Genomic DNA, 53,884 nt, shown 5'->3' with positions numbered 1-53,884 from the left:
TTTGCAGGTCCGGCAGCTGGGCGGGGCGCTGGCCGAGGCCGATCCCGGCGGCGGCGCGGGTGGGGCGCTCGCCGAGCCGTACCTGCTCTACCTGCTCGGCCTGCGGCTGCCCCACCTGGCCGATGCGGTGCGGGGCAAGCAGGCAGCCCTGGTCGAGGCGCTGGGGCAGGCGCTCAGCGGGCGCAAACCGTACACCTTCCTCGCGCCGGCGGAGAACGCCGCCCAAGCCTTCCCCGCCGGCGCCCTGGCCCGGCTGCGCGAGATCAAGCGCGACCGCGATCCCTATGGCGTCTTCCGCGCCAACTTCCCCGTCTTGGACTGAAGGAGCACCCACGTGTGGAAAATCGCGACCGCGGCCGCCCTGATCGCCGCATTGACGGCGTTACCGGCACCCGCCGACGCGGAAACCGGCAGGTGGACAGCGGGATGGGCGAGCGCCGTCCAGCAGCCGTCGGCCGACGTCTGGTATCCCACCTGGGCGGAGAAAGGCTTCGCCGACCAATCCGTCCGCCAGGTGGTGCGCACTCCGCCTCCGTGAACATCCCCGCCGGCGGGCAGGCCGCCGGCGACCCCGTCCGGCTCGCGGTCAAGCCGGGCGAGCGGCTGACCGTGACGCTCTACTTCCAGGGCGCCACCGGCCCGGCCACCTACCACAACCTCGCGCAGGCCACCTCCTACCGGGCCACCGGCGATCACCTCCGCGACCTCGGCGCGGCCGCCTTCGCCGAGACCAACAGCTCCTGGTTCTACCTGTCCGGCGTGGACGTGTACGGCGACGCGGCAGCGGTGGCGACCTTCGGCGACTCCATCACCGACGGGTACGGCGCCACCCAGGACGCCGACGACCGCTACCCGGACGCGCTGGCCCACAGGCTGGCCGGACGACGGCCGGTGGTCAATCTCGGCATCGCCGGCAATCGCCTGCTCACCGACTCGGCGTGCCTGGGTGAGCGGGGACTGGCGCGCTTCCGCTGGGACGTGCTCGACCGGTCCCGCGTCAAGAGCGTGATCGTGCTGGAGGGCATCAACGACATCCTCCTGGGCCTGCAGGAACCCACGCCCTGCACCACGCCCGCGGTCAAGGTCGGTGCCGACGACCTGATCGGCGGCTACCGGCAGCTCATCCGCGCCGCCCACGCACACGGCGTGCGGATCATCGGCGGCACCCTCCTGCCCGCCAAGGGGTACGCGTACCTCACTGACGAGGCCGAGCGGATCCGCGACGCGGTCAACACGTGGATCCGGACCAGCGGCGCGTTCGACGCGGTCGTCGACTTCGAGCGCGCCGTCGCCGACCCCGCCGACCCCGACCGGATTCGGCCCGGCTTCGACAGCGGAGACCACCTCCACCCCAACCCGGCGGGCTACCAGGCGATGGCCGACGCCATCGACCTGCGCACCCTATGAAGCCGGGGTCCGCGGTCAGCGGCCGCATGTGACCAGGTCAGCAGCCGCAGGCGTCGGCGTGGACGGGAGCCGTCAGCGGGTCGGCGGGCCGCCTCTCCACGCCGGAGACGGTCACGACGGGGAAGCCCTCGCGCGCCCAATACTCGAAGCCGCCGATCATCTCCTTGACCCGATAGCCGAGCCTGGCGAACTCCAGCGCCGCGCGCGTCGCGCCGTTGCACCCGGGCCCCCAGCAGTACGTCACCACGGTCACATCACGGGGGACGATCGATGGCGCGCGTGCGGCGATCTCCGCCGTGGGCAGGTGCAGCGCGCCCTCGATGTGACCCTGACGCCAGCTCTCCACGCTGCGCGAGTCGACCACGACGATGCTCGCATCGCCCGCGCTGAGATCGGCGTGGACATCGGACACGTCCGTCTCGAACGCCAGACGGGCGGAGAAATGAGCGACGGCGGCGGCCACGTCGGCGGCCAGCGTGGCAAGAACTGCTGACATTTCGGGATTACCTCCAACTCGTTCCTGCCATGAATGGTGCAGCGCGCCCCCACCGCCTCACGAGTGGCATGAATGCCTAATGTCGCTAATATCCAGCCATGCTCTGGCGCTATGACAGCAACCGCACCGTCTCGGTCCTGGCCTACGACGGCATGAGCCCTTTCGAGCTGGGGTGCGTCGTCGAGGTCTTCGGGCTTCCCCGGCCGGAGCTGGACGTCCCGTGGTACGACCTCGCCGTCTGCGCCGAGCACGACGGCCCGCTGCGGGCGGTCGGCGGCTTCACCATCCAGGCCACGTACGGGCTGGAGGTGTTCGCCGAGGCGCGGACGGTGATCGTCCCGGGTGTGCCGGACGTCCGCGCCGAGGTCTCCCCCGCGCTCATCGACGCGGTGCGACGGGCGCACGAGCGGGGCGCCCGCGTCGTGTCGATCTGCTCGGGGGCCTTCGTCCTCGCGGCGGCCGGCCTCCTGGACGGCCGGTCGGCCACCACGCACTGGAGGTACGCCGAGCTGCTCCAGGAGCGTTTTCCGCAGGTGAGAGTCGATCCCGGCGTGCTTTACGTGGACAACGGCGATGTTCTGACCAGCGCGGGCAGCGCGGCCGGCATCGACCTGCTGATCCACCTCGTCCGCCGGGACCATGGCCCGGGCGTGGCCAACGCGGTGGCCAGGAGGCTGGTCGTGCCGCCGCACCGGGAGGGCGGCCAGGCGCAGTTCATCGAGGCCGCCGTCACCCCCGTCGAGGACGACGACGCCGTGGCCAGGACGATGGAATGGGCGCTGGCCAATCTCTCCCGCCCGATCACGGTGGCGGTGCTGGCCCGTGTCGCCGGGATGTCGCAGCGCAGTTTCGTCCGGCACTTCAACCGCAGGACCGGGACCAGCCCGCTGCGCTGGGTGATCGCGCAGCGGATCGCGGCCAGCCTGCCGCTGCTGGAGTCGGCCACGGCGCCGGTCGAGGAGGTCGGGGCCGCCGTCGGCTTCGAAAGCCCGGTGACCTTCCGTCACCACTTCAGCCGCTCGATGCACACCTCCCCGTCCGCCTACCGGAAGGCATTCGGCCGCTGATCCGCCCGGCCCGGATCAGCTCTTGCCGGGGAGCCGCGCGACGGCACCCGCGGCTACAGCCGAGACGAACGTGGCGGCGAGGTCGCGCCGGCTCACGAGCGCCGCTCAGGGGCGGGGGATGGCGACGGCGGTGTACGGGGTGGTGGGGGTCGGGCTGGTGTCGAAGCGGGCATTGGGGAGGTACAGCCGGGTCCCGAAGGCCGCCACGGTCGCCGGTACGTCGAACCGGCGATCACTCACCCGCCGCACGACGCGGCCGCTGGTGCCCGCCGCGTTCAGCCGCAGGACGGCCACGGCGTTGAGCCGGTTCTGCACCGCGTACAACGTCCGGCCGCGCAGCAACAGGCCATCGCCCTCCCGCAATGACTCGCCGTGCAGGTTGACCCGGCGGGTCTTGCCGGACCGGTCGACGCGGAACAGTCTGCCGGTGTTCGACTGCACAACGATCAGGCCGCGGCCGTCCGGAGTCGGGGTGATGCCGTTGGCGTTGAAGCCGTCGCCGTACACCAGGTCCCCGGTGAGCGGGATCCGCGCCGCGGCGGCGGGCAGCCGTCCGCCGCGCAGCGGCAGCTTGTAGAGCACCGGGTTGGTGGAGTCGGTGAACCACGCGGCGCCCTGGGTGAGGATGACGTCGTTGACGAACGCCGGGCCGGTTGCCAGCCGGTAGGAGGCCAGCACCCGGCCGGTGCGGGAGTCGATGACGCGTGCGTCGCCGCCCGTGCCGCCCGCCATGAACAACCGTCCGCGCGGGTCGGTCTTCATCCCGAGGGACGGTGTTCCGGACCCGCGGCTGATGATCGCGCCGCGTCCGGTGCGCAGGTCGGCGCGGTAGATGGAGCCGTCGGCCATGGAGCCGATGAAGGCGAACGGGCCGGGGCCGATGGCGATGCCCTCGGGCTGGAAGCCGTCGGGTAATGAGATGGAGGTCGGAGACGTCCCGGCCCGCCGGTCCGCTGTCGCTCCGGCGGACCCGCCCATGGTGATGGCCAGGACGAGTGCGGCGAGAATCGCGCGAAGGCCCCTGATTGATCGCATGGTCTGATGCCTTCAGTTGTCGACGGCCGGGGCGAACGCGGCGGCGTGGTCGCGGGCGAAGTCGGCGACGTCGCGCGGCGGGCGCCCGAGAAGGTCGGCGACCGTATCGGTGGTGAAGTCTCCCCAGCCGGATTCATACGCCCGCGTACTCCTCCAGCATGTCGACGATCCACTGCGGAACGCCGTAGCCGAGCAGTGTCTTGCGCTTGGCGTCGTCGCTGACCGGCACGTGCGTGATGGACCTGCCGAGAGCGAGACTCAAGTGGCCGGCGACCTCGTCGAACGTCAGCGAGCGCGGGCCGGTGAGGGTGTACGTCTGGCCGTGGTGGCGATCCGGGTCGTCGAGGAGCACGCGGGCCGCGCACTCGGCGATGTCGCGTGCGTCGATCATGCCGACCCGCGCCGCGGCCATGTTCAGCGAGAACGTGCCGGTGGCGGCGAGGTCGCCCGCCTCGTTCAGCAGGTTCTGCATGAACCAGTGGGGACGCAGGATCGTCCAGCGCATGCCGCACCGTTCGGTCTCCCGGTCCGACAGCGCGTGCAGTCTGCCGCTGCGGTTCGGCGCGTCGTGTGCCGCGCCGACGACGGACAGGCGCACGACGCGCTCCACACCGGCCTGTCGGGCGGCCCACACGGCGTTCATGTTGTGCTCCGGAGCGCGCGGCCCGTTCGGGGTGAGCAGCCACACGTCCTGCACGCCCTCGAAGGCGGGCGGCAGCGACCGGGCGTCGTCGAGGTCACCGACGAAGACCTCGGCGCCCCGCTCGCGCGGGCCGGCCGCTTTGGACTCTTCGCGGACGAGAGCCCGGAGTCTCACATCGGCGCCTTCCAGCGCGTTGATCAGCGCGGTGGACACGGTTCCGGTGGCGCCGGTGATCAGTACGGTACGCGACATGGTCATTCTCCCTTGGTGGAGGTACGGACGAGGTTGCGGACGTCCTTCGTTGGCTTGCCTGTCGCCCGGGCAACGGTGACGCGCTCCAGAAGCCAGAGCACGAGGGTCCCGGCCGAGAGGGTGGCGCCCAGGACGCACACGCCGGTCCAGCCGCTGTTCGCCCAGACCGCCGAGGCCAGCGCGGACCCCACCGCGCCGCCGACGAACAGGGAGGTCATGAAGGCGGAGTTGATCCGGTTGCGGGCCTCGGGCCGGAGCGCGTACAGGACGTTCTGGCTGCTGTTGAGCACCGCCTGATGGGCCAGATCCAGCACGATCACGCCGACGAGCAGCAAGACCAGCGAGTGCGCCCCGGCCGCGAGCGCCGGCCAGGACGCCACCAGCAGGACCGTCCCGGCGCCGGAAACGATCTGTACGTACCCGCGGTCGGCCAGCCGCCCGGCCACCGTGGCGGTCAGCGCGCCCACGACACCGGCCAGCCCGAACAGGCCGATGGCCGACTCCGACCAGCCGTACGGCGAGCCCGCCAGCAGGAAGGTCAGCGCCGTCCACAGCACGCTGAACGAGGCGAGGCTCAAGGCGCCGATACCCGCCCGCCATCGCAGCAACGGCTCGTACCGGAACATCGCCGCCGTCGAGCGCAGCAGACCGACATAAGACTGGCGTCCGCCACCTCCGCCGTCCCGGCCATCGCCGCTGTCTCCGCCGAGCCGGGGCAGGAAGGCGCGCAGCAGCACGGTCATCAACGCCATCAGGATCGCGGTCACCCAGTAGACCGTCCGCCAGCCGCCCAGCTCCGACAATGCTCCGGACGCCGTACGTGCCAGCAACAGGCCGAGCATCAGCCCGGTCATCACCGTGCCGACCACCCGGCCACGCTCGGCCGGGGCCGCCAGCGTCGCCGCGAACGGCACCACGACCTGCGCTCCCACCGAGGTCAGCGCGGTGAGGGCCGTACTGACCAGGAGGACCATGCCGTTGGGGGCGGTGGCCGAGACCAGCAGGAACACCGCGGTCGCCCCGTAGAGCGACATGGCGAGCCGCCGCCGCTCCACCAGGTCGCCGAGCGGCACCAGCAGGACCAGCCCCAGTGCGTACCCGATCTGCGCGGCTGTCACCAACAGCGCCGCCCGCGATGACCCGATCCCCAGCTCCCGGCCGATCAGGTCGAGCAGCGGCTGCGCGAAGTAGTTGCCCGCGACGGCCAGCCCGGTCGCCACCGACATGAGCAGGAGCAGCCCGCGCGACAGGCCGCCGTCCGTGTTGTGAGGTCTCATCACCATCATGCCTCCACCTTGGGCGACAGGGGATCAATGAGTCCAACACATGTTTGTCATCGGACCGATCGCGTATCACGATTGATCCATGGAACTGCAGCAGATGCGCTACGTCGTCGCGGTCGCGGAGACGAGCAACTTCACCCGCGCTGCCGAGCAGTGCCTGGTCGTCCAGTCCGCGCTGAGCCACCAGATCGCCCGCCTGGAACGTGAGCTGGGTGCCAAGCTGTTCGAGCGCACCAGCCGCCGGGTCCGGCTGACCCCCGCCGGCGCGGCGTTCCTGCCCGCGGCCCGCCAGGCTCTCGACGCCGCCGAACGCGCCCGCGCCGAGGTGGCGGCCGCCGCCGGCGAGATCCGCGGCCGGCTCGCCATCGGCGCCATCCCCACGGTCGCGGCGGTCGATCTGCCGGCCGCGCTGAAGGAGTTCCACCTGCGGCATCGGCAGGTACGGATCAGCCTCCGCTCGGGCGCGAGCGAGGATCTCATCGAAGGGGTGAGCCAGGGCACCCTGGACGTCGCCTTCCTGGGGCTTCCCCTGGGCGTGCGCCCCAAGGGAGTCCGCGGCCGCGAACTGGCGCGCGGCGACCTCGTCGCCCTGGTCGCGCCCGATCACCCGCTGGCGGACGAGCAGTGTGTGGACCTGCACCAGCTGTCGGACGAACCGTTCGTCGACTTCCCCGTGGGCACCGCCGCGCGGGCCCAGTCGGATGAGGCGTTCGCGGCGGCCGGGGTGCGGCGCGAGGTCGCCTTCGAGGTGACGACCGTGGACTTCATCGCTCGGCTGGTCCGGCAGGGCCTGGGCATCGGGATGCTGCCCGCCGCCTTCGTGGCCGAACTCCCCGATCTGCCCATCCTCCAGCTTCGCGACGCTCCCGCCCGCATGGAGCACCTCATCTGGAGCCGCTTCCAGCCCTCCCCCGTCGCCGCGGCGTTCCTGTCCGCCCTCGGCATCTCGGCGGCGGAATCCGCAAGCTCGCCGGATTCATGATTTATCCGGAATCCGCAGCGGTGGGTCCCGACGAATACGTCAAGAAAGCGCTCAACGCTTTCGGCGTCGCCTGCGCCGTCGAAGCAGTTGAGCGTTCCCCTTACCTGCTCTGATCGGGAGGATGTGTGAAGAAGAGGCTGCGGCAGCTCGCCCTCGCCTTCGTGGCGGTTCTGATCCTCGGGTTCGTCGCTCTGACGGTGGTGATCTTCGTACCTGAATCGCTGCCGTATGTGTTCATCGCCGTGGTGGCCATCCTTGTGGTGTGCGGCATCCTGTTCGAGATCTTCGTCCTGTCCGACCCGGAGCCCCTCGACCTACCGCCGCGATCGGCCCACGACGAGACGATGGAACGACGCCGCCGCGATCCCTGGTGACGCGACAGCACAATTGCCAATAACCAAAGTCAAGTCATTATTGTCGAAGCCGCCACAGTATCGCCATAAATTCGCTATAAACTCACCATACAGACCGCCGACCTGCGCAAACGCATGAATGAATCACCTCCAAGCTATAGCTCCATGGGCGATTTGAACATCGTCCTGCGAAATAGTCAAGCTCTTGTCAAAGCGATTTATTAGCACTTATCCTCCAGGTGATCAAATCACTTTTTCTCTTTTCCTGGAGGCACCACTTGCGCCGATTAGCGCTCCCCGTCGCCGTCACGGCGATGCTCCTCCCCTTCCTCGCCCCCGAGGTCTCCGCCGCCACGGTCACCTCGAAGGCCTCCGTCGCGGTGCTCGCCGACCCGCCGCCTGCCGACGTGCAGGAGATCGGCCCCGGCCAGTACTCCGCCGACACCAAAACCTTCAAACTCACCGAGCTGGACGTGTCCGCGGGCGCGATCAGCCGTAAGCACGGTGTGGCTCTGGCCGGTGGCGATCTGGCCCGGCCGCAGTCGGCCCCGTCCACTCGCCCTGAGCTGGGCGTCTTCGGGCCGAGCTGGCAGGCCGAGTTCGCCGGTGGGGAGATCAACCGGAAACTGGAGAACCAGAACGGCACCCTCGTCGTCACGGAACTCGACGAAGGGACCTCGACCAGCTACCCCCTGAAGAGCAGCGTCTCCACCCCTGACGGCGGCGGCATCCAGACGTACGAGGCCGCCGACGGATCCAAGATCACCGAAACCACCAAGTGGGACGCGGCCGTCGGCGCGATGCGCACCACGACGACCGAGACGTACGTGACGGATTTGGGTCCCCTGAACCCGGGCGCCGAGCCCATGACCTACCCCGACGGCACCCCCATCAGCGCCGCCGACCTCCAGCTCACCTACGTCTGGTCACGGCCGGCCGGGGCGCCGAGCGCCGACCCCTGGCGCGTGACCAGCGTCGGCACCGCCGCCCTCGGCAAGTCCACGATCACCTACGACGCCCAGGCCCGGGTCAGCACCGTCAAGGAACCGGCCCGTGGCGAGAACCCCGCGTCGGTCACCAAGTTCACCTACGCCACGGCCACCACGGCCGCCGGCACCTCCTTCGGCGACTTCGCGGGCCGGCTCAAGGAGGTCACCGTCGCGTACGGAACCCAGGCGCCGCAGACCGAGGCCAGCTACGCCTACGACCCGAACGGCCTGCTGCGCACCGTGACCGACCCCAGCGTCGGCGCCACCCAGGGGACCTACGCCTACGACCCGGTGGGACGCCTGTCGTCGATCGAGTCCGCCAGCAACGGCGGCTGGCAGCTGTCCTTCCCGGCGGGCGTCGCCGCTCCCCAGGTGACCGCCACCGACACCGACATGCCGGCCAACGGCGGGACGACCGAGGGCGCGGCCGGACTCGACGACCCCAACGCCACCGAGCCGCCGGCCAGTGACTTCCTGCCGGACGGCGTGGACCCCCCGCAGTCCTACCCGAAGAAGTGCGACACGGCCAAGACCTGGATGTGGTACACGAAGTCGGGCTGCTCGGCCTGGGCATTCCATGGCGGCAAATGGCGGAAGCCGAGCTGGAAGCGGACCGCCAGCGGCTTCAAGGTCAGGGGCATCGACTACGACCACTGCACGAAGCCGGGAGCGGACCGCCCCGCCGGGTTCGACTTCCGACCGGCCTGTGACTCCCACGACTACGGGTACGGCCTGATGACCAACCAGAAGAAGCATTACAAGTACTACCTCGACCGCACTCTCAGGCGGAAGGCCGACGTGGACACCCGCTTCTACATCACCTTGAAGGACAAGGTATGCGGGGGCTACTTCTTCCTGGTGCGGGGCGCCTGCAGGAAGATCGCGGCAGTCTACTACGCGGCTGTTCTCCTCTTCGGCATGCCCTGAGAACGGGCGTGCGCAAGCCGTAAAACCCGCTGAGTAACCTTCCACGGGCCGGATGGCGGCATCAGCCGCCATCCGGCTCCGTGGTGCGCCGGGCGCGGTGCGCCCGGAGCTTGTGGCGGTTGCCGCAGCGCTCCATCGCGCACCAGCGCCGGGCTCCGGGGCGGGAGGAGTCGACGAACACGAGCGGGCAGTCGTCGCTCGCGCACTCGCGGATGCGCTCGGAGAGCGGACCGGACAGCAGCTCGATCATCTCCCGCGCCAGCGTCGACAGCGCTTGCGTCGCCCGCACGGGCGACACCCACCCCGCGGTCGCGCCTCCGGCGACCGGCGCGGAGACCGTCTCGTGGACCGGCTCGTGGACCGGCGCGGAGTCCAGCTCGGGGATCAGCTCGGGGATCAGCGGTGCTTCGGCCGCGGCCCGGTTGATGGTCGTGACCGCCTCGGCGGGGAGAGGGCGACGCGCGGCCTGAGCGTGCGCCGCGTCCCAGATCGCCTGGCGGAGGGCCTTGGCCGCGGCCAGCTCGCGGACCGTCACGGGGACCGTCATGACCGCGGCCAGTGGCGGCTCGGCCAGCCATTCGCCGAGGTCGGCAGGCTGGTGCAGGGTTTCGAACACCGCGTAACGGCCCTCTCCGCCCGTGTGGGCGAAGTCCAGGCAGACCGCGCCGGCGTCGAACCAGAACGACCCTCCCTTGGGGTCGTGCAGCATCCGGCCGGTTGTGCTCGCGCGCATGAAACCACTATAACTGGTGTCGTACGAAACCACTATTACTGGTGTCAGCGTCCGAGGAGAGCGACACATGAGCACACGGCACATCAACCCCGAGGGACTTCACCGCAGTCCGGCCTTCAGCCAGGCCGTCGTGGTCGAACAGCCGGCCAAGACGATCTACATCGGCGGGCAGAACGGCGTCGGCGCCGACGGCAAGGTCGTCGGGCCCACGGTCGGGGAGCAGGCCAGGCAGGTGTTCCGCAACCTCACGACCATCTTGGAGAGCGAGGGGGCGAGCCTGGCGAACATCGTGCACTGGCGCATCGCGGTGGTGGACGGCCACACCTTCGACGAGGGCGTTGCCGCCTTCCAGGAGGTGTGGAACCGGGCCGACCCACCGCCGGCCATCACAGTCCACGTCGTCGCCGGCCTGGGCCCCGGGTTCCTCGTCGAGATCGACGCCGTCGCCGTCGTGTGACCCCCACGGGCCGATGGCCGCCGTGACATCTGTGCGGAGGCGCTTCAGCGCCGCCGCCCCCCTGACGCTCGGTGAGACCGCCGGGAAGGACGACGGGTTCCCGCCCGTCTCCACGGCTCGGTGCACCAGCACCTGGACATCGGGCGGGGAGAGGTCGACTGGGACACCTTCTTCGCGACCCTGAACCGGCTCGGGTTCGCGGGCGGTGACGACAACACCATGACCCCCGTGACCAGGAGGCTGTGGCGGCCCTCGTACGCCATGCTCGTCGTCACCTCGGCCTGGGCGACCTGCGGGCCGTACAGGATGACCCAGTCGTCGGTGTCGCGCTCGAACCCGACCCGGACCGTCGCGGCGGCACCGCCCGTGATCAGCGGGAACGTCACCACCGCGCCGACCGTCAGGGCAGCGCGCCGTGGGCGCTCAGCCCGGTCTGGCCGGCCAGCTTGCGCATGATCTCAAGCTTGCCGCGAAGCCGCGACGCTGTCGACCCGTTGTTCCCAGGTGTACGCGAGGGCTCACCAGTTTCCTCAGGACAATTTATTGTTTCCTCACGACATTGTTTTCTGCTGTCGCGCGCCTTAGTGTCGGTCCGGCGGGCACCCTCAGGGCCGCCCATTGACGTTCAGGGAGAAACGCGTGTCACTTGACGACCTCGCCCGCATGATCGCCGACCCGTCGATCGAGTTCCGGCCCGAGCTGCGCTGGTGGCTGGCGGAGGGGCTGCACACCGACGAGACGCTGGTCCGCGAGATAGACACCGCGCACCGGCTGGGTTTCGGCGGGATGGAGTTCCTCGCGATGGACGAGGGCGCCATCGACCACTCCCGCTACGGCTGGGGCGCGGAGGAATGGGTGCACGACTCCCAGGTGGTCGTCGAGGAGACCACTAAACGGAACATGTCGGTGAGCTTCACCTCCGGCACGAACTGGTCGAACGCGAACCTCCCCACGATCACCCCCGACGACCCGGCCGCGGCCCAGGAGCTCGACGTGGTGTTCGAGGACCTCGTCCCTTCGGGCTCCCGCAGCGGGGCGCTGCCGCGCGTCGACCTGGACGCCGAGCCGCCGACGCTGCACATTCCCGGCCACCGCGGCAAGATCACCGAGCAGCACCTGGTGGCCGTCGTGGCCGCCCGCCTGCTGGAGACCAGCGCGACGGGCGCGATCCTCGACCTCGACTCCGTCGTCGACCTCTCCGACCAGGTGCGGGACGAGGCGCTGGACTGGAGCGCGCCCGCCGACGGCGACTGGCGGCTCTTCGTCTTCTGGATGCACGGCACCGGGCAGACCGCCTCGCCCTCGGCGTCGGTCAACTACACCGTCAACTACCTGGACCGGGACGGAGTCGACGCGGTCATCGACTACTGGGACTCGGTCGTCCTCACGCCGGAGCTGCGCGAGCAGATCAGCCGCAACCCGCGCGCGCAGATGTACATGGACTCCCTCGAACTGTCCGTCTACGGCGCCGGTGGCATGTTCTGGGGGCGCACCGTCGCCCGGGAGTTCCGCGCCCGTCGCGGGTACGACCTCACCCGCTGGCTGCCCTTCCTGATCCGGTCCGCGCCCTTCATGGCTGTCAGCACGACCTACCACAACGACGTACGCGAGGAGCACCGCGTCACCGTCGAGAAGGTGCGCTTCGACTACGTGCGTACGCTCACCGACCTCTACATCGAGAACATGCTGCGCCCCTTCGCCACGTTCCTGCACGACAACGGGATTTCGCTCCGCGCCGAGATCAGCTACGGACTGCCGTTCGAGCTCACGCGCCCGGGACCTGAGGTCGACGGCATCGAGACGGAGTCGCTGGAGTTCGCCGCGCAGATCGACGCCTATCGCTTGCTGGCCGGGCCGGCTCACCTGTTCGGCAAGCAGTACTCCTCCGAGACCGGCGCGACCACCCGCAACCACATGCTCGACCACCGCTTCTACGACCAGATCATCGCCACCCAGCTGGCGGCGGGGATCACCAAGACCGTGCTGCACGGCTGGGCGAGCACCGCGGGCGCGGAGGGCGTCACCCATTGGCCGGGGCATGAGGGCATGTGGCCGATGTTCTCCGAGCGGTTCGACACGCGTCAGCCCGCGGCGGAGTTCTACCCGCTGTGGAACAACGCGATCGGCCGCTACCAGTGCGTCCTGCGGCAGGGCCGGCCGCGGATCGACGTGGGGATCCTCCGTACCGACCACTTCACCGACAACACCTCAGGGGTGGCCCTCCTCGACCAGGACGGTCGGCGGATCCCGGACGAGGACGCCTACGGGCGCATGTGGATGCGCGACCGGGACAACCACTGGTGGCGGGACCTGAGCATGCAGGACGCCGGGTGGACCTACGAGTTCTTCGACGGGTCACTGCTGCTGCGCGAGGAGGTGTCGTTCGCGGACGGGCTCGTGCAACCGCACGGCCCGGGCTACCAGGCGCTCGTCGTCTACCAGGACACGCTCGACCCGGACGTGGCGGTCAAGCTCCTGGAGTGGGCGCGGCAGGGGCTGAAGCTGCTCATCGTCAACGGCGCCACCGAGCTCAAGTGGCTCACGGCCGGCCAGTACACCACCCACCCCCGAGCCGCCGCCCGCACCCCGGGACTCGACGGCCGCGACGAGGAGCTCGCCCAGACGATGGCGCGACTTCGCGCGCTGCCGACCGTCGCCGAGGTGAACGACCCGGCCGGCACCGTCGAGGCGCTGCGCGAGCTCGGCATCGCCGGACGCGCCGAGTTCATCGGAGAGAACCGCAGCCTGCTCAGCCACCTGCGCGAGGACGGCGACCTGCTGCACCTGTACCTGTACCACTTCCTGTACGAGACCGGCGAGCCGACCACGGCCGAGATCGCCCTGCCCGGCACCGGGACCGCGCACCGGATCGACCCCTGGACCGGCGACATCCACCCGCATCCCGGCATCCGGCACGAAGCGGGGCGAACGATCATCACCGTGAGCTTGGCGCCCGGGGAGACCGCGCTGTTCACGATCGACCGCTCGGCGCGGGAGCCGGCGAGCTCCGAGCCCGTCGAGCCGCGCCTCCTCCAGGAGATCGCGGAGTGGACGACCACGGTCGAGAGCTGGGACGCCGGCGAGCTCGAGGTGATCAGCGAGGACCGCGGACTCGGCTACGAGACCCGGGAGGTACGGCCCACCACCGCGATCACCCGCCTCGACGGCGGCCACGGCCCGCTCCGCCCGTGGAAGGACCTTCCCGAGGTCGGTCCCGAGGTCAGCGGCGTCGGAGCATACGACGCGACGTTCACCTTCGAGGACGCGCCTGTCGCGGGAGCCAGGTATGTGCTCGACCTCGGGTCGACGGCGGGCGGTCTCGGCTCCGTCCAGGTCAACGAGGGCCCGGTCAAGGGCTTCGACACCTCCCGCCCGACCGTGGATGTCACCTCCGACCTGCGGCCCGGGGAGAACACGGTGACGGTCCGGGTGTCGAGCTCACTGAACAACCGGCTGCTCGCCCGCGGCTACTACGACTCGATTCCCGACATCGCCGCGCAGCTCGCCGGAGGCGCTGGGACGCAGCGGACCGAGGTACACGACCACGGCCTGCTCGGACCGGTGCGACTGCTGCTACTGCGCGAAGCGACGGCGAACTGAACCAGCCGGGAGGGCGGGCGGCGGGCTGGGTCGGACGGGCGGGCGACCGGACGCGCGGGGCGCCTCGGCATCCGGTCGCCCGCCCGACCGACCGGCAGTAGGGTTCCGGGAATACAACGGGAGAGGGGAGGCACATCGTGACGCGGGCGCAACGCCACGAGCTGGACGATCAGGACATCGACCTGTCCTCCATCATCGCCCCGGACCTCCTCGATCCGCGCGTCTCCCTCTCCTCGATCATCCACTGGGCGGACAGTCACGCGGTTCGGCTGGCCCTCATGGCCGCCGTCGAGTTCCCCGTCAACGATGTGCCGATGTTCCTCATCGTGAACCAGCTCAGCTACCGGGGAGCGATGCGCCCCAGCGACCTCGCGCTGGCCCTCGGAACAGGACGGGCCAATCTCACCAAGATCGCCCATCGCCTGCACGACGCCGGCCTCATCGTGCGTGTTCGCGAGCCGTCGGACGAACGCAGCGTGCTGCTCGCCCTCACTCCCCGCGGACGGGAGATCGGGGAGCGGATCATGGAGTGCGTCCAGCAGGACCTTCAGTCGCTCCTGGCGGACTGGAGCGACGAGGACGTGGACACGCTCAAACGCCTCCTCGCCCGCTTTGCCCGCGACACGATGTGGAAACTGCCGACGCCGAAAGGCCATGCCAGGTCGGGCTGAGATCTGCTGGTCACCACGACATCGTGACCGAGGTCATCAGCCCGCTCCCGGCCGCGTCGGGCTATGCCCCTGGGGAAAGCTTTCCGCCCGCCACGCCCCGGACGGCGCTGTCGATCAGTTCCTTCACCTGGGCGGCCGGCACCGGGATGCCCGGGGTCTCGAAGAACCAGCGGAACGCCTCGTCCTGGCCTGCCCCCTCAGGCGCCTGCCCCGGGAAGTACGGCTGCACGTACACCGGCGTGCCCGGTTCGACGCGCCAGCTGTCGGCGAGCGACCCGGCGTCCACCGCGTCGTAACCGAGGGCGTCCAGCAGCGCGGTCACCTCGGCCTTCGCGGCCGGGTCGTCACCCGCGATGGGCAGGGCGCTGCGGTCGGCGGCCCCGGCCGGCCGGGCGCTGGTGGACAGGCGGTGGAAGTCGATGTTGTTGAACGCCTTGACCAGGCGTGAGCCGGCCAGGTGCCGCTGCACCAGGGCGCTGGAGGTCAGCTCGTCGGAGTCCAGCTCGGCGATGCGGCCGTCGCGCTCCGGGTAGTAGTTCATCGTGTCGATCACGATCTTGCCCGCCAGAGCGGCGGCCGGCAACTGCTTGTAGGCGTGCAGCGGAACGGTGGCCACGACCAGGTCACCCGTCTCGGCGGACTCGGCCGGTGTAGCCGCGCGGGCCTGCCCGCCCAGCTCCGTCACGAGATCGGAGAGAGTCTCGGGGCCGCGCGAGTTGCTCAGAACGACGTTAAGACCGGCGGCGACGGCGAGGCGGGCCAGCGTGCCGCCGATCATTCCGGTGCCTATGAGGCCGAGAGTCTTGGTCATGGCGTCTCCATCTCAGTGGGGAAATTTACGGGACATCTGCAAGATACAGCACACATGCAAGAATAAAGACACATGTACGGTAGGCTAGAGTTGTGGATGTGACAACGACCAGAGACAGCAATCCCCCGAAGGTCGACCTGCGCGTGCGACGCACCCAGGCGGCCCTGCGGCGCACTCTGATCCAGCTCGCCGAGGAGCGGGACCTGTCGCAGATCAGCGTCGCCGACGTCGCCGAGCGGGCCGAGGTGAGCCGCTCCGCCTTCTACTCCCATTACCGGGACGTACACGAGCTGGCCGAGGCCGCCTGCACCGCCATGGTCGACGACTTGATCGAGTCGCTGCCCGCCCTCGCCTGCGAGACGGCGGACGAGGCGCCGGACCCGGTCCAGGCGCTGGCGGCGTTCTTCGCCAACCTCGCCGAGTACGCCGGTCTCTATCGCAGCCTGCTGGGGCCGCAGGGCAGCGCGCGCGTCATCGACCACGTACGCCGCCGGATCACCGCGACCATCCACCTCGCCGCATGCGCGTCACCGGTCGCGGCGCCTGAGGTCCCGCATGACGTACCCGCCGCGTTCACCGCCGGCGCGCTCATCGGCGTGGCCTCCGACTGGCTCCAGCGCGGATGTCCACGGACACCGAACGAGATGGCCGCGTCGACCTGGCCCCTCCTCGCCGCCCTCCACCACCTCGACGGCACACCCACCCACCACTGAGGCGGTCGGCTATCTCCCCCCGAAGGGGGCATTCCCATCAAGGGACCCCAGCCACGACAGGCCGTCACAGGGATTGAGGCGGTCGTCTGACAAACCACCCCCTTCGGGGGACGGCGGCCACGATGGGTGGCTCAGATTTCCTTGACGAACACGATGGCGTCGATCCGGTCGATGGTGGCCGGGTCAAGAGACAGGTAGGTGTGGTCGGCCGGCACGCGAGGCGTCAGCTTCCGGTCGAGGGTCGCGGCGAGGCGGCCGGGATCGATGACGGCGCGGGCGTGGGGCAGGGTCGACAGGAGTCCTTCTAGGGTGTCGGGAGGAGGGACGTCGGAGTCGCGGGTGCCGAAGGTGGCGGCGGCGAAGGCGTACTGGTCGCCGAGGTGGGTGCCGATGATGGCGCCCGCGCTCCACCACTGGAGCGACTGACCCGCGAACCACAAGTGACTCTTGTCGCGCTGCAGGTGGCGGTTGCCGGCGAACGCGAGCGTGGGGCCGCGACGGGCCTCGCGGCGGACGATGGCGTCGAGGTTGTCGGCCATCATCGCATCGCGCAGGCACATGAGCGTGCCGAGGCGGGTGGGCGCGGTGTCGGCCAGGCCGGCGTGATAGCGCAGGAGCCCGGCGGCGGTGCGGGCGTGCAGGCCGGCGCGCCACCAGTCGTCGGGTGAGGTGGTGGCCGTCAGGTGGGGCGCGTGCGCGGTGAGCAGCACGCGCAGGTCGTCGGTGAGCAGGCGCAGTTCCTTGGCCTCGGGGGTGCGGCCGACGGACTCGGTGGGATCCATGATGCCCCGGTCGATCCAGCGCTCGTCGGAGCCGAGGAGTTCGTCGAGGGTCTCGCGGCTCCAGGCCAGGTCGAGGTGGGCGGCGAGGTAGTCGTACAGCGCGGTCAGGGCTGGGCGGGGACTGGCGACGCCGATCACCTCCAGCGGGGCGTCGAAGCCGTAGAAGCGGAGCCGCTCGTGCGGGGGACGCTGCTCGTTGTAGGCGCGCATCCAGCGCAGGAGCTCACGGTTGGCGGGTGAGGCGCCGAAACCGTGGCTGAAGCCGCGGCTCATCGCGTCGTCGAGGGTGGCGGTGCCGTCGGTGACGTACGAGTCGGCGACCAGGGCCGCGAGGCAGTCGCTCTCCAAGGCGATCGAGCGGTAGCCCTCGTGCTCGACGAGGTGGTGGAAGAGCTCGTTGCGCAGCTCGAGGAAGGCTTCGACGCCGTGGGTGGGCTCGCCGAGGCCGAGCAGGCGGGTGGCCGGAGACAGGAGCGCGGTGAGGGCGCCGCCGGCGAGGGGACGGGCGGCGTCCCGGCTGAAGGCCGTCATGCATTCGACTGTATCGTTGAACTCTCTGTGTAAACTTTGGCGGCCTTTCTGGCTGTTTACGAGCGCGTACCCTCAAACAGAGTTGTCGGCATCGACCGCGTCCGCGAACGCGCCCATGGACGTGAAGGTCCAGTCCGGGGTGACGTCGGCCGACGGCGCCGGCGTCGCTCCCCCGCCCGCGCTGTCATGACGGCGGTCGATCCACACCGTCGGCAGGCCCGCCGCCTTGGCCGGCACGTGGTCGTGGAACAGGCTCTGCGCCACGTGCAGCAGCTTGCCGTCGGCCACCCCGAGCCGCCCGGCCTCGCTCATCAGCGCCTCGAAGTTACGGGGAGACGGCTTGTAAGAGCCGATGTCCTCAGCGGTGAGGACGCTGGTGAAGGTGACGCCGAGGCGCTTGTTCGAGCCGGCGAAGGAGGCCCGGTCCACGTTGGACAAGATGATGAGCTTGTACCGGCGCGCGAGCCGCTCGAGCGCCTCCGCCGAGTCGGGGAAGGCCGGCCAGTCAGGCACGGAGACCGCCAGCCGCTCGGCCTCCTCGTCGCTGACCGGCACGCCGAGCTTCGTACCCAGGCCCCGCATCGCGCGGGCCAGGATCCGGGGGTAGAGGTCGCCGGGGTGCTCGACCTCGGCCTGCGCCTCGTGCGTCGCGTACGCCGTCAGCAACTGCTCGTCAGTCATCCGGAGACCATGCGTGCCGGCCCACTTACGCAGGACGGCCGCGATACCGGCCTCCCAGTCGATGAGGGTCCCGTAGCAGTCGAAGCTGAGGGCATCGAAATCGCTGAAGGTCACCGTGCACGCTCCTCTTCCGCACTGCGCCTTCCAGGTCGGCGAGCAGCCGACGGCACAGCTCGTCGGCGACGGCGCCCGCCACCGTAACCGGGTGAATCGACACGGTTAACCGTATAACAGGCAGCCAGGTGATCCGAGATCGTCTGCCAGTCGTTGACAGCGCTCCTCATTGACAGCGCCCCGAAGATCGGACAACCTACCGGAACGGAAGATTATGCGGCAGTGCATAATTATGCAACGGGAGCTGCGATGCGCAAGCGCAGAGTGATCATCAACACCGACGCCAAGAACGAGGCCGATGACCAGTTCGCCATCGTCCACGGGTTGTTGTCGCCGACTCTCGACATGCGCGGGCTCATTCCTGCCCATTTCGGCACCTGGCGGTCGCAGCGGAGCATGGAGGAGTCCCGCGAGGAGATCGATCTCCTGCTGGATCTGCTCGGCCTGACCGGCTCCGTCACCGTCGCGAACGGCGCGGCGACGCCGCTGCCGGACGAGCACACCGCCGTGGACTCTCCCGGCGCCCGGCTGATCATCGAGGAGTCGAAGCTCGCGAGCGAGGAGGATCCGCTCTATGTGGCCTTCCTCGGGCCGCTGACCGACATGGCCTCGGCGATCCTACTGGACCCCGACCTCGTACGACGCCCGCTGGTCGTGATCTGGATCGGCGGCTCCGGATACCGCGGCTACGACGAAGGCACCCGGATCGAGTTCAACCTCTCCAACGACATCCACGCCGCCAACGTGGTGTTCGACTCCGGCATGACCGTGTGGCAGGTGCCCAGAGACGTCTACACCAAGGTCTCGGTGAGCTACGCCGAACTAGAGGAGAAGATCGGCGACGCCGGCCCGCTGGGCCGCTACCTGATCAAGCAGCTGCACGAGTGGAACGCGACGTACCACCCCGGCCCGATCGAGTCCCGCTCGCTGGGCGATTCACCGGCCGTCGCGCTGATGCTCTACCCCGCGAGCGGAAACCTGCGCGTCAGGCCCGCTCCCCGCTTCGGCGCGGACGGCTCCTACCTGCCCGGCTCGAACCACCCGATCCGGGTCTGCGAGGAGGTCGACGTGCGCTTCCTGCTGGAGGACATGTTCGCCAAGATCCGGGCCTTCGGGCGCGAGCACGGCTGACGCGCGGGTGTGACCGGTCAGGCGTCCGCCATCTCGTCCTTGTGACGGAACAGGCTCCGGTATTCCTGCGGCGAGGTGCCAAGGTGCCGATGGAACACGGCCCGCAAGGAAGCGGGAGCGCCGAGCCCGGTGAGGCGGCCGATCTGCTCGATGGGCACGGTGGTCGCCTCCAGCAGTTCGCGTGCCCGGTCGATGCGCGCGTCGGTCAGCCAGGCCATGGGCGGAGTGCCGGTCTCCTCGCGGAAGCGGCGGATCAGCGTCCGCCGCGACATATGGGCGCGTTCCGCGAGGTCGTCGACGGCAAGGGGCTTCGCCAGGTTGTCGATCATCCACTCCCGCAGAGGAGCAAGCACATCTCCGCTCGCTTCGGGGCGGAACTGTTCGACGAACTGCGCTTGACCTCCCCGTCGCCGTGGCGGCGCGACGAGATCACGTGCGCGTGTGTTCGCCGCCGCGGCGCCGAGGTCGGTGCGGATCAGGTGCAGGCACAGGTCGATCCCCGCGGTGACGCCGGCGGAGGTGAGGATGTCGCCGTCGTCGACGTAGAGCTGATCTGGCAGGACATCGACGCGTGGGTAGCGCCGACGCAACTGCTCGGCCGCCCGCCAATGTGTGGTCGCGGGGCGTCCGTCGAGCAGCCCGGCCGCGGCAAGGGTGAAGGCCGCGGTGCAGATGGAGACGAGCCGGGCGCCTCGGGTGTGGGCCGCCCGTAGCGCCGCCAGCAGCTCAGCTGACGGGGTCGCGTCAATGTCGTCGTAACCCGGAATGATCACAGTGTCGGCGTCGTCCAGCGCCTCGAGGCCGGCCGCGACGGTGATCGCGAAGCCGTACCCCGGCACCAGTCCGGTCTCGGTGTCAGCGCAGACCGTCAGCTCATAGTGGGGGTCCATGGTGAAGATCTGCGTCGCGGCACCGAACTCGAGCGGGAGCACCCCGGGCTGTACGAGCACTGCGACGTGGTGTCTGTCTGCCATAGTGGCACGATTGTAGCGCTGGATGGCATCCGTGCCACTTTTGCCCGGGTTCCTGGCCTCGTACCGTCGAGTCATGACCGATACCGCCGCCCTCTCGGAAGGGCCGCAGAACGACGTACTCGCTCTCCCGACCGGGCCGCTGGTTGAGGCGAGCCTCGCCGCGGCACGGGCCGCAGGTCCCCGAACGCATGGGACTGCTGACCTACCTGACCTACGAATGGCCCGTGGGGAGAGTAGGCCCACAAGAATTGGAGTCAAGCATGTCGAATTTTGTCGAATTCACGTTCAGCGGGCAGCCGGGATACAGCGAACCGACGGTCCGGAAGATCGTCACCAGTTCGATTCCCGTCAGGACGATCGCCATCTACTGTTTCGACCCCCGGGCGGCCGGCGTCGCGCAAGCGGTGGCCGATTACTTCGGTGACGAGGTGTATCCTGGAGAACTCATTCTCGACGAGACCGGCCGGAAAATAGGTTCTACCGCGACGGTGTTCCCCCTCATCGTCGGGGGCGGACGCGCGGCGGACGCTCTTCGCTCGATCACCGTCTCCCAGCACCTGTTCGGAATCGAGCGGGTTGTCGTCGTACACCATTCCTTCTGTGGCGGGACCTCCTTCACGGAGGAGGGGATCATCGACGCGTGGAAGCGTGAACAGCACACCGATATCTCGTGCGTGTACGACTGGGACGGCATCCGCATCGCCGACTTCGAGAAGTCACTCAGCTACGACGTGAACCTGATCCGTAAGAGCCAAGGCACGCCGAAGCACATTGAGATTCATGGCCTCTTCTACAACGTCGATTCCGGCGAGCTGACAGAGGTCGTCCGGGACGTTCCCACCGAGGCCGCCCCCGGCCAGAACCACGAGAGGTGACGACTCAGGCGTCAGGGGCGATCCGCTGAGCGGTCAGCGTTCTGCGGCGAACGACCATCCACCCCGCCGCACGCCGCTAATTCCAAAGAAGGAGTAACAACTAGACGTTCTCGAAGTAATGCGGCGGTCGCTGCTTTCAGGCATGTGACCGTGACCGGGAAGGAAAAGTCCATGAGCGACAACAAGTGGATGGATGGACGCACTCTCGCACCGGCACTTCTCTAGAAACGGAAAACCATCATGGAACGCAACCTTCTGGTGATCGGGGCGACGGGAAAGACCGGTCGCCACACCGCCGAGCTTCTGCTTCAGCGCGGTCACCACGTCCGCACGCTCGTCCGCCGAGTCGATGAGCGCTCCGAGAGGCTTGCCGGTCTCGGGGCGCAGATCGTCGAAGGCGACGTCCTCGACCTCAACTCCCTGGCGGAGGCGATGAAAGGGATCGATGCCCTGTACTTCACCTACCCGATCCGTCACGGCCTGATGGACGCCACGGCGAACGTGGCCCTGGCGGCGGAGGAGAGCGGCGTGCGGGCGATCGTGAACATGTCGCAAATCTCCGCCCGCCGCGACTCCGCCAGCAACGCGGCACGCCAGCACTGGGTCGCCGAACGCGTGCTGGACCGCTTCCCGGTGGCCGTCACCCACATCCGCCCGACCTTCTTCGCCCAGTGGCTGATCGACACCTGGGCCGACGGAACCGGCGAACTGCGGCTGCCCTTCGCCGACGGACGCCATGCCCCGATCGCTGAAAGCGACCAGGCAAGGGTGATCGCGGCCATCCTGGAGGATCCCGCCCCGCACGCCGGCAAGATCTATCCGCTGTACGGGGCGGTGGAGCTCAACCACTACGAGATCGCCGAGAAGATGTCGCAGGCACTCGGCCGTCAGGTCACGTACGTGCCCATCAGCCTCGACGAGTTCAGGACCATCCTGGAGAACCGCGGCGCGCCGGAGCACCTCATCCAGCACCTTCTCGCCGTCGCGGTCGACTACCGCAACGGCGTCTTCGCCGGTACGAACGACCTGGTGAAGAAGATCGGCGGCGCCGACCCTCTCGATGTGGAGGGCTTCGTCGCCCAGAACCGGGCGGCCTTCGACCCGTACACCGCCTGAATGGCTGCCCGCGATGCGGCCGAGCAGCCCCGCGCCTCCTGACCGAGGCTGTCGCCTCTCACGTATGCGGTCCCGTCGGCGCGGGGCCGGGTCAGTGCTGGATGTCGCCTCTGGCCTTAGCCATCGGGAGCAGGTCGAAGACACTGATCACGCGCGTGATCTCGCCGTTCTCGACGGTGAGGTAGTCGATGCCGCGGAAGTCCTGCAGGATGGGCGTGTCGACGGTGTACACGGTCGCCGCGTTCGTGTCGTTGCCCAGGACGTCGATGACGGTGGCGCCGATGAGCGTGTTCGCGAACGGTTCGAGGAACCGGCGGTAGCCCTCTACTCCCTCGAATGTGCCGGTCGGGGCCTCGCACACGACGTCGTCGGCGAGCAGGCTCAGGGCCTTCTCTACGTCCTTGCTGGTCCACGCGCGGACGAAGTCCTCGGCGACCTTCTGGGCGAGCGCGTTCGTTGCGGTCACAGCACAGTTCCTTTCGTGGTGCTTTGTCCCTGGCAAGGCCGGGACGCTCGAAGCCGCCTCCTGTAGGTGGCTCGTCTGCCCGCAGCTTCGCCGAGGTATATGTCAGGTGCTGTCATATACATAGGTAAATTTGGAACCATGAGGTCCGAGCGCCTGCTGTCGATCATGCTGCTGCTCCAGACCCACGGCCGGCTGCCCGCCGGAGACCTGGCCGAGCGCCTGGAAGTGTCGGTCCGCACCGTCATGCGCGACATCGAGGCGCTGTCGGCGGCCGGTGTGCCCGTCTACACCGTGCGCGGGCCCCATGGCGGCATCGCCCTGCTGCCCGGCTACCGCACCAACGTCACCGGCCTGACCGCCGACGAGGCTCGCGCCCTGTTCGTCCTGCTGTCCGATCATGCTCACACCGAGCTGGGCCTGGGCCGGGCCCTCGGCTCCGCGCTGCGCAAGCTGATGGCCGCCCTGCCCGCCCCGCACCGGCCGGACGCCGACCTGGCCAGCCGTCGTATCCTCATCGACCCGGTGCGCTGGCGCGGCGGGCCGGCACACCCCGCCACCGGGCCGGCCGTCGACCTGGCCGTACTCCAGCAGGCGATCTTCACCGACCGGCGGCTGCGCCTGCGCTACCGGCACGGCCGCGACAACCGCGTCCGCTCCTACACGCTCGATCCGTACGGCCTGGTCAACAAGGCAGGCGTCTGGTACCTCGTCGCCGACCACCGCGGCGAGCCCGCACTCTTCCGAACCGACCGAGCCTTGTCAGCCGGCATCCTCGACGAGCCCGTACGACGCCGCGACGGCCTCGAACTGGCCGACGTCTGGGACGGCCTGCGCCGCCACATCGACGACATCCCCGCCCCACTGCCCGTCACGGTCAGCGTCCACCGGGACATCCTTGCCAGATTCCTGCGCATCCACGAAGCGGACCTGGCCGGGCCTCCTCCCACCGACCTCTCGCCGGACGCCGACGACCACCCGGAGCGGGTGCACGTCGAGCTGCGCTTCCGCTCCCTGGCCGCAGCCGAGGTACTGCTGGCCTTCGGCACCGACGCCGAAGTCCTCGCTCCGGCCGAACTTCGCCAGGCTCTGGCCCGTAAGGCGGCCGAGGTCGCCGCCCGCTACACCACCGACACCGATCACCGGTAGGGCCGCTCTTAAGATCATCCCGGAACTTTCCCCTACAGGAAGAGCTCACTCATGCGCACCATCTACGCCGTCACCCATCCGGAGGCGACGCACCACGTCGAGGGCTGAAAAGGTTGCCAAGCTGTCCGGCGTGGAAGCGACCCTGGACCCCACCTACGGAGAGGCGGGGGGAAGGCCAGTGGCGTCCTGGATCAAGATGCCGATCGAGTCGGTCGGCCATGCCAGTTTCCGGGCGCCGTCCGGCAGCATCACCACGCTGCGCGAAGACGACTTCTTCCACAACCGTCAGGTCGTCATCCTCGGTGACACCCGCCATCTCGACTCCGCCGAAGCCGGCTGACCTCTACCTGGCCCGCCGAGCTCACGAAGCCCGGTGGTCACCAGGCCGCGCGCGGCGGGTCGCCCTCACCCGGACGCTGGTCGACTGTGATCGGCACCGAGGTGGCCGCGCCGTCGGTGAGGCCGACCCGGTAGGCGCGCCAGTCGTGCACATACAGGAGGTGCTCGCCGGTTCCGTCGACGCTGAAGCGCAGGCTCTGTGAGGCGCCGGGCGGCAGCTCCGGCCGGGCCAGGACCTGCGCCGGCCCGCCTGCCACGGGTACGCGTTCGACGACGTGCCCGGAGGCGTAGATCAACGCGCTGCCGTCGGGGGTGTGGGCCACCGACTCGATCGGCATGGCGCCCGTGGTGTTCTTGATGATCCGGGACGCGGCACTTTCCGGGTCGGCGTCCAGGCGGGCGAGGTCGAGCGAGGCGATGGCCCGGCCACCCAGCACGTACGCGAGCGAGCGGCCGTCCGGGGCCCAGGACAGGCCGGTCACCATCGAGTGCGCCATCGTCTTCCAGTCCCGGCGCCGGCCGGTGGCGACGTCGAGCACGGAGATCTTGGCGCCACCTCCGATGAGCGGCGTGGAGTAGGCCAGCCGGGTGCCGTCGGCGCTGAGGGCGAGGTCGAAGACGAACGTCAGGTCGTCGGGGTCGGTCTGCGTGACGGCCACCGGCTTACCGGGCCGCCCGTCCTCGCCGAGACGTACCAGGAAGAAGCAGATGCGGGGCTTCTTCGGCTCGGTCCAGCCGGCGACCGCGAACGTGCGGTTGTCCCGGGCGGCGGCCACGAGGTGCCAGGAACTCTCAGCGCCGGGCGGCAGCGGGATGTTCGCGATGAACGACCCGGTCTCGGCGTTGTGCACGGCGGGCGGCACCGGAGTGAAGACGGCGGTCTTGGACCTGCCGGGGAAGTGGGTGAGCGGAGTGCGCGCGGAGACGAAGAACCGCGGCGGGCCCGTCGCGGTCAGGGGCGCTCCGGTCGCCATGGGCTCGGCCAAGGAGGTCGCCATCGGGAACGGGTGCCGTACGGGACCCGAGGACACCATGGGCGAGGGCAGCGACGGGACCACCGTGAGCGACGTCAGGGGCTGGGGTGCGCTGATGAGCGACACCCGGTCGGCGGCCGGATCGGCGCATCCGGCGACCAGGACGGCCAGGGCTAAACCGGTCAGGGCGGCGGACGTACGTGACGACGACATCTAGCGATCATCGCATGGGGCGGCAGCGACGCGCATAACACAGAGCGGCCGGGCGGCATGGCGGTTGACCTGCGGATTCGCGAGGGCGGTGGGCATGGTTCCGGCGCATTGTTAGAGGTTTGTCAAATCTTCAGTGGATGTGATCTTCCCAAACCTAAGATCACCTCCATGCTGATTCACCGAACCTTACGGACGATCACCGTCCTCGCCGCGACGTTCACCGTCGCGTTGTCCGGGGCGGTCACAGGCGGCGCGAGCGCGGCGATGGCCGACGAGAGCCGGCCCAAGCCCGACCGTCAGCTGCTCTTCTACAACCACGCCTACAGCGTCGTCGACAAGGAGACCGCCGACGCGGTCGAGAACTCCGACTACCTCCGGAAGTTCGCCAACTTCGAGGTCCGCACCACGACCGGTGGCGGGATGACCTGGAAAGGCCGCTACCTGAAGGGCCGCGAGACCTATCTGGAGCTGTTCTCGGTGGGCGACCTGCCCGGCCAGGACGCCGAGTTCGGCTCCGCCGGGCTCGGGACCTCGGTCGAGCGCGCGGGGGACCTCGCCACGGTGACCGAGCGCCTGAAGGCCGCGGGGATCGCCAACCCGTTCCCGTACCGCCAGACGCGTGACTTCGGCGACGGGGTCAAGGTGCCGTGGTTCGACACCATCCGTACCACCGGCGACCAGTACGACGCCTTCGACCCGTGGGCGATGGAATACCTGCCGGAGTACTTCGCCGACCCGCGCAGCAAGACCGAGCCCGAGAGCTTCCCCGGCGACGTCGGCCGGGAGCGCTACCTGCCCGACGACTACCGCGACCACCTGATGCGTGACGTGACCTCCATTCGCATCGGGGTGCCCGCTCGTGACCTCGCCAACACGGTGCCGCTGCTGCGTGCCGGCGGCTTCACCGTCCGGACGCTTCCCGGCGGTGGCGTCGTCGCCGAGGGCGGCGGCACCCGGATCCAGCTGGACTCCGTCGCGCGCGAGCAGGCCGGCCTCAAGCAGATCCAGATGTCGCTCAACAAGCCCCTGCTGTCCATGACCGAGGAGCGGATCGGCCGGTCCACCCTCGCAGTCGGCCCCGGCGCGCGCGCCGTGTGGACCTTCGACGCGCCCGCCAAGTAAGCATCACACCGCCGCTGTCCTTCAGGCCCGGCGCGGCGCGATGGATGCGGTCAGTGCGGAAGCTCCACCGACAGGTGCGGGCTCAGCGCCCGGAGGAAGTCCGCCGCGTCGAACATCGCGCCCGCCGAGGCCAGGCCCGTCGTCCGGGTATGCCCGGTGAGGATCCGCTGGACGGCCTCCACCGCCAGAGGTGCGGTGATGGCGTAGATGTCCTGGCCCCGGGCCGTGGCGCGGCGCTCGACGCCGCCCGCGCGTACCAGGACGTCGACGACGAAAGTCTGGTTCGACCGCCCCAGGGCGTCGACCGGCTCCGGCGCCGGCGTGTCCTCCCGGGCCAGGTCCCTCGCGGCTTCGACGGTCATGTAGGTGCGGACTTCAGGCACGGCCAGGTGACTTGGAACGGTGACGACATCGGCCATGGTGAACTCCGCGATCACCGCCCGCCGGCCCAGCGGCTCTGGAAAGAGCCAGTCCTGCTCCACCGCCTTGTCGTCGTGGTATTGCAACGCGCCGTCCGTGAACCGCACCCGACGGCCCCCGCGACGCTCATGGGACACCTGTCCGGCCGCCCGCGTGCCCGCGGTTGGACGCCAGCTGCTCAGCCCGTACGCGACGTGCGCCTCGTCCGCGGCGGTCCACTCTCTCATCGCCGCGGTCACCAGCAGGTCGCCCAGCCCACCGTAGAAGGCCATCGCCGGCACCACGGGTCGGGTGGCCGCCGTGTGGTCGGCGAACATCGCGGCGTTCGCCTCGATCTCGGCCGCGACGTCGACGTACGGGATCCCCGCGCGCGAGGCCGCCTCGACGACCGGGCCGCCCGTCACCGCGAACGGTCCCGCGCAGTTGATCACGGCCGCCGCACCGGCGAGCGCCCGGTCCAGTGCGCGCGCGTCGTCCACGCCGGCCGGCCGCACGACCACGTCGGCCCACTCGGCCGCCAGCGCCGCCAGCCGAGCCGCGTCCCGGCCGGAGATGACAGTGGCGATGCCACGCCTGCGTAGCTCGGCGACGACGAAGCGGCCGGTGTGCCCTGTCGCCCCGTAGACCACCACTGCGACCGTCGTGCTCATGGTTCCCCCATCTCGATGTTCTGAGGGCCTCAGTCTCGCGGTGGGCGGGACCCGACGGTGAGGGTCCGGAACGCCATCATGCGTACACTTTCGGACATGCCCACCGTCGCGCTGCTGACCGCCGGTCACCTGCTGCACTTCGAGCTGGGGGTGGCCTACGAGATCTTCGGCAATCCCCCGAGCGAAGCCACGGAGGGCTGGTACGAGGTACTGCTCTGCGGGCCGGGGCCGGTGCGGGTCGGCCCGTTCATGGTCGAGCCCGACTGCGGGCTGGAGCGCTCGGCCGGTGCCGACACGGTGATCGTGCCCGCGTGCGCCGACATCGACGATCCGCCGCCGGCGGAGCTGGTCGAAGCCGTACGCGCGGCCCACGAGTCGGGGGCCCGGATCGCCTCCCTCTGTACCGGAGCGTTCGTGCTCGGCGCCGCGGGCCTGCTGGACGGCCGGCGGGCCACCACTCACTGGGCTCACACCGCGGAGCTGAGCGCCCGCCATCCACTGGCCGTGGTCGATCCGGACGTCCTGTACACCGACAACGGCAGCGTGCTCACCGCCGCGGGCAAGGCCGCCGCCGTGGACCTCTGCCTGCACCTCATCCACCTCGACCACGGCGCCGCCGTCGCCAACTCCGTCGCCCGCCGCCTCGTCATGCCACCGCATCGGCCCGGCGGTCAGGCCCAGTTCGTGGCCACGCCGATGCAGGTCCGGGGCGACCACCTGCTCGCCGACCTGTTCGCCTGGGTCCGGCAACGGCTGGATCAGCCGCTGACGGTGACCGACATGGCGCGGAAGGCGAACACGAGTCCGCGCAATCTCGGCCGGCAGTTCCGGTCAGTGGCCGGGCAGACGCCGCTTCAGTGGCTCCTGACCCAGCGCGTACGCCGTGCCCAGGAGTTGCTGGAGGCCACCGACGAGAGCGTCGAGGCGGTCGCCGTCGCCACCGGCATGGGCACCGCCACGACGCTGCGGCGCCAGTTCAAACGGATCGTCGGAGTCCCACCTGACAGCTACCGGCGCTCCTTTCGCAGCGCGGATCGAGCAGGCTCGCTCCGGTACGGAGAAGGTGACGGTATCGAGATGAGCCCCGGATAGGCTCCACTCGACGCAGCCCGGATCCTTTCCCTGTGGGAGCCGCTATGGCGGGTGGAACGAACCAGCTGAACCTGTGGGTGGTCGACGACTCCGCGGATCCGCAGGAACTGGACGAGCTGACCGCCGCGCTCCGCGCCGAACTGCTCGACATGGATGTCATGGTCAGCCTCTCCCAGGCGGGTGCGACGCCGCCGGGCAGCAGGGCGATCCTGTCCTTCGCCATCGGCGGCCTGACGGTCGCGCTGGCGGGCACCGAGTTCCTCGGCGCCATCGTGGAGGCGGTGACCGCCTGGCTGACGCGGCACCGGGATCGTTCGGTGAAGATGAGTCTCGACGGCGACGTGCTCGAGGTGACCGGGGTGTCGTCGGCGGATCAGCGCCGGCTGATCGATGAGCGGCTGGCCCGCCGCCAGGCGCGGCAGGAGCTTACCGAGGCCGCTCCTCGCGGCGGCCGGCGGGTGGCGCTGATCGTGGCCTGCGACGACTACCGCGACTCGGGGCTGCGCCGGCTGCGCGCCTGCCTTGGACGCCGAAGCGCTGACCCGGGTGCTGGGCGATCCCGCGATCGGCGATTTCGAGGTGCGTACGCTGGTCAACGAGCCCACACCGGTCGTCACCGATGCGATCGAGGACTTCTTCGCCGACCGCGATCCCGACGACCTGCTCCTGCTGCACTTCTCCGGGCACGGTGTGAAGGACGACAGCGGGGATCTGTACTTCGCCACCTCCAGCACCAAGCTGAACCGGCTCGCCGCGACAGCGGTGCCGGCCGACTTCGTCAACCGGGGGATGAGCCGCAGTCGTTGCCGCCGCATCGTCCTGCTGCTCGACTGCTGTTACGCGGGTGCCTTCGCGCGCGGCGCGATGCCGAGGGCCGGGTTCAGCATGCACGTCGAGGACCAGTTCGGCGGGCGTGGGCGCGTCGTCATCACCGCCTCGAACGCGCTGGAGTACGCCTTCGACGGCCTCGACCTGGCCGACGACCGGCAGCCCGCTCCGTCCGTGTTCACCGGTGTGCTCGTCCAGGGGCTGGAGACCGGCGAGGCCGATCTCAACCAGGACGGGTATGTGGGCATCAATGAGTTGTACGACTTCGTCTACGAACGGGTGCGCACGATCACCCCCAAGCAGACGCCGGGCAAGTGGACGTTCGACGTCCAGGGTGATCTGGTCGTCGCCCGGCGGGCCCGCCCGGTCGAACGGCCCAGCGAACTGCCCGCCGAACTACGCGAAGCGCTGCAGAATCCGATTCCCACGGTGCGCACCGCCGTTGTCGGGGAGCTGGAGCGCCTGCTGCGCGGCGCACATGCTGGGCTCGCCCTGGCCGCGCGGATGGCCCTGCGGGAGCTGGCCGACGACGGCAGCCGCATGGTCTCCGCCGCCGCCGCCCAAGCCCTCGCCACCGCCGGGCCGGGCACCACCGCTCCACCCGAACGCACCACTCAACCTGCCCTCACCGCCGAGCCCGAACCCGCCGCCGAGCCCGAGCCCACCGCCACGTCCCCGGCGACCGCCGAACCGGAACCCGCCGCCACGTCCCAGGCTCCCGCCACACCGGTCGAGCCCTCTCCCCCGCCTCAACCAGCCAGCCCAACTCGGCAGCCCGTCACGCTGAAGCCATCTGCCATCGCGGGTTCGATCGGCGCGATGTGGCGGCGGCGGCCCCGCGTCGTTCTCCTGGCCGGGCTCGCAGTGGTCGTCGGAGCGACAGCCATCACCACAGCACTGCTATACGGATCAAACCATGCCAGCAGCCACGAAAGCGGCAGCGGTGGCGTCGAGGCGCCGATGACGTCGGTGGCGTTCAGTCCGGACGGCAAGACCCTCGCCAGCGGCGGCATCGATCAGACCATCCGGCTCTGGGACGTGGCCACCGGCCGCACCCGAACCCTGATCACCGGTCACACGGGCGAGGTCACGGCGCTGGCTTTCACGCCCGACGGCAAGACCCTGGCCAGCGCCAGTGAGGACAAGACGATCGTGCTGACGGATGTCGCCACCACGCGCCCGCTCGACACACTGACCGGCCACAGCGGGCAGATCGCCGACCTGGCCTTCAGCCCGGACGGCAGGTCTCTGGTCAGCGGCGGCTCCTACGACGGTACGGCACGCCTCTGGGATATCGCGACCCGTCGCTCCCTCGTCATGACGGTCGCCTCCCCCACCCCGGCCAGCTCCAGAAGCTGAACGCGAGTATTACGCCTTGGGCGCCTGCTGGATCCGCACCAGGTTGCCCGAGGGGTCGCGGAACGCGCTGTCGCGCGGCCCCCAGGGCTGCTCGATGGGCTCCTGCAGCACCTCGGTGCCGGATGCCCGGACCCGCTCGAAGGTCGCGTCGAGATCGTCGGTGCTGAAGATGATCATCGACAGGACACCCTTGGTGAGCAGTTCCTGCAGGGCGTCGCCGTCGGCCTGGGAACGGCCGGCGTGTGGTTCGGAGAGCACGATTTCGAGGTCCGGCTGGGTCGCGCTGCCGAGCGTGACCCAGCGGAACCCGCCGGAGGCGACGTCGTTGCGTACTTCAAGGCCGAGCGCGTCGCGGTAAAAGGCGAGCGACTCGTCCACGTCGTTGACGGTGATGTGGCAGTAGCGGAGTGCGATGGTCATGTCGCCCACGTTAGGCGGCGGCGACGCGATCCGCTTCTCCGATCCTGCTCGGCGGGTTTCGTGTCGGCCGCGTGCGCACCTTCGCCACGCACGCGGGCATCGCCGCCTCGACGCGGTGCTCCCGGCCGCGGTACGCGCTCGGCGTCTCCCCCACGACCTCGGTGAACCGCGAGCTGAACGAGCCGAGCGACGTACAGCCGACCGCCATGCACGCGTCGGTCACGCTCATGCCCTCGCGCAGCAGCGCCATCGCCCGCTCGATCCGGCGGGTCATGAGATAGCTGTACGGCGTCTCGCCATAGGCCGCCCGGAACCGTCGCGAGAAGTGCCCCGGCGACATGAGCGCGTGGCGGGCCATCGTCGGCACGTCGAGCGGCCGCGCGTACTCCCGGTCGATCAGATCGCGCGCTCGGCGCAGGTGCGCGAGATTAGCGAGGTCTTCCGGACTCATGGGACGAACATACCACCCCCAAATGGCCCTTTACCTGCACGAATGCCACTCACGGGTGGGACAGGTGCTCAGCTTCGGCCGAGCATCTCAGCGGTGAGGATGTCCCCGCCGAGCCCCCAGCCGCCATCAGGGACCTCGTCGATGAGGACCAGGGTGTTCGCCCGGGCCCGCTCGCCGTACACGGCCGCGTAGGCGTCGGTGACGGCGTCGATGAGCTTCTTCTTGGATTCGGGGGTCAGGGTGTCGGCGGGCACCTTGAGGTTGGCGAACGGCATGGTGTTTTCCCTTTCGTGTGGATGATTCAGAGATGAGCCTTCGGCGGACGTCAGATGATGCCGCCGTTCGCGCGCACGACCTGCCCGTTGACCCAGTGCCCCGCGGGGCCGGCCAGGAAGGCGACGACCCGGGCGATGTCCTCCGGGGTGCCGAGCCGCGCGAGCGGGGGCTGGTTGGCGAGCCGCTCGATCGTGGCCTCGTCCTTGCCCTCGAGGAACAGGTCGGTGGCGGTCGGCCCCGGCGCGACCGCGTTGGCCGTGATGTCCCGCCCGCGCAGCTCGCGGGCCAGGATGAGGGTCATCGCCTCGACGGCACCCTTGCTGGCGGCGTACGCCCCATAGTTGGGGAGCTGCAGGCCCACCACGGAGGTGGACAGGGTGACGATCGCGCCTCCGGCGCGCACGCGACGCGCGGCCTCCCGCGCCATGACGAAGGTGCCGCGGATGTTGGTGCGGTGCAGGGCGTCAAGGTCGGCGAGGTCGAGGTCGGCGATCGGGGACAGTGACAGCCGTCCCGCGGAGTTCACGACGACGTCGACCCCGCCGAAGACCTTCTCCGCCTCGTCGAACATCGCCGCGACCGCGGCCTCGTCCGCCACGTCGGCCTGCACCGGGATCGCCCGGCCGCCGGCCGCGGTGATCTCCTTGACCACCTCGGCGGCGGCCGCGGCCGACCCTTGGTATCCGACGACGACCGCGGACCCCTGTGCCGCCAGAGTCGTCGCGATCGCCCGGCCGATCCCGCGGGAGCCGCCGCTGACCACTGCTACGCGCTGCTCGTTCATGGAAACCCCTCCATTCGTATCGTCGATACGCATCAGCGATATCGCCGCTAAGGCACGACGGTAGCACGGTCTTCGTATCGTCGCTAGCGCTGTGGCGTATCATTGGTCGCATGACAGGAACGGACTCCCTTCGCACGGCGATGATCGAAGCCGCGGAGCGTCAGCTGGCGACCTCCTCGGACAACGAGATCGCCACGCGGGCGGTCTGTGAGGCGGTCGGTGTGAGCCAGCCCGTGCTCTACCGGCTCTTCGGCGACAAACGAGGACTCCTGGACGCCATCGCCGACCACGGATATGAGAGGTACGCCACGCTCAAGGCCGCGCAGGAGCAGACAGCCGATCCGGTGGCCGATCTGCGCGCCGGCTGGGACGACCACATGGCGTTCGCAAGGGAGAATCCTGCCCTCTACCAGCTGATGTTCACTCCCCGGCCGTGGTCTCACTCTACTGCTCGGGATCGCGTGTTCGACTTGCTGGTGGCGACGCTCGTACGGTGCGCGGCGACGGGCGCGCTGAAGGTCGAGCCGCGGACCGCCGCCCAGCTGATCCTGTCGGCGAGCATCGGCAACGCCCTCAACCACATCGCCGGCCCGGCCCTGTTCGACGACCCCGCGCTGTCCCATCGCATGCGCGACGCCGTGTTCTCATACGTGCTCACCGAAACAACCGCTCAAGAGGACGCCGACCCGCTGCGTACCGCCGCACTGCGCCTGCACGCGCAACTCGGCCTCGGGGGCACCGACGCCCTCGAACCTGCCGAGGTCGCCCTTCTCCTGCGCTGGCTCGAACGCCTCACCTAACGTTTTGGTGGCTGCCGGCCCAGACGGCCGGCGTCCGGTCCGCCCATGGGCGGGCGCGCTCCAGCTGCCCGGCCAGGCGGAAGAGGATGCCTTACGTCCGAACCCGGTGTCACGCATTCGGAAAGCTTCATGTCATCATCCCCGCATCCACAGGATGCCATGGCAGCGTCGATCAGCCGGGGCGGCGCTCTGGCTTCCTGCCGTGCTCGTCGTCACGCCCCCGAATCACCCTGGAGAAGTCATCATGACCGTGCCCGAACACATCGCGACCTGGCGCGACGCTCGCTACGACATGCCCGTCAGTCAGCAGCTGGCGCGCTACGACGAGCTGGCCGCCAAGCACGCGTCGGCTCGCGCCCGGATCGAGCTGGTGACCCGAGGGATCTATGACCCCGACCGGCACGGAGCCGAGGACCGTCCTCCCCTTACCGTGGCCGAGCACATCGAGCTGCTGGGGCTGGCGGAGTGCATCGCGCGTACCGTGCGTCATCCCGCCAACATTCACCACGCGGTGCTGGCCGGAGTCACCTGGGCCGACATCGCCCGCATCGTCGACTCCGACGAGCGCACCGTACGGCGGGACTACCAGCGATGGGCCGACGACCAGCACGACCTCAACCGGCAGGACCCCGACCTCGGCATGACCGCCGACGAGCACGTCGCCGCGACCGCCAGAGCTTCGACGGGGCTCTGAGACCGGCCCAGCACCGCGAGGTCATGTGTCGCGCGGGATGTCGAATGCCTGGCGGGCCGGCCGCCGCGCCGACTCCAGCGTCCGCTCCTCCTCGGGAAGCGCCTGAAAGGCGAGGACGTTGGCGCGGGACAGCACGGAGGCGCGCAGAGCGAGCGCCTGCTCGTCCTCCTCGCTGCCCGCCTTGACCAACCGGTGGCGCAGCGCGTCCATGAGGCAGCCTTCGAGTTCCAGCAGCACCGGCTGCGCGGACCTGGTCGGCTGGGAGAACATCTGGCCCGGCAGGCCGCTGAACAGGATGGCGACCCCCGCGCACGACCTGCCCATCCCGGCGGGCCGGGCAGGTCGTGCGCGCTATGGAGCCGGCTTGAGGTTCTTGAGCGTGAAGTGCGAGGTGATGCCTCGGACGCGCGGGATGGTCATGACGTACTGGCTCAGAAACGCCTCATAGGCGGCCAGGTCGGCCACGGCCACCCGCACGAAGTAGTCGGGACTGCCGAACAACCGCCGCAGCTCGACGACCTCCTCAGCCCGCGCCAGGGTCTGCTCGAAGTGCTCGACCGTCTCCGCGTCCTGGGCGTCGAGCGTCAGGTCGACCAGGACCTCGAAGGACCGGCCCACGGCGGCGGCGTCGATGACCGCCCGGTAGCCGCGAATCACGCCCTCGGCCTCCAGCCGCTGAACGCGCCGCAGGCACGGCCCGGTGGTGAGCCCGACCCGCTGGGCCAGCTCCACGTTCGTCAGCCGCCCGTTTCGCTCCAACTCGGCGATGATTGCTCTGTCAATCGAGTCCACGAAAGAATATTGCACCGCAGACCTCTGGCTGAGCAATATCCGCAACCACATAACAGCCGTTTTCCGGCACCCTAGAAGGGTGCAAGATGTACTAGTCCCGACCGCGGTGACCCCCGCCCACACCACCCGGCGCCAGCGGATCGCCGCGGGTGTGCGCGATTCCTTCTCAGCTGGGCTGGGAATCTTCCCGCTGGGGATCGCCCTCGGCCTGCTGGTCCTCCAGGCCGGCCTGCCCGGGTGGCTCGCCCCCGCCCTGTCCTTGGCCGCTTTCGCCGGCTCCCTGGAGCTCCTGCTGGTGGGCATGATGGCCACGGTCACACCGCTCGCCGCAGTCGCGCTGACCGTCCTGGTGGTCAACTTCCGGCACGTCTTCTACGCCTTCTCCTTCCCGCTTCACCTGGTCAAGAACCGGTGGGCGAAGGCGTACGCCGTGTACGCGATGATCGACGAGGCGTACGCCGTCAACGCCTCCCTCCCCGAGTCGGAACGCTCGGCGGCCCGGCTGCTGGCGATGCAGATCTCCTGCCAGACCTACTGGGTCGGCGGCGGCCTGGTCGGCGTCGCCATCGGCGCGGCCCTGCCCGCACCGATCAAGGGCCTGGAGTTCGCCCTGTGCGCCCTGTTCACGGTGCTCACCCTGGACGCGTTCCGCTCCCGCCGCGAGATCCCCTCCGTGCTGCTCGCCGCGGCCAGCGTGACCGCCGCCCTCATCGTCACCCCGGGCGTCGCCATGTTCACGGCGCTGCTGCTGTTCGTCGCCCTGCTGCTGGCCCGCCACGCGCTCACCGCCCGCCGACCCGTCCGGGAGGCCGACGATGCCTGACCTCGCCTACATCCTCGCCGTCCTCGCGATCGTCTTCAGCATCACCTTCGCCCTGCGCGCCGTCCCCTTCGCGGCGCTGCGCACGTTGCGCGGCTCGGCCGCCGTGGCGCAGTTGTCGGTCTGGATGCCGGTCGGCATCCTCGCCATCCTCGCCCTGACCGCCCTGCACGGCACCATCACCGCCGACCCGCACACGACGCTGTACGCGTTGCTCGCGGTCGCCGTAACCGCGGTCATCCACCTCGCCTCAGGCCGCCGCACCATCCTGAGCGTCGGAATCGGCACCGCCGTCTACGTCGTCCTGGTCAACGCCTTCTGAGCTTGTCTTTCAACCGCCGATGCGGCGCCGGGTTTGCCTGGGGCTTCACACCCCCAGGCAAACAGGTCAAGTGCCTTCAGACCCGCTGGCGTTACTACTCGGCCCGAACAAAGTCCACTGCACCCTTGGAGGCCGCTGTCGAGGTGTCGCAGCCGGCATCGCCGATCGGCACCGCCCTCACGTCAAAACCAGGAGGGGCATCGGGAAATAGGGCCCACCTGGGCCCCTCAGGGCTGATCTGTACGGGCCCCAGACCACCTCCTGGTAGCCAGTTGCGGACTCGCAAGCAATAATTGTCTCCGAAGTAAATAGCAGCCGTGTGCCGCCAGCCTGAATATTGCCCGGCCGGAATCAGGGCATCGTAACAACCCTGGCGGTAAATACAGCCGGCCCCCCTCCAGACCTCGACGGCGCCGAGGGCGATCGTGCTCGTATTGTGAACCCCGTTGTCCGTTGGTGAGGCCGCCGATGCGGAGGGTGCCGCACTAGCCAGAAGACCTGCTGTCATGGCGATCGCGGCAGCCCATGCCATTCTCTTCATTTCTTTCTCCCCTGCCTGGTGATTTCCCGCTGGATCTTTCCGGTGAACCACATGACGAACGGCACTTGTAGAATCGCGCCCAGGGCAATGGCTGTTTTTCTGATCCGCCACCCGACCGGGCGCATTGCGGTTCTTTCCTGCGATGAAGAGCGGCTATTGCGAGAAAGTTAACACGTTCGCTTCTATGGCACCTAGGACAACAATGGGACATTTCGCGGGCATGTGAGCCTCTCACATCGCGCACATAGAAGGAATGCGTAGAGCGACGAATAGCCTCGGTACGCCCTTGTCGCCGTTCCGGCACGCGCGCCATCGCAGATCCCGTCAACCATCGCTTCGCCGACGCCGCGCCAGGCCGCAGCCGTCGGCAAAGGTAGCGGCTCATCGAACAAGAACGGGCGGCGAGTTGCTCGCGAAACTTCGTCCGTAGTCAGTCCGTAGTCACTCCGCAGTCAGGAGGAGACGGCGACCGCGGTCCGATAGCTGCGAGGGTCGTCGATCGCGTCCAGGGCGAAGGCGGCCAGATCGGCGCGGGAGGTCTGGGAGCCGACCCTGGCGGTGGCACCGATGGAGACGCGGGGATGGCCGGTGGCCGGCCGGTCGGTGAGCCTGGTGGGGCGTACTGCGGTCCAGGCCAGGCCGCTGGTGGAGAGCAGATCCTCCATGCGGGCCATGTCGGTGTAGGTGTGCCGCATGAGGCGGTGCAGGAGGCGGGCGGCCAGGCGGGTGCCCGGTCCGGCGCCGGTGGGGACGCCGAGCCCGGCGGAGGAGATCACGACCAGCCGGGCACCGGGCTTGAGGGCGGAAATGATCTCGGCCGTGCCGGTGGAGTAGACGGCGGTGGGTCCCCGTCCGGCGGCGCCGAGCGCGGAGATCACCGCGTCGTGGTCGTCCAGCAGACCCTGAAGCGAGCCGGGGGCCAGGATGTCGGCGGTGCGGATGGTGAGCCCGGGCTCGGTCATTTGGAGGGCCTGGGCCCGGCGGGCGATCGCGGTGACGCGGTGTCCGGCGGCCAGGGACCGCTCGACGATGAGCCGTCCGGTACGGCCGGCCGCACCGATGACGGCGATGGAGCTCATAGGTGTATTCCTCCCCGAGCGTCGGCGGGCTATTGGGTGGCGGTTACTGGGCGGCGGGCTTGGTGGCGGGCTGGAACTTGAAGGAGACGGCCTCCATGAGCCCCTTGTGCTTGGTCTTCTGGACAGCGGCGATGCACCACTGGCCGTCGGCCTCGCGGACGAGGGTGTAGGTGGCGAGCTTGCCGAGCTTCTTGGGCGCGCCCTTGACGACCTCGCCACGGGTGACCACGACGGCGGTGTCGGCGCCGTAGCGGCGGATCTCGAGGATCTCCATGACCAGTTGGGTGCCCTTGAGGAAGCTGTCGAACAGGGCCTGGTGGGCGCGGCCGATCTCGGCGCCGCCGTGGTACACGGTACCGACGAAGGTGACGTCGGTGGCGTCGTCACTGAAGCAGGCGCCGTAGGCCGCGCCGTCTCCGCGATTCCAGGCGTCCTGGCTGCGCTGGAGGACGGTACGGATGGCGGCGAGGTCGATCGTGGTGGTCATGGCGATACCCTCTCGTGATAGCTTCTAAGGAGCAGTTACTTCCTTAACGAAGTATCTTCTCTGAAGAAGAGAATATGAAGCGGAGAATCGCGTGTCAACCACACCGGGACGATCGGACGCCGGCCGGCTCTACCGCCGCTACCTCAGCGCGGTGATGCTGCACGGCCAAGCCAGCGCCAAGGCGTGCGACCTGGGCGCCACGGATCTGTACGCGCTGAACATCCTGGAGCTGACCGGCCCGATGACCCCCGGCGAGCTGGGCACGCGCACCGGGCTGACCACCGGGCCGACCACCCGGCTCATCGATCGGCTGGAGCAGGCCGGCTACGTACGCCGTGTTCCGGCACCCGACGACCGCCGCAAGGTGATCGTCGAGCCCATCGGCAAACCGGCCGAGCTCGACCAGGTCATGGCCCCCGCCCGGCAGAAGGTCGGCGCGATCCTCGCCGGCTACTCGACCGAGCAGCTCGACGTCCTCTTCGACTACTTCGACCGCGCCGCCGATGCCTACCAGGAGGCCGCCGAGCTGCTGCGATCCGACTCCTGAGCCGTCTGCCCCAGGAGGTAGCGCTGACGTCCGTCATGAACTCGCCGGCCGACAGGGGGGTCGGCCTGTCAGCTGACGTCCCTCGTGAACTCACCGGCCGGCAGGAGGCCGGCCCGTCAACGGGATGGGAAAACCAGGCCCGCGTCGTAAGCCATGATGACCAGCTGTATTCGGTCACGGGCGCTCAGCTTGGCAAGCAGGCTGGCCACGTGTGCCTTGGCGGTGCCAGGGCTGATGTGCAGCCGGGCGGCGATCTCGGCGTTGGACAGGCCGCCCCCGACCAGGGCCAGCACCTCGTGCTCCCGTTCGGTGACGCCCACGAGCCGCCGCGCCTCGGGAGAAGGGGCGCGAGCCGGACCACGGGTGAAGTCCTCGATGAGGCGGCGGGTGACGCCGGGGGCGATCAGGGCGTCTCCGGCGGCGACGACGTGGACGGCGGACAGGATGTCTTCCAGCGCCATGTCCTTGACCAGGAATCCGCTCGCCCCCGCGCGCAGGGAGGCGTAGACGTTGTCGTCGTCGTCGAAGGTGGTCAGCATGATCACGCGGGTGGTCTGGGACTCGGCGAGGATGGTCTGGGTGGCCTCGATGCCGTCCATGCCCGGCATGCGGATGTCCATGACCACGACGTCGGGGCGCAGCCGGCGGACGAGCTGGACGGCCTGGGCTCCGGTCCCGGCCTCTCCGGCGACCTCGACATCGGGGGCGGCGTCGATGACCATGCGCAGGCCCGCGCGGATCAGCGGCTGGTCGTCGGCGAGCACGATGCGGATCGTCACCGGGCCTCCACCAGGTCGATGTCCGCGTCCTGGCCGAGTCCGCTTGGCACGAGCGGCAGACGTGCGGTGACGCGGAAGCCGCCATCGGGCCGGCGGCCCGCGCTGAAGCCGCCGTTCAACAGGGCGACCCGCTCGCGCATGCCGACGATCCCATGCCCGTCGCACTCGCGGACAGCGGCGTGTCCGTCGTCGATGACGTCGATGCGTAGTTCCTCTTTGCCGTAGTCGATCACGACCCGGCAGTGGTCCGTGTTCGCATGGCGGAGCACGTTGGTGACCGATTCCTGGATGATGCGGAAGGCGGACCGATCGACGGCGGCGGGCAGCGAGCGTGGCTCTCCGTGCCGGCGCACGTCTACGCGGACACCGGCGGCCATCGTCGTCTGCGCCAGCCGGTCGACGTCGGCCAGCCCCACGGGAGCAGCCGGCTCAGCCAGGCCGGAATACCCACCCTCAGCCAGGCCAGGACGCCCGCGCCCGGTCGAGCCGGGAAGCCCGTGCTCAGCCGGGCCAGACTGCCCGCGCCCGGTCGGGCCAGACTGCCCGCGCTCAGTCGTGCGGAGCACGCCGAGCAGGTGCCGCAGCCCCTTCAACGTCTGCCTGCTGGTGTCCTCGATCGCGTCAAGCGCCTGGCGCGCCTGCTCCGGCCGGCTGTCGATCACCCGGGCGCCCGCGCCGGCCTGGATGGCGATGATGCCGATGCTGTGCGCGACCATGTCGTGCAACTCTCGCGCGATGCGCAGCCGCTCGTCGGTGACCGCCCGAGCCTCGGCGTACGCGCGCAGCGCCCGGTCGTACTCGCGCCGCTGCCGGATGAACATCCCGGCCAGCCAGGCGACCAAGACGGCCAAGCCGAGCAGGAGCGACAGCGCGAGGAAGCCCGGCGCCGAGGCACGCAGGCCGTCGCGCAGCAGGTCCAGCTGCCAGGCCGGCTGCTGCACGATCAACGCGGCGGCGGCCGCCGCCAGGCCCGCGCGGCGCGACCGGGCGGCGGCGAGGAGGCAGACCATGACGTCGGCTGCCGGGAAAAGCGGCCAGACCCCCTGGGCCGGGTAACCCAGGGAGGTCGCCACGACGATCTCGGCCAGCAGCACCGCGAGCACCATGGCCGGCCGCTGCCGTGCCCAGGCCAAGGGGACGGCCATGGCGACGGCGAACCCCGCATGCGCCGCGCCCACCGGGAACAGGTCTTCACTGTCGGTCAGCGTCATGGCGTACAGCAGGGGCACCAGGGCCGCGACGCCGCCCCAGATGAGCAGCGCCCGCACGCCGGAGGGCAACCGTGACCAAAGGGGTGGTCTGGGCGTTTTGTCGCGCACCCGGTCGATCGTAGTCATCCGCTTCCCGTCGGGCATCGGCCTGTGGGCGTATGCCCGCAGGCCACCCCCGCGCCGCGGAAACCGGCCCACGGCCAGATGCGGCGCCTCTGGGAGCTGCGACAGCGTTGATCGGGTGATCGAAGTCAACGGACTGACCAAACGCTACGGCGCGGTGACGGCGGTGCGGGACCTCACCTTCGCCGTACGACCGGGGCACGTCACAGGGTTCCTCGGCCCGAACGGCGCCGGCAAGAGCACCACCTTGCGCATGATCCTCGGCCTGAACCGCCCCACCGCGGGCACCGCCACCATCGACGGCCGCCCCTTCGCCCGCCATCGCGCCGGGCTGCGTCATGTCGGCGCGCTGTTGGACGCGGGCGACGTCCATGGCGGCCGCACCGCCGCCGCTCACTTGCGCGCACTGGCGGCCGGCAATGGCCTGCCCCGCCGCCGGGTGGCCGAGGTGCTGGAGGAGGTGGGCCTGGCCGGAGCGGCGCGCCGCCGGATCGGCGGGTTCTCGCTCGGCATGCGCCAGCGGCTCGGCATCGCCGCCGCTCTGCTGGGCGACCCGCCCGTGCTGCTGTTCGACGAGCCGATCAACGGCCTGGACCCCGAGGGCGTGCGCTGGGTGCGCGGCCTGTTCCGGCGCCTGGCCGCCGAGAAGCGCACCGTGCTGGTCTCCAGCCACCTGATGAGCGAGATGGAGAACACCGCCGACCGCCTGGTCGTCATCGGGCGAGGCGAGTTGATCGCCGAGGAGAGCCTGGCCGACTTCGCCGCCCGCGGCACCGGCGCGTCCATCGCCGTACGTACTCCCGACCCTGCCGAGCTGGCGGCGGTCCTCACCCTGGAGGGCGCGCACGTCCGGCCGGACGGCGGAGAGGCCCTGACCGTGACCGGGCTGAGCGCCGCCCGCGTCGGCGAGCTGGCCCACCAGCGGCGGATCATGCTGTACGAGCTCGCCCCGCGTACCGCCTCGCTGGAGCAGGCGTTCATGGAGTTGACCGCCGACCGCGCCGACTACCGAGCCGGGGCCCCGCGATGACCGGCGGCCGATTCCGCGACCTCCTGGCCGCCGAGTGGATCAAACTCTGGTCCCTGCGCTCGACCTCCTGGCTGGTGGGCCTGGGCACGTTGGCCATCGTCGCGTTCGCGCTCCAGAACAGCCTGGACGCCTACAACGGCTGGCCCGGATTCACCGCGATGGAGAAGGCCAGGTTCAACCCCCTCACCGAGGCGTTCAGCGGCCTGTCCGCCTCCATGCTCATGATCGGCGCGGGCAGCCTGGGCGCCTTGACGATCGTCGGCGAGTACGCCACCGGCCTCATCCGCACCACCCTGGTCGCCGTCCCGGCCCGCCACCGCGTCGTGGCCGCCAAGCTCACCGTCGTCGCCACGGTCACGCTCGCGACCGGCACGCTCGTGTCGCTGGGCACGTTCGGCGTCAGCCAGGCCGTCCTGTCCGGCCGCGGCGTCGCCGTCTCGCTCGGTGACCCCGCCGTCCTGCGCGTCCTGGCCGCCAACGCGCTGCTGGCACCGGTGTCGGCGCTGACCGGCTTGGGGATCGGCGCGCTGCTGCGGCACACCGCCGCCGCCATTGTCGCCGTCTGCGCCGCGCTGGTCATCGTGCCCACCTTCTTCCAGCCCAATGTCCATCAGTGGCTCAACGACCTGTACGCCCTGGTCCCCCTCTATATCTGGCGCACCTGCCTGGGCCTGCCCCAGCTCCGTGACGACCCCGCTCTGCCGACGGTGGCCGGCTCTTGGGCCGCCTTCGCGCTTTGGCCGCTGGCCGCCGCCGTCGTGACCTTGATCGTCGTACGTCGCCGTGACGTATGAGCGCCCTAACGAGGAGAAATCGCATGACACTGGCCCGCTTGCCGGCCGTTCCGTTGACGGCCTGCCTCACCTTGATCGCGGTGGCCGCCACCACGACGACCGCGACCGCGACCGGAAACCCGGCCCCCACCGCGACCGTGTCCGGAAAACCGGCCCCCACCGCCGTCCGGCTGGCACTCCCGCGCCCGACCGGCCCCGACGCGGTCGGCCGCGACATCCTGCACCTGGTCGACAACAGCCGCAAGGACCCCTGGGTGCCCGACTCGGGCCCACGCCAACTCATGCTGTCGATGTACTATCCGGCCCGCTCCGCGACCGGCGCCCCCGCCCCCTACATGACCACCGCGGAGGCCGCCTCGCTGCTGCGGCGCAAGGCCCCCGGCGTCGAACTCCCTCCCGAGACCGTCAGCGCCACCCGCACCTACGCCCGCACCGGCGCTCCCGCCAAGCGCGGCCGGTATCCACTCGTCGTCCTCTCCCCCGGCCTCGGCCTCCCGCGCGCCAGCCTCACCTCCCTGGCCGAAGACCTGGCCAGCCGCGGCTACGTCATCGCGCTGCTCGACCACGCCTACGAGTCCTCCGGCACCACCCTGCCCGACGGGCAGACCATCACCTGCGCCCCTCTGTGCGACCAGCCCAAGCCTCCAGAGGGCGGGCAGGCGACCATCACCAAGAACCGGACCAAGGACGTCTCCTTCGTCATCGACGAGCTGGCCGGCCGGCACCCCGCCTGGAAGAAGTCCCGCATGATCGCTCCCAAGCGGATAGGCATGGCCGGCCACTCCCTCGGCGGCGACGCCAGTGCCGCCACCATGGCCGTCGACAAGCGCGTACGGGCGGGGGTGAACCTGGACGGCACCTTCCACCCCGCCGTGACGCTCGACCGGCCCTTCCTGCTGCTGGGCAGCCAGGCCGACCACGTCCCCGGCAAGGACGACACCTGGGATGCGAGCTGGTCCAAGATGAGCGGCTGGAAGCGCTGGCTCACCGTGGCCCATACCAGCCACACCAGCTTCACCGACCTGACCATCCTGCAGAAAGCGGTCGGCATGTCAGCGCCTGACGAGCTGTCGCCGCAACGCTCCCTCGAGCTCACCCGCGCCTACGTCGGCGCCTTCTTCGACCTGCACCTGAAGGGCAGGAAGCAACCGCTGCTCAACGGGCCGTCACCGGCCGACTCCGAGGTCGCCTTCCACAGTCCCTGACTCGCTCAGCATCGGTCCCGCTCCGCGCACTCGGCGGGGCGGGGCCGGGGCGTCAGAACAGCAGGGCGTGCGCGATGCCGATGGCGGCGCCGCCGGCGATGAACCAGGCGTTGTTGAGCCGCGTCTTCCACAACAGTACGAGCGTGACCACGGCGATGACCGCGGTGAGCGGGTCGATGATCGCGGTCCGGCCCAGTTCGTAGGACACCCCGGCCATGAGAGCGAGGGCGGCGGCGTTGAGGCCGTCGAGCAGGGCGGAGGTCCACTCGCTGGAGCGGAGCTTGTCGGTGAGCTTGGTGAGCAGGCCGACGAAGACGAACGAGGGCAGGAAGATGGCCACGGTGGCCAGGAACGCGCCCAGCGGCCCAGCGATCATGTAGCCGACGAAGGTGGCGGTGGTGAACACCGGCCCCGGGGTGACCTGGCCGACCGACACGGCGTCGATGAGCTGCTGGTTGGTGATCCAGCCGAGCCGGTCGACGAAGTCGCCGCGCAGGAAGGCCAGCAGCACGTAGCCGCTGCCGTACAGCACCGAACCGATCTTCAGCATGGTGGCGAACAGCTGAAGCAGCTGACCGCCCGTGGGGTCGCCGAACACCGGCAACCCACCGATCATCGGGGACCCGCCGAACGTCAGCAGTGGTGCGGCGAGCACCCCGTGGGCCGCGCCCCGGCCCGGCGGGCGGCGCAGGGCTCGGGCCGTGGCGGCCAGCACCGCCCCGGCCGCCAGTACCAGCAGTTCGTTGACGCCCAGCAGGTACGCGGCCAGCGCGGCGGCCGCCAGCACACCCAGCCAGACGGTCTTGACCACGGTGCGCAGCATGCCGAACAGCGCGTGCGCGATGATCGCGATCACCGCCGGGACGATGCCGTACAACAGACCCTCGGCCGCCGGCGTGCTGCCGTAGGTGACGTACGCCCAGGCCAGGGCCGTGACCATCAGCGCGGCCGGGAGGATGAAGCACACCCCGGCGGCGATCAGGCCGCGCCACCGGGCCCGGTCGTAACCGAGGTGGATGGCCAGTTCGGTGGAGTTGGGGCCGGGGATGAGGTTGGTGGCGCCCATCAGGTCCACGAACCGCTGGTCGCTGACCCAGCCGCGGCGGCGTACCAGCTCGTCGCGCATCATCGCGGTGTGCGCGGCCGGGCCGCCGAAGGCGATCAAGCCCAGCTTGAGGAACACCAGCGTCACCTCACGCAGCCGACGCCGGGCCGCCACCGGGTCCTGCCCGTGCGCTCCGGGCTCGTCCTGGCTCACCTGGACCCGGCCGGATCTTCCGCGTCCGGCTGCTCGACGCCGAGCCGACCGTCGACCAGCAGGCCGGCCAATCCGATCGCGCCGCAGATCACGGTGACGACGACCAGCGCGGAATCGGTACGCCCGGTGAGCGCGTCACCGAGGAGGACGACCGCGATCGTGCCGGGAGCCACACCGACGGCCGTGGCGACCAGGAAGGGCACGAGCCGGACCGACGACACGCCCGCGCAGTAGTTGACCAGCGGAAAGGGAACCGGCCCGATCAGCCGCAGCGACCCGACGGCGAGCCAGCCACGACGGGCGAGGCGCCGGTTGACCGCCGCGACCGCCGGGTGGGTCAACCGCGCGGCGACCGCGTCGCGACCGATCGCGCGGGCGAGCAGAAAGGCCAGCGCCGCGCTCACCGTGGTCGCGCAGAGTGCGATGGCGATGCCGGTGACCGGCTCGAACAGGAGCCCGGCGCCGAAGGTGAACGGGGACCGCGGGAAGGCGATGGTTACCAGCGCATGCGTGACGAAGAACATGAGAGGAAGCCACGGACCGGCCGCCCGTGCCCAGTCGCGGATCTGTTGGGCGTCCGGATACGGAACGAACAGCGCGATCGTCACGAACGCCGCGAGCAGCACCACGACCCCGATCAGTCTCGGAGTACGGAGCCATCGCGCACGGCGGCGTATCAGCATGGAAGGTGCTTTCAGTTTTACGCGGAGCTCGGGGCGGGCTGGAACAGCTCGATGAGATTACCAGCGGGGTCGGCGAGCAGTGATCGGTTGCAACGGATGGTAATCGTGAGGTAATTTTCTGTCATAGCCGGGTGCCTGACTGGCGCTCGGTCCCCGCCCCATTGGTGTCCGCACCAACGGGAAAGCGTCCGGCGGGGCGGTGGCCCAAGAGGCGCACTCCCTCCAGGAGCGCGCAGTCAGGCCCCGACAACGCGGTTCTCACCCACGGTCCGCCCGGCTTGCCGGACAGACGCGGCTTCGGCTTCCACCGAATCACTACCCGGCCCCGATCGGGTGCGACGAGACTACGCCGATGTCGCTTTATCTAGGTAAACACAGGGAACCGAAGACGCTCCAATGCGTCGTGGCGGCCGATCCGTGGTGGCGAGGAACCTCGCGGATCTTGTCGCACAACGTGATCACGTAGTCGAAGCCCGTGACCGCGTCCAGCGACTGCGGCCGCCGGGGTTCGAGGTCGATGCCGTAGTCCTCACGCAGAGTAACCTTTAGGCGCGCCAGAGGGCGGCGAGTTGCCGGACGGCCAGCCGGGACGGTACGGCGCGGAACAACATGTCGCGCACCCAGGCGGCGGCGCCGGTCTGGGAGGTCAGCCGCGATTGCCGGGACGCCGCCCGCATGATGCCGTTGGCCCTGGGCCTGCGCTCGGCGTCGTAGCACAGGAGCCGCTGGGCGACGTCCACCGGTTCGGCGCCGGTCAGGTGGCGGGTCAGCGCGGCCGCGTCTTCGAAGGCCTGGCTGGCGCCCTGGCCGAGGTCGGGTGGCATGGCGTGCGCGGCGTCGCCGAGAAGTGCGATCCGGCCGGCCGCGTACGCGGGCAGGGGTTCGGCCAGGCAGGCGATCGGATCGACATAGATGTCGGCGGACGGGGTGGCCTCGATCAGTGCCGTGACGAGAGGGTGCCAGTCGGCCATCAGGGACAGCATCTGCCCGCGGGCCTCGCTCGCGTCGGGCGGCGGCGTGCCGTTCAGGAGGGAGTCGGTGAACCAGTACAGGCGGTCCTCACCGACGGGGAAAAGGCCGAACATCGCCCCGCTGCGACGGTCGACCAGCTGGCTGGCGAGCAGTTCCGGCGCCAGGCCGGGAGGGCGGGGCAGCATGCCGCGCAGGTCCAGCCGGCCGGTGCGCCGCAGCCCGGGATGGCCGGGGAAGAGCTGCGCGCGCAGCCTGCTGCCGATGCCGTCGGCCGCGATCACCGCGTCCGCTCTCGTGACGGGGCCGCCGCCGCTGATCACGGTCACCCCGGTGGGGTCGGATTCCAGGCGCTCGACCAGGGTCACGGTGCGCACCAGGTCGGGGGGTAGCGGGGCGCGTAGCGCCTGGTGCAGTTCCGCTCGTTCGATCATGACGGGCGCCCCGATCTCCTGCTGTGCCTGGGTCAAGTCGGTGACCAGCAGCGGCCGTCCCCGCCGGTCCCGCAAGCCGCCATGGGTCGCCCGCATGACGTGCCCGCGAACATCGCCGGCCAGCCCCAGCGCCTCCAGCGCGCGAAGCCCGTTGGGCATGATCACGATCCCGGTGCCCGCCTCCCGGAGCTCCGCGCCGCGTTCGAAGAGCGTCACCTCGTGGCCCAGGCGGTGCAGCCCCACCGCCGCCGCCACTCCCCCGAGCCCGGCACCGACCACCGCGATCCTCATGGGACCTCCTCGCCGATTCACTACGATCGTACTAGTACGACTATTGGTAGCATGGCCGCATGCCGCCGACCAATCCGGCCCGTCGCCGAGCTCTGACCGATGCCGCCATCGAGCTGCTGGCGTCCTCGGGCGTCCATGGGCTGACCCACCGTGCGGTGGAGAAGCAGGCGGACCTGCCACCAGGAACGGCCTCGAACTATTTCCGCAGCCGGGAAGCACTGCTGGTGGCCGCCGCCGAGCGCATCGTCGAACTGCATCACGCCGACACCGACCAGGCCATCGACCGGGCCACCGAGCAGCCCACGACGCTGGTCGACCTGTGGACGCAATCGCTGCTCACAGCCGCGACCACCCTGCGCGACCGCTACCTGGCGATCTTCGAACTGCAGATGGAGGCCGCGCGCCGGCCGGCGCTCGCCTCGGCGCTCGCGAGCCTGCAGGACACGGCGTCGCTGCTCACCGCCGGCTACCACGACAAGCTCGGCCTCACCATCCCGCGCGAGAGGATCCCGGCCCTGATCACGCTCTACGGGGGTGCGCTGTTCACCCTGGTCGCCGCGCCGCCGGGGAGCGTCAGCAGGGCGGCCGTCCAGAACGTGGTCGAGGTCATGGTGCACGGCTGCGCCGTACCAGAGGACCGGCGATGAGGTGATCGCTCAGCGCGGCGCGCTCAGGAGGCCTTCGACCTTCTCGGCCGGGTACGGCGTCGTGCGAGCAACGCCGGACAACTCCCCGTAGAAGTCGTTCATGACTGCCGCGACAGGTGCGTACCGGCGGATCACCGCGGCGACGGCCGGCGGAGCACCGACGGGGTCCGCACCGGCCGCGCACGCGCGGATGTACGCGTTGCGCCGCACGGGCCCGCCCTCTCGTGGCACCGCCACCCCGCAGATGTTGGTGACAAGCCAGTTGACCAGCTGCATCAGCGCGTAACCCGTGTCATGCGTCGCCTTGCGGGCCAGAAACCCGCTCTCGCGGGCGGACAGGTCGAACCGAGGGGAGGTCGCCAGCCCGAAGTCGGCGATGTACAGGCGTCGGCCGTCGGTCAGGACGTTGCCGAAGGGGGCGTCGAAGTGCGTCAGCCCATGGCCGTTCATGAACGCCACATCGGCCGGCAGGCGTGACCCGACCATGGCGCACGCCGCTACCGCGGCGTCCCGGCCGGCGGCGAGTTGTGCGGCGAGCCAGTCATGGAGGCTGTACGGGATGAATTCCTGAAAGAGCACGACGCAGGCGGTGGCTCGCGCAAGGGCGTGCAGGCGTCGCCGTACCGCCGGTCACTGCGCAACGCCAGCGCGCTCGCCACAGCGCTGTATCTGCCGAGACGCTCACCCCGGGACATGTCCAAGCCGCGCGGTTCCAGCGGGTGACCTCCTTCATGATCGGCTCGCTTGAGCAGACGCTACACCCGCGCGCCGGCTGCGCCCTCTCCAGGGATTTCTGACGATCCCGTGCTCAGGGGAAGCGGCTCGCGGGTGTAGCGGTCAGCGGGGAGACGCGTCGATCTGTACGCGGTCGCTCTCGCCGTCGGAGAGGAACGCCGCCAGCTCCTGCCCCTGCTCGGCGACCTCAGCCCGGTCGGCTCGGGAGAAGCCGCCCAGCGGGGTGACGATCACGGTGCCCGCCTGGACGCTCCAGGTCGCGGCGACCCGGCCGTCGACCAGGACAACTCGGGCCCCGGCGACCGACAGGAGGCGGTGGGCGTCGTCGATGATCCGGCCGCGGTCGTGGTAACCGAGGAGCGCGTTGTCGAACGCCGGCAGGAACCGTACCGGGGCCGGTGTGTCGGGGTCGGGGCGCGGCGCGTCGGGGAGGTCCAGCAGGACCCGGCCGCGCTCGTCCCGGAAGGTGACCAGCTCCTCTCGTATCGCGGCCACCGCGCCCGGCAGTCCGGCCAGGCCGCACCAAGCCCGTAGGTCGGCCGAGGCCGCCGGACCGAACGCGGCCAGATAGCGCCGCACCAGCGCTTGACCGACCGGATCGGAGCCGACTGGATCGGAGGCGTTCGGATCAGAGCCGACCGGATCAGTGCCGACCGGACCGGAGCCATTCGGACCGGAGCCGTTCCGGGCCGGTGGGTCGATCTCACGCCCCAGCCAGGAGGAGAGCAGGACGTTGCGTACTCCCGCCCTCGAACGCCACACCCCACGCGGCGGCAGCTGCGCCATCGGGATGAGCGCGGCGACCAGCATCTCGCCCAGGGCCCGCGGCCCCGGCTCTGGCCAGCGCTCGGCCAGCGCCCGCGCGAGCTCGCTCATCGAGCGCGGCTCGTCGTCGGCCATCACCGCCCGTCCTGCCGCCGCGAGCTCGTCGAGATCCACCCCGGCGAGCTCGCGGCGATAGGTCCCGAGTACGCGTTGACGCAGCATGGCGTCATGGCGGCCCCGCCAGGCCAGGACATCGTCGGCGGTCAGGAGGTGGACGGTGCGGCGCATGAGGTGGGTACGCACCACGCCCCGCCGGATGAGCAGGTCCGAGAGCGCCGCCGGGTCGAACGCCCGCAACCGCGACCAGAGCCCGACGAACGGTTCCTGCGGCTCCTGCGCCTGCAGGCCGCACAGGTGCGCGACGGCGTCGAGCACCGGCATGTCGGCGCGATCGAGCAGCAACTGCCGGGCGAGCGTCGCGCGGTTGAGCGCCCGGGTGTCCAGAACGGTCATCGCCGCTCAGGTCGACTTCTGACCGTCGAGCGTTTCGCGCAGGATGTCGGCGTGCCCGGCGTGCTGGGAGGTCTCGGCGATGACGTGCATCAGCACCCCGCGCACGCTGCGCACCGCGCCCGGCTCGTGCCAGGGTGCCTCCGGTAGCGGCTGCGTCGCCGACAGGTCGGGGACGGCGGCGACGATCTCCGCGGTGCGGGCGGCGACCTGCTCGTAACCAGCCAGGATCCCGGCCAGCGTGTCGCCGGGCAGCATCTGGAAGTCGTTCTGGTGGTCGATCATCCACTGCGGGAACTCGCGTGCGGTACCGGCCGCGATGTCGGCCCAGGTGACGCCCTCGGGCAGGCCGTACGTCATCGCCGACGGGCCGTCGACCACGAAGCGCAGCCACGTTTCCTCCATGGACGCGACGTGCTTGACCAGCCCGCCCAGGCACAGCGCGCTGACCGTCGGGCGCTCGCCGAGCTGCTCGTCGCTGAGCTCGCGGACGGTATTGATCAGGGCCGATCGGGCGTTCGCGATCGCGGCGAGCAGGTCGCCCCGCTCGGCGTCGAGGGTTACGGGAGGCGTGGTGGTGGCGGTCACGGCGTTCGGGCCTTTCGCGTTGTCGTCGTTGTCTGGCACACGACAACAGTCGCAGAGGTAGCGGACAGGGAGTGGCCTCTTCTCCGGGCAAAATGAGGTCATGCCGAAGACTTCCGCGCGACTGCTGTCGTTGCTGTCGCTGCTCCAGACGCGCCGGGAATGGCCGGGGGCGCTGCTGGCCGAGCGGCTGGAGATCAGCCCGCGCACCGTACGCCGCGACGTCGACCGCCTGCGTGAGCTCGGCTATCCCATCCTGGCCTTCAAGGGGCCCGACGGCGGCTACCGGCTCGACGCCGGCGCGGAGCTGCCCCCGTTGCTGTTCGACGACGAGCAGGCCGTCGCCCTGGCCATCGCGCTCCAGACCGCCGCCACCTCCAGTGGGGCGGGCATCGAGGAAGCCGCGGCGCGCGCGCTGAACACCGTCCGGCAGGTCATGCCCGCACGGCTGCGCCACCGGATCGACACCCTCCAGATCACCGCCGTCGAGCGGCCGGCGCGCCGACCGGGCCCACAGGTCGACAGCGGCGTCCTCATGGCGATCAGCGCCGCCGTCCACGCCCGGGAGGTGCTGCGCTTCGACTACCCACCCGGTGTGGACGACGACGGTATGCCGACCCCGCCGCGCCGGGCGCAGCCCCATCACCTCGTCACCTGGGGCGGGCGCTGGTACCTCGTCGCCTGGGACCTCGACCGCGAGGATTGGCGCACCTTCCGCGCCGATCGGATCACCCCGCGCACCCCTACAGGGCCCCGCTTCACCCCGCGCGAGCTGCCCGGAGGCGACCTGGTCGCCTTCGTGACCAGCAAGTTCCGGGGCGTCGACAGTGCCGGCAACTGGCCCTGTCGCGGCGAGGTGATCCTCGACCTACCCGCCGCCGCCGTCTCCCGCTTCGCCCACGACGGAGTCGTCGAGGAGCTCGGCCCGAACCGCTGCCGGCTCGTCCTGACCTCGTGGTCCTGGACCGGCCTGGCCGCCACCCTCGGCAGGTTCGACGCCGACATGGAGGTCGTCGGCCCGGCCGAGCTCAAGAACGCCTTCGCGCGCCTGGCCCGCCGTTATGCCAGCGCGGCAACCGACATAGCCGCCCCGCCGGGTACAGAGTGATTGAGCAGGAGCCGTCCGCGAAGTGTTCACCTTCCCCTTGGCATTCTTTGCCGTGATTTGACCTGAGATGAGCGGCGAACATGACCATGTCTGTCACCCTCCGAAGGAGGCCTCGTGCACACACAGCCGCGCCCCCGCCCTTCCTGGCCGGTACGACTGACCGTCGTCCTCGCCGCCATCACCTCCCTGGTCGGCCTGGTCGGCATCACCCCCGCCAACGCCACGGTCTACAACTCCTGCACCATCTCCCGCTGCGCCGACGCACGCTCGGCCAACTCGATCTGGGCCGCCAAGAACTACCCCACCAGCAGCGGCTGGTACGCCTGGACGGACGGCAGGTACAACTACACCGGCGGGCGCTTCTACAACCGGGAAGGCCAGCTGCCCAGCGGCGCCACCTACTATGAGTACGACGTTTACTCCCGGGCGCGGGGTGCCGCGCGTGACGCGTACCGGATCGTCGTCAACCGCAGCAGCGGTGTGACGTGGTTCTCCCCCAACCACTACACCGACTTCTACCGGCTCTAGGACCGCCATGACCGCCGCCGCACATCCGCCGCCGCACTGGCTGACAGTGTCCACCGGCCCTGCGCCGGCGCTGGTGGATGGGCGGGCCTGCCGGACGCGTGCCGCCTTCTTCGAGGAGGTGGCACGCGCCCTGCGCCTTCCCGGCCACTTCGGCCGCAACTGGGACGCGCTCACCGACTCCTTGCGCGATGTCGGCGCGGTCACCCTGATCGTCGGGCACGCGGAGGAACTGCTCAGCGCCGAGCCTCCCGGGCAGCTCGCGACCCTGCTGGCCGTTCTCGCCGACGCGGCCAAGACGGGGCTGACCGCGACCCTGTGCACCGACCCCGGCCACGAGGCCCTGCTCCGGCAGCGGGTCGCCGCCGCGCTGGCCTGAAACCCCGGGCCGCGCCCGCCCAGGCTCGGGCGGCTTCATATGCGCCGGCGCGGGCCGGGTCCGCGTGCGTTGATTCAGCGTCGCCCGCGACGGGCGGTGCCGAAGATGGATCTGGTGATCTCCCGGCCGAGGCTGGAGGCCGCCGACCGCGCCAGGGACTGGAACTCCTTCGACTCCAGCACCCGCTCCAGCATGGACTGCTTCGCCTCTCGCTCCGGCTCTCGCGGGGTTTCGCGAGCGGGGCCCTTGGGAGGCTCGGCCAGTTTCGCGGACAGGATCTCGTAGGCCGACTGGCGGTCGACCGCCGTACCGTACTTCCGCTGAAGTGGCGAGGCGGCGATAACGCCTTGGACCACGTCCGGGCTCGACGGTCCCATGAGCGTCTGAGGGGCGCGCAGCCGCGTCCAGGCGACCGGGGTCGGCGCGCCCGTCTCGGACAGGACCGTCACGACGGCCTCGCCGATGCCGACCTCGGTGAGCAGCCGCTCCAGGTCGTAGGAGGACGCGGGAAAGGTCGAGACGGTGGCCTTGAGCGCCTTGGCGTCCTGGGGGGTGAAGGCTCGCAGGGCGTGCTGCACGCGCGCGCCCAGCTGGGCCAGCACGTCCGT

At 70.0% G+C, this 53,884-nt stretch carries 61 protein-coding genes (2 of these 61 running past the window's edge); 31 read left to right on the top strand and 30 right to left on the bottom strand.

All coding sequences use genetic code 11. From position 1 onward, the window contains the following. The 3 genes in view from ACGFJ2_RS44970 to ACGFJ2_RS44960 are tightly spaced (at most 12 nt apart) and all read left to right on the top strand, a layout consistent with a single transcriptional unit that may run on beyond the window. A protein-coding gene (locus tag ACGFJ2_RS44970) for an FAD-binding oxidoreductase (RefSeq protein WP_393479072.1) crosses the window boundary here: on the top strand, window positions 1-322 show its end. The gene continues 983 nt to the left of window position 1, outside the view; 322 of the gene's 1,305 nt are visible here — the last part of the coding sequence; the start codon falls outside the window, past its left edge; it ends in the stop codon at window positions 320-322. 12 nt (window positions 323-334) lie between these two features. After that, on the top strand, window positions 335-538 hold the full coding sequence (locus ACGFJ2_RS44965; RefSeq protein WP_393479069.1) for a hypothetical protein: 204 nt from the start codon (window positions 335-337) through the stop codon (window positions 536-538). After that, window positions 535-1,407 (top strand): SGNH/GDSL hydrolase family protein, encoded by an 873-nt coding sequence (locus tag ACGFJ2_RS44960; RefSeq protein ID WP_393479066.1) that lies wholly within the window; start codon window positions 535-537, stop codon window positions 1,405-1,407. Before ACGFJ2_RS44965 ends, ACGFJ2_RS44960 begins: the two co-directional genes overlap by 4 nt. Window positions 1,408-1,444: 37 nt before the next feature. Here ACGFJ2_RS44960 and ACGFJ2_RS44955 read toward each other — a convergent pair whose 3' ends face one another. After that, on the bottom strand, window positions 1,445-1,903 hold the full coding sequence (locus ACGFJ2_RS44955; protein ID WP_393479063.1) for a rhodanese-like domain-containing protein: 459 nt from the start codon (window positions 1,901-1,903) through the stop codon (window positions 1,445-1,447). Between the two features lie 98 nt (window positions 1,904-2,001). On the opposite strand from ACGFJ2_RS44955, the gene ftrA reads away from it, so the two are divergent. Next, window positions 2,002-2,970 (top strand): transcriptional regulator FtrA, encoded by a 969-nt coding sequence (gene ftrA, locus ACGFJ2_RS44950; protein WP_357958643.1) that lies wholly within the window; start codon window positions 2,002-2,004, stop codon window positions 2,968-2,970. Between the two features lie 105 nt (window positions 2,971-3,075). On the opposite strand, the gene ACGFJ2_RS44945 is transcribed toward ftrA, so the two are convergent. The 3 genes from ACGFJ2_RS44945 to ACGFJ2_RS44935 all read right to left on the bottom strand — a co-directional run bounded on the left by ACGFJ2_RS44945 (window position 3,076) and on the right by ACGFJ2_RS44935 (window position 6,186). After that, a complete protein-coding gene (locus ACGFJ2_RS44945; RefSeq protein ID WP_393479059.1) occupies window positions 3,076-4,005 on the bottom strand; it encodes a superoxide dismutase in 930 nt (309 codons plus the stop codon). 133 nt (window positions 4,006-4,138) lie between these two features. Next, a complete protein-coding gene (locus tag ACGFJ2_RS44940; RefSeq protein ID WP_393479056.1) occupies window positions 4,139-4,900 on the bottom strand; it encodes an NAD(P)H-binding protein in 762 nt (253 codons plus the stop codon). A 2-nt stretch (window positions 4,901-4,902) separates the two neighbouring features. Then, entirely contained in the window at window positions 4,903-6,186 is a 1,284-nt protein-coding gene (locus ACGFJ2_RS44935; protein ID WP_393479054.1) for an MFS transporter, read from the bottom strand. Between the two features lie 79 nt (window positions 6,187-6,265). Here ACGFJ2_RS44935 and ACGFJ2_RS44930 point away from each other — a divergent pair, with 79 nt between their 5' ends. The 3 genes from ACGFJ2_RS44930 (at window position 6,266) to ACGFJ2_RS44920 (ending at window position 9,434) form a co-directional block, all read left to right on the top strand. Further along, on the top strand, window positions 6,266-7,165 hold the full coding sequence (locus ACGFJ2_RS44930; protein ID WP_357958655.1) for a LysR family transcriptional regulator: 900 nt from the start codon (window positions 6,266-6,268) through the stop codon (window positions 7,163-7,165). A 125-nt stretch (window positions 7,166-7,290) separates the two neighbouring features. Beyond that, complete coding sequence (locus ACGFJ2_RS44925; RefSeq protein WP_357958658.1) at window positions 7,291-7,539, top strand: hypothetical protein; 249 nt, start codon at window positions 7,291-7,293, stop codon at window positions 7,537-7,539. A gap of 257 nt (window positions 7,540-7,796) precedes the next feature. Next, window positions 7,797-9,434 carry a phospholipase A2 gene (locus ACGFJ2_RS44920; protein ID WP_393479051.1) on the top strand — a complete coding sequence of 546 codons (1,638 nt, stop codon included), beginning with the start codon at window positions 7,797-7,799 and terminating at the stop codon, window positions 9,432-9,434. A gap of 61 nt (window positions 9,435-9,495) precedes the next feature. Here the strand turns inward: ACGFJ2_RS44920 and ACGFJ2_RS44915 are convergent, their stop codons facing one another. Further along, window positions 9,496-10,167 carry a CGNR zinc finger domain-containing protein gene (locus tag ACGFJ2_RS44915; RefSeq protein ID WP_393479048.1) on the bottom strand — a complete coding sequence of 224 codons (672 nt, stop codon included), beginning with the start codon at window positions 10,165-10,167 and terminating at the stop codon, window positions 9,496-9,498. 67 nt (window positions 10,168-10,234) lie between these two features. Between ACGFJ2_RS44915 and ACGFJ2_RS44910 the strand changes: the two genes are divergently transcribed. Next, window positions 10,235-10,624 (top strand): RidA family protein, encoded by a 390-nt coding sequence (locus ACGFJ2_RS44910; protein ID WP_357958668.1) that lies wholly within the window; start codon window positions 10,235-10,237, stop codon window positions 10,622-10,624. Window positions 10,625-10,668: 44 nt separating this feature from the next. Here ACGFJ2_RS44910 and ACGFJ2_RS44905 read toward each other — a convergent pair whose 3' ends face one another. Continuing rightward, window positions 10,669-11,013 carry a hypothetical protein gene (locus ACGFJ2_RS44905; protein ID WP_393479045.1) on the bottom strand — a complete coding sequence of 115 codons (345 nt, stop codon included), beginning with the start codon at window positions 11,011-11,013 and terminating at the stop codon, window positions 10,669-10,671. Between the two features lie 250 nt (window positions 11,014-11,263). On the opposite strand from ACGFJ2_RS44905, the gene ACGFJ2_RS44900 reads away from it, so the two are divergent. Then, complete coding sequence (locus ACGFJ2_RS44900) at window positions 11,264-14,224, top strand: glycosyl hydrolase (protein ID WP_393479042.1); 2,961 nt, start codon at window positions 11,264-11,266, stop codon at window positions 14,222-14,224. Window positions 14,225-14,361: 137 nt separating this feature from the next. Further along, window positions 14,362-14,895, top strand: coding sequence for a MarR family winged helix-turn-helix transcriptional regulator (locus ACGFJ2_RS44895; RefSeq protein ID WP_393479040.1), 534 nt, complete (start codon window positions 14,362-14,364; stop codon window positions 14,893-14,895). 61 nt (window positions 14,896-14,956) lie between these two features. Here ACGFJ2_RS44895 and ACGFJ2_RS44890 read toward each other — a convergent pair whose 3' ends face one another. Continuing rightward, window positions 14,957-15,706: an NADPH-dependent F420 reductase gene (locus tag ACGFJ2_RS44890; RefSeq protein ID WP_393479037.1), complete on the bottom strand. Its 750-nt coding sequence runs from the start codon at window positions 15,704-15,706 to the stop codon at window positions 14,957-14,959. A gap of 98 nt (window positions 15,707-15,804) precedes the next feature. On the opposite strand from ACGFJ2_RS44890, the gene ACGFJ2_RS44885 reads away from it, so the two are divergent. Then, entirely contained in the window at window positions 15,805-16,419 is a 615-nt protein-coding gene (locus ACGFJ2_RS44885; protein ID WP_358196202.1) for a TetR/AcrR family transcriptional regulator, read from the top strand. 131 nt (window positions 16,420-16,550) lie between these two features. Here the strand turns inward: ACGFJ2_RS44885 and ACGFJ2_RS44880 are convergent, their stop codons facing one another. Together ACGFJ2_RS44880 and ACGFJ2_RS44875 are read right to left on the bottom strand one after the other, a co-directional pair. Further along, window positions 16,551-17,732, bottom strand: coding sequence for an erythromycin esterase family protein (locus ACGFJ2_RS44880; RefSeq protein WP_393479034.1), 1,182 nt, complete (start codon window positions 17,730-17,732; stop codon window positions 16,551-16,553). A gap of 72 nt (window positions 17,733-17,804) precedes the next feature. After that, window positions 17,805-18,527 carry a haloacid dehalogenase type II gene (locus ACGFJ2_RS44875; protein ID WP_393479031.1) on the bottom strand — a complete coding sequence of 241 codons (723 nt, stop codon included), beginning with the start codon at window positions 18,525-18,527 and terminating at the stop codon, window positions 17,805-17,807. Window positions 18,528-18,776: 249 nt separating this feature from the next. On the opposite strand from ACGFJ2_RS44875, the gene ACGFJ2_RS44870 reads away from it, so the two are divergent. After that, window positions 18,777-19,658, top strand: coding sequence for a nucleoside hydrolase (locus tag ACGFJ2_RS44870; protein WP_393479028.1), 882 nt, complete (start codon window positions 18,777-18,779; stop codon window positions 19,656-19,658). Between the two features lie 17 nt (window positions 19,659-19,675). On the opposite strand, the gene ACGFJ2_RS44865 is transcribed toward ACGFJ2_RS44870, so the two are convergent. After that, window positions 19,676-20,632 (bottom strand): GlxA family transcriptional regulator, encoded by a 957-nt coding sequence (locus ACGFJ2_RS44865; RefSeq protein ID WP_393479026.1) that lies wholly within the window; start codon window positions 20,630-20,632, stop codon window positions 19,676-19,678. A 260-nt stretch (window positions 20,633-20,892) separates the two neighbouring features. Here ACGFJ2_RS44865 and ACGFJ2_RS44860 point away from each other — a divergent pair, with 260 nt between their 5' ends. Next, a complete protein-coding gene (locus ACGFJ2_RS44860) occupies window positions 20,893-21,507 on the top strand; it encodes a carbonic anhydrase (RefSeq protein ID WP_393479023.1) in 615 nt (204 codons plus the stop codon). A gap of 240 nt (window positions 21,508-21,747) precedes the next feature. Then, window positions 21,748-22,623 carry an NAD(P)H-binding protein gene (locus ACGFJ2_RS44855; RefSeq protein WP_393479021.1) on the top strand — a complete coding sequence of 292 codons (876 nt, stop codon included), beginning with the start codon at window positions 21,748-21,750 and terminating at the stop codon, window positions 22,621-22,623. A 91-nt stretch (window positions 22,624-22,714) separates the two neighbouring features. On the opposite strand, the gene ACGFJ2_RS44850 is transcribed toward ACGFJ2_RS44855, so the two are convergent. Beyond that, entirely contained in the window at window positions 22,715-23,089 is a 375-nt protein-coding gene (locus ACGFJ2_RS44850; RefSeq protein WP_393479018.1) for a nuclear transport factor 2 family protein, read from the bottom strand. Between the two features lie 138 nt (window positions 23,090-23,227). On the opposite strand from ACGFJ2_RS44850, the gene ACGFJ2_RS44845 reads away from it, so the two are divergent. Further along, window positions 23,228-24,235, top strand: a complete 1,008-nt coding sequence (locus ACGFJ2_RS44845) for a helix-turn-helix transcriptional regulator (RefSeq protein ID WP_393479016.1) — start codon at window positions 23,228-23,230, stop codon at window positions 24,233-24,235. A gap of 130 nt (window positions 24,236-24,365) precedes the next feature. Next, window positions 24,366-24,575 (top strand): hypothetical protein, encoded by a 210-nt coding sequence (locus ACGFJ2_RS44840; RefSeq protein WP_393479013.1) that lies wholly within the window; start codon window positions 24,366-24,368, stop codon window positions 24,573-24,575. 37 nt (window positions 24,576-24,612) lie between these two features. Here the strand turns inward: ACGFJ2_RS44840 and ACGFJ2_RS44835 are convergent, their stop codons facing one another. After that, complete coding sequence (locus tag ACGFJ2_RS44835) at window positions 24,613-25,761, bottom strand: TolB family protein (RefSeq protein WP_393479011.1); 1,149 nt, start codon at window positions 25,759-25,761, stop codon at window positions 24,613-24,615. A 168-nt stretch (window positions 25,762-25,929) separates the two neighbouring features. On the opposite strand from ACGFJ2_RS44835, the gene ACGFJ2_RS44830 reads away from it, so the two are divergent. Next, window positions 25,930-26,883, top strand: a complete 954-nt coding sequence (locus ACGFJ2_RS44830; RefSeq protein WP_357958712.1) for a DUF5829 family protein — start codon at window positions 25,930-25,932, stop codon at window positions 26,881-26,883. A 50-nt stretch (window positions 26,884-26,933) separates the two neighbouring features. Here the strand turns inward: ACGFJ2_RS44830 and ACGFJ2_RS44825 are convergent, their stop codons facing one another. After that, window positions 26,934-27,953, bottom strand: a complete 1,020-nt coding sequence (locus ACGFJ2_RS44825; protein WP_393479008.1) for a saccharopine dehydrogenase NADP-binding domain-containing protein — start codon at window positions 27,951-27,953, stop codon at window positions 26,934-26,936. 96 nt (window positions 27,954-28,049) lie between these two features. On the opposite strand from ACGFJ2_RS44825, the gene ACGFJ2_RS44820 reads away from it, so the two are divergent. Then, window positions 28,050-29,045 carry a helix-turn-helix domain-containing protein gene (locus ACGFJ2_RS44820; RefSeq protein WP_357958718.1) on the top strand — a complete coding sequence of 332 codons (996 nt, stop codon included), beginning with the start codon at window positions 28,050-28,052 and terminating at the stop codon, window positions 29,043-29,045. Window positions 29,046-29,567: 522 nt separating this feature from the next. Then, window positions 29,568-31,232: a caspase family protein gene (locus ACGFJ2_RS44815; protein WP_393479006.1), complete on the top strand. Its 1,665-nt coding sequence runs from the start codon at window positions 29,568-29,570 to the stop codon at window positions 31,230-31,232. A 9-nt stretch (window positions 31,233-31,241) separates the two neighbouring features. On the opposite strand, the gene ACGFJ2_RS44810 is transcribed toward ACGFJ2_RS44815, so the two are convergent. The 4 genes from ACGFJ2_RS44810 to ACGFJ2_RS44795 all read right to left on the bottom strand — a co-directional run bounded on the left by ACGFJ2_RS44810 (window position 31,242) and on the right by ACGFJ2_RS44795 (window position 33,163). After that, window positions 31,242-31,652, bottom strand: coding sequence for a VOC family protein (locus ACGFJ2_RS44810; protein WP_393479003.1), 411 nt, complete (start codon window positions 31,650-31,652; stop codon window positions 31,242-31,244). A gap of 10 nt (window positions 31,653-31,662) precedes the next feature. Further along, window positions 31,663-32,103 carry a helix-turn-helix transcriptional regulator gene (locus ACGFJ2_RS44805; protein ID WP_393479001.1) on the bottom strand — a complete coding sequence of 147 codons (441 nt, stop codon included), beginning with the start codon at window positions 32,101-32,103 and terminating at the stop codon, window positions 31,663-31,665. Between the two features lie 68 nt (window positions 32,104-32,171). Continuing rightward, the gene (locus tag ACGFJ2_RS44800; protein WP_357650494.1) at window positions 32,172-32,378 is read right to left on the bottom strand and encodes a tautomerase family protein; all 207 of its coding nucleotides are present in this window, start codon (window positions 32,376-32,378) and stop codon (window positions 32,172-32,174) included. 50 nt (window positions 32,379-32,428) lie between these two features. After that, window positions 32,429-33,163 (bottom strand): SDR family oxidoreductase, encoded by a 735-nt coding sequence (locus ACGFJ2_RS44795; RefSeq protein ID WP_357958730.1) that lies wholly within the window; start codon window positions 33,161-33,163, stop codon window positions 32,429-32,431. A 110-nt stretch (window positions 33,164-33,273) separates the two neighbouring features. Here ACGFJ2_RS44795 and ACGFJ2_RS44790 point away from each other — a divergent pair, with 110 nt between their 5' ends. Both ACGFJ2_RS44790 and ACGFJ2_RS44785 read left to right on the top strand, forming a co-directional pair. After that, a complete protein-coding gene (locus ACGFJ2_RS44790; RefSeq protein ID WP_357958733.1) occupies window positions 33,274-33,963 on the top strand; it encodes a TetR/AcrR family transcriptional regulator in 690 nt (229 codons plus the stop codon). Window positions 33,964-34,207: 244 nt separating this feature from the next. Then, the gene (locus ACGFJ2_RS44785; RefSeq protein ID WP_393478996.1) at window positions 34,208-34,657 is read left to right on the top strand and encodes a hypothetical protein; all 450 of its coding nucleotides are present in this window, start codon (window positions 34,208-34,210) and stop codon (window positions 34,655-34,657) included. Window positions 34,658-34,678: 21 nt separating this feature from the next. Here ACGFJ2_RS44785 and ACGFJ2_RS44780 read toward each other — a convergent pair whose 3' ends face one another. Together ACGFJ2_RS44780 and ACGFJ2_RS44775 are read right to left on the bottom strand one after the other, a co-directional pair. Beyond that, entirely contained in the window at window positions 34,679-34,981 is a 303-nt protein-coding gene (locus ACGFJ2_RS44780; RefSeq protein WP_393478994.1) for a hypothetical protein, read from the bottom strand. 27 nt (window positions 34,982-35,008) lie between these two features. Continuing rightward, window positions 35,009-35,449, bottom strand: coding sequence for an Lrp/AsnC family transcriptional regulator (locus ACGFJ2_RS44775; protein WP_357958740.1), 441 nt, complete (start codon window positions 35,447-35,449; stop codon window positions 35,009-35,011). A 79-nt stretch (window positions 35,450-35,528) separates the two neighbouring features. Here ACGFJ2_RS44775 and ACGFJ2_RS44770 point away from each other — a divergent pair, with 79 nt between their 5' ends. Then, a complete protein-coding gene (locus tag ACGFJ2_RS44770) occupies window positions 35,529-36,272 on the top strand; it encodes an AzlC family ABC transporter permease (protein ID WP_393478990.1) in 744 nt (247 codons plus the stop codon). Next, a complete protein-coding gene (locus ACGFJ2_RS44765; RefSeq protein WP_357958746.1) occupies window positions 36,265-36,591 on the top strand; it encodes an AzlD domain-containing protein in 327 nt (108 codons plus the stop codon). Before ACGFJ2_RS44770 ends, ACGFJ2_RS44765 begins: the two co-directional genes overlap by 8 nt. A gap of 993 nt (window positions 36,592-37,584) precedes the next feature. Here ACGFJ2_RS44765 and ACGFJ2_RS44760 read toward each other — a convergent pair. Together ACGFJ2_RS44760 and ACGFJ2_RS44755 are read right to left on the bottom strand one after the other, a co-directional pair. Further along, complete coding sequence (locus ACGFJ2_RS44760) at window positions 37,585-38,211, bottom strand: NAD(P)H-binding protein (protein ID WP_357958750.1); 627 nt, start codon at window positions 38,209-38,211, stop codon at window positions 37,585-37,587. 43 nt (window positions 38,212-38,254) lie between these two features. Beyond that, window positions 38,255-38,698: an SgcJ/EcaC family oxidoreductase gene (locus ACGFJ2_RS44755; RefSeq protein ID WP_393478987.1), complete on the bottom strand. Its 444-nt coding sequence runs from the start codon at window positions 38,696-38,698 to the stop codon at window positions 38,255-38,257. A gap of 91 nt (window positions 38,699-38,789) precedes the next feature. Here ACGFJ2_RS44755 and ACGFJ2_RS44750 point away from each other — a divergent pair, with 91 nt between their 5' ends. Beyond that, window positions 38,790-39,245: a MarR family winged helix-turn-helix transcriptional regulator gene (locus ACGFJ2_RS44750; RefSeq protein ID WP_393478984.1), complete on the top strand. Its 456-nt coding sequence runs from the start codon at window positions 38,790-38,792 to the stop codon at window positions 39,243-39,245. A gap of 116 nt (window positions 39,246-39,361) precedes the next feature. On the opposite strand, the gene ACGFJ2_RS44745 is transcribed toward ACGFJ2_RS44750, so the two are convergent. Together ACGFJ2_RS44745 and ACGFJ2_RS44740 are read right to left on the bottom strand one after the other, a co-directional pair. Beyond that, window positions 39,362-40,024, bottom strand: coding sequence for a response regulator transcription factor (locus ACGFJ2_RS44745; RefSeq protein ID WP_357958760.1), 663 nt, complete (start codon window positions 40,022-40,024; stop codon window positions 39,362-39,364). Continuing rightward, entirely contained in the window at window positions 40,021-41,361 is a 1,341-nt protein-coding gene (locus tag ACGFJ2_RS44740; RefSeq protein WP_393478982.1) for a sensor histidine kinase, read from the bottom strand. The genes ACGFJ2_RS44745 and ACGFJ2_RS44740 overlap by 4 nt, the downstream gene beginning before the upstream one ends. Window positions 41,362-41,476: 115 nt before the next feature. On the opposite strand from ACGFJ2_RS44740, the gene ACGFJ2_RS44735 reads away from it, so the two are divergent. Genes ACGFJ2_RS44735 through ACGFJ2_RS44725 form a run of 3 tightly spaced genes read left to right on the top strand, consistent with a single transcriptional unit; the run spans window position 41,477 to window position 44,387 of the window. After that, on the top strand, window positions 41,477-42,388 hold the full coding sequence (locus tag ACGFJ2_RS44735; RefSeq protein ID WP_357958766.1) for an ATP-binding cassette domain-containing protein: 912 nt from the start codon (window positions 41,477-41,479) through the stop codon (window positions 42,386-42,388). Further along, on the top strand, window positions 42,385-43,182 hold the full coding sequence (locus ACGFJ2_RS44730) for a hypothetical protein (RefSeq protein WP_393478978.1): 798 nt from the start codon (window positions 42,385-42,387) through the stop codon (window positions 43,180-43,182). Before ACGFJ2_RS44735 ends, ACGFJ2_RS44730 begins: the two co-directional genes overlap by 4 nt. A 23-nt stretch (window positions 43,183-43,205) precedes the next feature. Then, the gene (locus ACGFJ2_RS44725) at window positions 43,206-44,387 is read left to right on the top strand and encodes an alpha/beta hydrolase family protein (protein ID WP_393478976.1); all 1,182 of its coding nucleotides are present in this window, start codon (window positions 43,206-43,208) and stop codon (window positions 44,385-44,387) included. A gap of 52 nt (window positions 44,388-44,439) precedes the next feature. Here the strand turns inward: ACGFJ2_RS44725 and chrA are convergent, their stop codons facing one another. The 3 genes from chrA to ACGFJ2_RS44710 all read right to left on the bottom strand — a co-directional run bounded on the left by chrA (window position 44,440) and on the right by ACGFJ2_RS44710 (window position 48,022). Further along, the gene (gene chrA / locus ACGFJ2_RS44720) at window positions 44,440-45,645 is read right to left on the bottom strand and encodes a chromate efflux transporter (RefSeq protein ID WP_393478973.1); all 1,206 of its coding nucleotides are present in this window, start codon (window positions 45,643-45,645) and stop codon (window positions 44,440-44,442) included. Continuing rightward, window positions 45,642-46,328: a TVP38/TMEM64 family protein gene (locus ACGFJ2_RS44715; protein WP_393478971.1), complete on the bottom strand. Its 687-nt coding sequence runs from the start codon at window positions 46,326-46,328 to the stop codon at window positions 45,642-45,644. Before ACGFJ2_RS44715 ends, chrA begins: the two co-directional genes overlap by 4 nt. A gap of 545 nt (window positions 46,329-46,873) precedes the next feature. Next, complete coding sequence (locus tag ACGFJ2_RS44710) at window positions 46,874-48,022, bottom strand: FAD-dependent monooxygenase (protein WP_393478968.1); 1,149 nt, start codon at window positions 48,020-48,022, stop codon at window positions 46,874-46,876. 59 nt (window positions 48,023-48,081) lie between these two features. On the opposite strand from ACGFJ2_RS44710, the gene ACGFJ2_RS44705 reads away from it, so the two are divergent. Beyond that, window positions 48,082-48,669 carry a TetR family transcriptional regulator gene (locus ACGFJ2_RS44705; protein ID WP_358196423.1) on the top strand — a complete coding sequence of 196 codons (588 nt, stop codon included), beginning with the start codon at window positions 48,082-48,084 and terminating at the stop codon, window positions 48,667-48,669. A gap of 9 nt (window positions 48,670-48,678) precedes the next feature. Here the strand turns inward: ACGFJ2_RS44705 and ACGFJ2_RS44700 are convergent, their stop codons facing one another. The 3 genes from ACGFJ2_RS44700 to ACGFJ2_RS44690 form a co-directional block, all read right to left on the bottom strand. Then, window positions 48,679-49,248 carry a hypothetical protein gene (locus ACGFJ2_RS44700; RefSeq protein ID WP_393478964.1) on the bottom strand — a complete coding sequence of 190 codons (570 nt, stop codon included), beginning with the start codon at window positions 49,246-49,248 and terminating at the stop codon, window positions 48,679-48,681. Window positions 49,249-49,506: 258 nt separating this feature from the next. After that, the gene (locus tag ACGFJ2_RS44695) at window positions 49,507-50,682 is read right to left on the bottom strand and encodes a winged helix DNA-binding domain-containing protein (protein ID WP_357958786.1); all 1,176 of its coding nucleotides are present in this window, start codon (window positions 50,680-50,682) and stop codon (window positions 49,507-49,509) included. 6 nt (window positions 50,683-50,688) lie between these two features. Further along, a complete protein-coding gene (locus ACGFJ2_RS44690; protein ID WP_357958789.1) occupies window positions 50,689-51,306 on the bottom strand; it encodes a DinB family protein in 618 nt (205 codons plus the stop codon). 61 nt (window positions 51,307-51,367) lie between these two features. Here ACGFJ2_RS44690 and ACGFJ2_RS44685 point away from each other — a divergent pair, with 61 nt between their 5' ends. From ACGFJ2_RS44685 to ACGFJ2_RS44675, 3 genes are all read left to right on the top strand, one after another. Continuing rightward, on the top strand, window positions 51,368-52,372 hold the full coding sequence (locus ACGFJ2_RS44685; protein ID WP_357958793.1) for a YafY family protein: 1,005 nt from the start codon (window positions 51,368-51,370) through the stop codon (window positions 52,370-52,372). A gap of 114 nt (window positions 52,373-52,486) precedes the next feature. Then, window positions 52,487-52,900, top strand: coding sequence for a ribonuclease domain-containing protein (locus ACGFJ2_RS44680; protein ID WP_364008651.1), 414 nt, complete (start codon window positions 52,487-52,489; stop codon window positions 52,898-52,900). 7 nt (window positions 52,901-52,907) lie between these two features. Continuing rightward, on the top strand, window positions 52,908-53,276 hold the full coding sequence (locus tag ACGFJ2_RS44675) for a barstar family protein (protein ID WP_393478958.1): 369 nt from the start codon (window positions 52,908-52,910) through the stop codon (window positions 53,274-53,276). A 74-nt stretch (window positions 53,277-53,350) separates the two neighbouring features. On the opposite strand, the gene ACGFJ2_RS44670 is transcribed toward ACGFJ2_RS44675, so the two are convergent. Then, on the bottom strand, window positions 53,351-53,884 hold the final stretch of the coding sequence (locus tag ACGFJ2_RS44670; protein ID WP_393478956.1) for a helicase HerA-like domain-containing protein. The gene runs 963 nt beyond the window's last position; only the last 534 of its 1,497 coding nucleotides appear in the window; the start codon falls outside the window, past its right edge; it ends in the stop codon at window positions 53,351-53,353.

Source organism: Nonomuraea sp. NPDC049028, from assembly GCF_043197735.1.
Lineage (GTDB): Bacteria > Actinomycetota > Actinomycetes > Streptosporangiales > Streptosporangiaceae > Nonomuraea.
Note: the sequence above shows the minus strand (reverse complement) of the source record. Positions and strands in the feature narration are given on the sequence as shown.

Excerpts from the sequence above, each read along its gene's own strand:
- ACGFJ2_RS44955 (WP_393479063.1), bottom strand. The coding sequence starts at position 1,903 with ATGTCAGCAGTTCTTGCCACGCTGGCCGCCGACGTGGCCGCCGCCGTC.
- ftrA (WP_357958643.1), top strand. The coding sequence starts at position 2,002 with ATGCTCTGGCGCTATGACAGCAACCGCACCGTCTCGGTCCTGGCCTAC.
- ACGFJ2_RS44945 (WP_393479059.1), bottom strand. The coding sequence starts at position 4,005 with ATGCGATCAATCAGGGGCCTTCGCGCGATTCTCGCCGCACTCGTCCTG.
- ACGFJ2_RS44940 (WP_393479056.1), bottom strand. The coding sequence starts at position 4,900 with ATGTCGCGTACCGTACTGATCACCGGCGCCACCGGAACCGTGTCCACC.
- ACGFJ2_RS44935 (WP_393479054.1), bottom strand. The coding sequence starts at position 6,186 with ATGATGGTGATGAGACCTCACAACACGGACGGCGGCCTGTCGCGCGGG.
- ACGFJ2_RS44930 (WP_357958655.1), top strand. The coding sequence starts at position 6,266 with ATGGAACTGCAGCAGATGCGCTACGTCGTCGCGGTCGCGGAGACGAGC.
- ACGFJ2_RS44915 (WP_393479048.1), bottom strand. The coding sequence starts at position 10,167 with ATGCGCGCGAGCACAACCGGCCGGATGCTGCACGACCCCAAGGGAGGG.
- ACGFJ2_RS44910 (WP_357958668.1), top strand. The coding sequence starts at position 10,235 with ATGAGCACACGGCACATCAACCCCGAGGGACTTCACCGCAGTCCGGCC.
- ACGFJ2_RS44890 (WP_393479037.1), bottom strand. The coding sequence starts at position 15,706 with ATGACCAAGACTCTCGGCCTCATAGGCACCGGAATGATCGGCGGCACG.
- ACGFJ2_RS44880 (WP_393479034.1), bottom strand. The coding sequence starts at position 17,732 with ATGACGGCCTTCAGCCGGGACGCCGCCCGTCCCCTCGCCGGCGGCGCC.
- ACGFJ2_RS44870 (WP_393479028.1), top strand. The coding sequence starts at position 18,777 with ATGCGCAAGCGCAGAGTGATCATCAACACCGACGCCAAGAACGAGGCC.
- ACGFJ2_RS44865 (WP_393479026.1), bottom strand. The coding sequence starts at position 20,632 with ATGGCAGACAGACACCACGTCGCAGTGCTCGTACAGCCCGGGGTGCTC.
- ACGFJ2_RS44860 (WP_393479023.1), top strand. The coding sequence starts at position 20,893 with ATGTCGAATTTTGTCGAATTCACGTTCAGCGGGCAGCCGGGATACAGC.
- ACGFJ2_RS44855 (WP_393479021.1), top strand. The coding sequence starts at position 21,748 with ATGGAACGCAACCTTCTGGTGATCGGGGCGACGGGAAAGACCGGTCGC.
- ACGFJ2_RS44845 (WP_393479016.1), top strand. The coding sequence starts at position 23,228 with ATGAGGTCCGAGCGCCTGCTGTCGATCATGCTGCTGCTCCAGACCCAC.
- ACGFJ2_RS44835 (WP_393479011.1), bottom strand. The coding sequence starts at position 25,761 with ATGTCGTCGTCACGTACGTCCGCCGCCCTGACCGGTTTAGCCCTGGCC.
- ACGFJ2_RS44830 (WP_357958712.1), top strand. The coding sequence starts at position 25,930 with ATGCTGATTCACCGAACCTTACGGACGATCACCGTCCTCGCCGCGACG.
- ACGFJ2_RS44825 (WP_393479008.1), bottom strand. The coding sequence starts at position 27,953 with ATGAGCACGACGGTCGCAGTGGTGGTCTACGGGGCGACAGGGCACACC.
- ACGFJ2_RS44820 (WP_357958718.1), top strand. The coding sequence starts at position 28,050 with ATGCCCACCGTCGCGCTGCTGACCGCCGGTCACCTGCTGCACTTCGAG.
- ACGFJ2_RS44810 (WP_393479003.1), bottom strand. The coding sequence starts at position 31,652 with ATGACCATCGCACTCCGCTACTGCCACATCACCGTCAACGACGTGGAC.
- ACGFJ2_RS44805 (WP_393479001.1), bottom strand. The coding sequence starts at position 32,103 with ATGAGTCCGGAAGACCTCGCTAATCTCGCGCACCTGCGCCGAGCGCGC.
- ACGFJ2_RS44800 (WP_357650494.1), bottom strand. The coding sequence starts at position 32,378 with ATGCCGTTCGCCAACCTCAAGGTGCCCGCCGACACCCTGACCCCCGAA.
- ACGFJ2_RS44795 (WP_357958730.1), bottom strand. The coding sequence starts at position 33,163 with ATGAACGAGCAGCGCGTAGCAGTGGTCAGCGGCGGCTCCCGCGGGATC.
- ACGFJ2_RS44790 (WP_357958733.1), top strand. The coding sequence starts at position 33,274 with ATGACAGGAACGGACTCCCTTCGCACGGCGATGATCGAAGCCGCGGAG.
- ACGFJ2_RS44785 (WP_393478996.1), top strand. The coding sequence starts at position 34,208 with ATGACCGTGCCCGAACACATCGCGACCTGGCGCGACGCTCGCTACGAC.
- ACGFJ2_RS44780 (WP_393478994.1), bottom strand. The coding sequence starts at position 34,981 with ATGGGCAGGTCGTGCGCGGGGGTCGCCATCCTGTTCAGCGGCCTGCCG.
- ACGFJ2_RS44765 (WP_357958746.1), top strand. The coding sequence starts at position 36,265 with ATGCCTGACCTCGCCTACATCCTCGCCGTCCTCGCGATCGTCTTCAGC.
- ACGFJ2_RS44760 (WP_357958750.1), bottom strand. The coding sequence starts at position 38,211 with ATGAGCTCCATCGCCGTCATCGGTGCGGCCGGCCGTACCGGACGGCTC.
- ACGFJ2_RS44755 (WP_393478987.1), bottom strand. The coding sequence starts at position 38,698 with ATGACCACCACGATCGACCTCGCCGCCATCCGTACCGTCCTCCAGCGC.
- ACGFJ2_RS44740 (WP_393478982.1), bottom strand. The coding sequence starts at position 41,361 with ATGACTACGATCGACCGGGTGCGCGACAAAACGCCCAGACCACCCCTT.
- ACGFJ2_RS44730 (WP_393478978.1), top strand. The coding sequence starts at position 42,385 with ATGACCGGCGGCCGATTCCGCGACCTCCTGGCCGCCGAGTGGATCAAA.
- ACGFJ2_RS44725 (WP_393478976.1), top strand. The coding sequence starts at position 43,206 with ATGACACTGGCCCGCTTGCCGGCCGTTCCGTTGACGGCCTGCCTCACC.
- ACGFJ2_RS44715 (WP_393478971.1), bottom strand. The coding sequence starts at position 46,328 with ATGCTGATACGCCGCCGTGCGCGATGGCTCCGTACTCCGAGACTGATC.
- ACGFJ2_RS44710 (WP_393478968.1), bottom strand. The coding sequence starts at position 48,022 with ATGAGGATCGCGGTGGTCGGTGCCGGGCTCGGGGGAGTGGCGGCGGCG.
- ACGFJ2_RS44705 (WP_358196423.1), top strand. The coding sequence starts at position 48,082 with ATGCCGCCGACCAATCCGGCCCGTCGCCGAGCTCTGACCGATGCCGCC.
- ACGFJ2_RS44695 (WP_357958786.1), bottom strand. The coding sequence starts at position 50,682 with ATGACCGTTCTGGACACCCGGGCGCTCAACCGCGCGACGCTCGCCCGG.
- ACGFJ2_RS44685 (WP_357958793.1), top strand. The coding sequence starts at position 51,368 with ATGCCGAAGACTTCCGCGCGACTGCTGTCGTTGCTGTCGCTGCTCCAG.
- ACGFJ2_RS44675 (WP_393478958.1), top strand. The coding sequence starts at position 52,908 with ATGACCGCCGCCGCACATCCGCCGCCGCACTGGCTGACAGTGTCCACC.